This is a genomic window from Variovorax sp. AC103, from assembly GCF_979254005.1.
In genome coordinates this window covers 165,324-218,983 of record NZ_CEEDFC010000004.1, presented here as the reverse complement: position 1 = coordinate 218,983, position 53,660 = coordinate 165,324, and the positions used below count along the sequence as shown (strand labels likewise).

At 67.7% G+C, this 53,660-nt stretch carries 60 protein-coding genes (2 of these 60 cut by a window edge); 21 read left to right on the top strand and 39 right to left on the bottom strand.

Features of this window, described 5'->3' with window-relative positions:
• The 3 genes in view from AC0IYU_RS07695 to AC0IYU_RS07685 are tightly spaced (at most 59 nt apart) and all read right to left on the bottom strand, a layout consistent with a single transcriptional unit that may run on beyond the window.
• Window positions 1-373: the beginning of an amino acid ABC transporter substrate-binding protein gene (locus AC0IYU_RS07695; protein ID WP_472114834.1), read on the bottom strand. It extends 851 nt beyond the left edge of the window; 373 of the gene's 1,224 nt are visible here — the first part of the coding sequence; it begins with the start codon at window positions 371-373; its stop codon lies off the left edge, out of view.
• Window positions 374-425: 52 nt separating this feature from the next.
• Window positions 426-1,280 carry a fumarylacetoacetate hydrolase family protein gene (locus AC0IYU_RS07690; protein ID WP_472114832.1) on the bottom strand — a complete coding sequence of 285 codons (855 nt, stop codon included), beginning with the start codon at window positions 1,278-1,280 and terminating at the stop codon, window positions 426-428.
• Between the two features lie 59 nt (window positions 1,281-1,339).
• Window positions 1,340-2,317 carry a VOC family protein gene (locus AC0IYU_RS07685; protein ID WP_472114829.1) on the bottom strand — a complete coding sequence of 326 codons (978 nt, stop codon included), beginning with the start codon at window positions 2,315-2,317 and terminating at the stop codon, window positions 1,340-1,342.
• Window positions 2,318-2,454: 137 nt separating this feature from the next.
• On the opposite strand from AC0IYU_RS07685, the gene AC0IYU_RS07680 reads away from it, so the two are divergent.
• The 4 genes from AC0IYU_RS07680 (at window position 2,455) to AC0IYU_RS07665 (ending at window position 6,093) form a co-directional block, all read left to right on the top strand.
• A complete protein-coding gene (locus AC0IYU_RS07680; protein ID WP_472114826.1) occupies window positions 2,455-3,144 on the top strand; it encodes a GntR family transcriptional regulator in 690 nt (229 codons plus the stop codon).
• Between the two features lie 153 nt (window positions 3,145-3,297).
• Entirely contained in the window at window positions 3,298-4,443 is a 1,146-nt protein-coding gene (locus tag AC0IYU_RS07675; protein WP_472114823.1) for a DSD1 family PLP-dependent enzyme, read from the top strand.
• Between the two features lie 118 nt (window positions 4,444-4,561).
• Entirely contained in the window at window positions 4,562-5,821 is a 1,260-nt protein-coding gene (locus tag AC0IYU_RS07670; protein ID WP_472114820.1) for an acyl-CoA dehydrogenase family protein, read from the top strand.
• A gap of 56 nt (window positions 5,822-5,877) precedes the next feature.
• Complete coding sequence (locus AC0IYU_RS07665) at window positions 5,878-6,093, top strand: hypothetical protein (RefSeq protein WP_472114817.1); 216 nt, start codon at window positions 5,878-5,880, stop codon at window positions 6,091-6,093.
• A gap of 15 nt (window positions 6,094-6,108) precedes the next feature.
• Here the strand turns inward: AC0IYU_RS07665 and AC0IYU_RS07660 are convergent, their stop codons facing one another.
• Together AC0IYU_RS07660 and AC0IYU_RS07655 are read right to left on the bottom strand one after the other, a co-directional pair.
• Entirely contained in the window at window positions 6,109-6,423 is a 315-nt protein-coding gene (locus tag AC0IYU_RS07660) for a hypothetical protein (RefSeq protein ID WP_472114814.1), read from the bottom strand.
• Between the two features lie 362 nt (window positions 6,424-6,785).
• Window positions 6,786-7,613 (bottom strand): crotonase/enoyl-CoA hydratase family protein, encoded by an 828-nt coding sequence (locus AC0IYU_RS07655; RefSeq protein WP_435483988.1) that lies wholly within the window; start codon window positions 7,611-7,613, stop codon window positions 6,786-6,788.
• Window positions 7,614-7,711: 98 nt separating this feature from the next.
• On the opposite strand from AC0IYU_RS07655, the gene AC0IYU_RS07650 reads away from it, so the two are divergent.
• Window positions 7,712-9,604, top strand: coding sequence for a PhoX family protein (locus AC0IYU_RS07650; protein ID WP_472114811.1), 1,893 nt, complete (start codon window positions 7,712-7,714; stop codon window positions 9,602-9,604).
• A gap of 18 nt (window positions 9,605-9,622) precedes the next feature.
• A complete protein-coding gene (locus AC0IYU_RS07645; RefSeq protein ID WP_472114808.1) occupies window positions 9,623-10,021 on the top strand; it encodes a DUF488 domain-containing protein in 399 nt (132 codons plus the stop codon).
• A 10-nt stretch (window positions 10,022-10,031) separates the two neighbouring features.
• Here AC0IYU_RS07645 and AC0IYU_RS07640 read toward each other — a convergent pair whose 3' ends face one another.
• Window positions 10,032-10,640 carry a glutathione S-transferase family protein gene (locus AC0IYU_RS07640; protein WP_472114805.1) on the bottom strand — a complete coding sequence of 203 codons (609 nt, stop codon included), beginning with the start codon at window positions 10,638-10,640 and terminating at the stop codon, window positions 10,032-10,034.
• A 125-nt stretch (window positions 10,641-10,765) separates the two neighbouring features.
• On the opposite strand from AC0IYU_RS07640, the gene AC0IYU_RS07635 reads away from it, so the two are divergent.
• A complete protein-coding gene (locus tag AC0IYU_RS07635; protein WP_472114802.1) occupies window positions 10,766-11,233 on the top strand; it encodes an Lrp/AsnC family transcriptional regulator in 468 nt (155 codons plus the stop codon).
• Between the two features lie 17 nt (window positions 11,234-11,250).
• On the opposite strand, the gene AC0IYU_RS07630 is transcribed toward AC0IYU_RS07635, so the two are convergent.
• Window positions 11,251-12,153: an SDR family oxidoreductase gene (locus AC0IYU_RS07630; protein WP_472114799.1), complete on the bottom strand. Its 903-nt coding sequence runs from the start codon at window positions 12,151-12,153 to the stop codon at window positions 11,251-11,253.
• Window positions 12,154-12,320: 167 nt separating this feature from the next.
• Between AC0IYU_RS07630 and AC0IYU_RS07625 the strand changes: the two genes are divergently transcribed.
• Entirely contained in the window at window positions 12,321-13,220 is a 900-nt protein-coding gene (locus AC0IYU_RS07625; RefSeq protein ID WP_472114796.1) for a CoA transferase, read from the top strand.
• 31 nt (window positions 13,221-13,251) lie between these two features.
• On the opposite strand, the gene AC0IYU_RS07620 is transcribed toward AC0IYU_RS07625, so the two are convergent.
• Window positions 13,252-14,160: a hypothetical protein gene (locus AC0IYU_RS07620; protein ID WP_472114793.1), complete on the bottom strand. Its 909-nt coding sequence runs from the start codon at window positions 14,158-14,160 to the stop codon at window positions 13,252-13,254.
• Window positions 14,161-14,228: 68 nt separating this feature from the next.
• Here AC0IYU_RS07620 and AC0IYU_RS07615 point away from each other — a divergent pair, with 68 nt between their 5' ends.
• A complete protein-coding gene (locus tag AC0IYU_RS07615) occupies window positions 14,229-14,918 on the top strand; it encodes a DUF1294 domain-containing protein (RefSeq protein ID WP_472114790.1) in 690 nt (229 codons plus the stop codon).
• Window positions 14,919-14,921: 3 nt separating this feature from the next.
• Here the strand turns inward: AC0IYU_RS07615 and AC0IYU_RS07610 are convergent, their stop codons facing one another.
• Entirely contained in the window at window positions 14,922-17,351 is a 2,430-nt protein-coding gene (locus tag AC0IYU_RS07610) for a YgiQ family radical SAM protein (protein ID WP_472114786.1), read from the bottom strand.
• A 140-nt stretch (window positions 17,352-17,491) separates the two neighbouring features.
• Between AC0IYU_RS07610 and AC0IYU_RS07605 the strand changes: the two genes are divergently transcribed.
• Window positions 17,492-18,460 (top strand): bifunctional helix-turn-helix transcriptional regulator/GNAT family N-acetyltransferase, encoded by a 969-nt coding sequence (locus AC0IYU_RS07605; protein WP_472114783.1) that lies wholly within the window; start codon window positions 17,492-17,494, stop codon window positions 18,458-18,460.
• Window positions 18,461-18,610: 150 nt separating this feature from the next.
• Here AC0IYU_RS07605 and AC0IYU_RS07600 read toward each other — a convergent pair whose 3' ends face one another.
• The 4 genes from AC0IYU_RS07600 to AC0IYU_RS07585 form a co-directional block, all read right to left on the bottom strand.
• On the bottom strand, window positions 18,611-19,393 hold the full coding sequence (locus tag AC0IYU_RS07600; RefSeq protein ID WP_472114780.1) for a 3-hydroxybutyrate dehydrogenase: 783 nt from the start codon (window positions 19,391-19,393) through the stop codon (window positions 18,611-18,613).
• 48 nt (window positions 19,394-19,441) lie between these two features.
• The gene (locus AC0IYU_RS07595; RefSeq protein WP_472114777.1) at window positions 19,442-20,191 is read right to left on the bottom strand and encodes an acetoacetate decarboxylase; all 750 of its coding nucleotides are present in this window, start codon (window positions 20,189-20,191) and stop codon (window positions 19,442-19,444) included.
• 71 nt (window positions 20,192-20,262) lie between these two features.
• Window positions 20,263-21,393 carry a patatin-like phospholipase family protein gene (locus AC0IYU_RS07590; protein WP_472114774.1) on the bottom strand — a complete coding sequence of 377 codons (1,131 nt, stop codon included), beginning with the start codon at window positions 21,391-21,393 and terminating at the stop codon, window positions 20,263-20,265.
• Between the two features lie 148 nt (window positions 21,394-21,541).
• Window positions 21,542-21,991, bottom strand: coding sequence for a CHRD domain-containing protein (locus AC0IYU_RS07585; protein ID WP_472114772.1), 450 nt, complete (start codon window positions 21,989-21,991; stop codon window positions 21,542-21,544).
• Window positions 21,992-22,120: 129 nt separating this feature from the next.
• Between AC0IYU_RS07585 and AC0IYU_RS07580 the strand changes: the two genes are divergently transcribed.
• Window positions 22,121-22,672 (top strand): DUF924 family protein, encoded by a 552-nt coding sequence (locus AC0IYU_RS07580; RefSeq protein WP_472114769.1) that lies wholly within the window; start codon window positions 22,121-22,123, stop codon window positions 22,670-22,672.
• Window positions 22,673-22,678: 6 nt separating this feature from the next.
• Here the strand turns inward: AC0IYU_RS07580 and AC0IYU_RS07575 are convergent, their stop codons facing one another.
• Complete coding sequence (locus AC0IYU_RS07575) at window positions 22,679-23,605, bottom strand: YihY/virulence factor BrkB family protein (protein WP_472114767.1); 927 nt, start codon at window positions 23,603-23,605, stop codon at window positions 22,679-22,681.
• 85 nt (window positions 23,606-23,690) lie between these two features.
• Between AC0IYU_RS07575 and AC0IYU_RS07570 the strand changes: the two genes are divergently transcribed.
• From AC0IYU_RS07570 to AC0IYU_RS07555, 4 genes are read left to right on the top strand one after another with little or no spacing between them, the layout of a single operon-like run.
• Complete coding sequence (locus AC0IYU_RS07570; protein WP_472114765.1) at window positions 23,691-24,296, top strand: chromate transporter; 606 nt, start codon at window positions 23,691-23,693, stop codon at window positions 24,294-24,296.
• Window positions 24,297-24,354: 58 nt separating this feature from the next.
• Complete coding sequence (locus AC0IYU_RS07565) at window positions 24,355-24,954, top strand: chromate transporter (RefSeq protein ID WP_435438636.1); 600 nt, start codon at window positions 24,355-24,357, stop codon at window positions 24,952-24,954.
• Window positions 24,955-24,997: 43 nt separating this feature from the next.
• Window positions 24,998-25,966, top strand: a complete 969-nt coding sequence (locus AC0IYU_RS07560) for an aldo/keto reductase (RefSeq protein ID WP_435438635.1) — start codon at window positions 24,998-25,000, stop codon at window positions 25,964-25,966.
• 13 nt (window positions 25,967-25,979) lie between these two features.
• A complete protein-coding gene (locus AC0IYU_RS07555; RefSeq protein ID WP_435438634.1) occupies window positions 25,980-26,456 on the top strand; it encodes a DUF3237 domain-containing protein in 477 nt (158 codons plus the stop codon).
• 4 nt (window positions 26,457-26,460) lie between these two features.
• Here AC0IYU_RS07555 and AC0IYU_RS07550 read toward each other — a convergent pair whose 3' ends face one another.
• On the bottom strand, window positions 26,461-26,982 hold the full coding sequence (locus AC0IYU_RS07550; protein ID WP_435438633.1) for a GNAT family N-acetyltransferase: 522 nt from the start codon (window positions 26,980-26,982) through the stop codon (window positions 26,461-26,463).
• Between the two features lie 68 nt (window positions 26,983-27,050).
• Between AC0IYU_RS07550 and AC0IYU_RS07545 the strand changes: the two genes are divergently transcribed.
• The 3 genes from AC0IYU_RS07545 to AC0IYU_RS07535 all read left to right on the top strand — a co-directional run bounded on the left by AC0IYU_RS07545 (window position 27,051) and on the right by AC0IYU_RS07535 (window position 29,206).
• Window positions 27,051-27,641: a helix-turn-helix domain-containing protein gene (locus AC0IYU_RS07545; RefSeq protein WP_472114763.1), complete on the top strand. Its 591-nt coding sequence runs from the start codon at window positions 27,051-27,053 to the stop codon at window positions 27,639-27,641.
• Between the two features lie 93 nt (window positions 27,642-27,734).
• A complete protein-coding gene (locus AC0IYU_RS07540) occupies window positions 27,735-27,905 on the top strand; it encodes a hypothetical protein (RefSeq protein WP_177206563.1) in 171 nt (56 codons plus the stop codon).
• A gap of 92 nt (window positions 27,906-27,997) precedes the next feature.
• Entirely contained in the window at window positions 27,998-29,206 is a 1,209-nt protein-coding gene (locus AC0IYU_RS07535; protein WP_472114760.1) for an NAD(P)/FAD-dependent oxidoreductase, read from the top strand.
• A gap of 9 nt (window positions 29,207-29,215) precedes the next feature.
• Here AC0IYU_RS07535 and rlmB read toward each other — a convergent pair whose 3' ends face one another.
• Genes rlmB through AC0IYU_RS07515 form a run of 4 tightly spaced genes read right to left on the bottom strand, consistent with a single transcriptional unit; the run spans window position 29,216 to window position 32,226 of the window.
• The gene (rlmB, locus tag AC0IYU_RS07530; RefSeq protein WP_472114758.1) at window positions 29,216-29,962 is read right to left on the bottom strand and encodes a 23S rRNA (guanosine(2251)-2'-O)-methyltransferase RlmB; all 747 of its coding nucleotides are present in this window, start codon (window positions 29,960-29,962) and stop codon (window positions 29,216-29,218) included.
• Window positions 29,963-29,984: 22 nt separating this feature from the next.
• Window positions 29,985-30,965, bottom strand: a complete 981-nt coding sequence (locus tag AC0IYU_RS07525; protein ID WP_472114755.1) for a hypothetical protein — start codon at window positions 30,963-30,965, stop codon at window positions 29,985-29,987.
• Window positions 30,966-30,969: 4 nt separating this feature from the next.
• Window positions 30,970-31,464 carry a hypothetical protein gene (locus tag AC0IYU_RS07520; protein ID WP_472114752.1) on the bottom strand — a complete coding sequence of 165 codons (495 nt, stop codon included), beginning with the start codon at window positions 31,462-31,464 and terminating at the stop codon, window positions 30,970-30,972.
• A 51-nt stretch (window positions 31,465-31,515) separates the two neighbouring features.
• Window positions 31,516-32,226 (bottom strand): ABC transporter ATP-binding protein, encoded by a 711-nt coding sequence (locus AC0IYU_RS07515; RefSeq protein WP_435438627.1) that lies wholly within the window; start codon window positions 32,224-32,226, stop codon window positions 31,516-31,518.
• 36 nt (window positions 32,227-32,262) lie between these two features.
• On the opposite strand from AC0IYU_RS07515, the gene AC0IYU_RS07510 reads away from it, so the two are divergent.
• Window positions 32,263-32,898, top strand: a complete 636-nt coding sequence (locus tag AC0IYU_RS07510) for an arylesterase (protein ID WP_472115229.1) — start codon at window positions 32,263-32,265, stop codon at window positions 32,896-32,898.
• Between the two features lie 77 nt (window positions 32,899-32,975).
• On the opposite strand, the gene AC0IYU_RS07505 is transcribed toward AC0IYU_RS07510, so the two are convergent.
• Both AC0IYU_RS07505 and AC0IYU_RS07500 read right to left on the bottom strand, forming a co-directional pair.
• Window positions 32,976-33,179, bottom strand: a complete 204-nt coding sequence (locus tag AC0IYU_RS07505) for a hypothetical protein (protein WP_435438625.1) — start codon at window positions 33,177-33,179, stop codon at window positions 32,976-32,978.
• A gap of 113 nt (window positions 33,180-33,292) precedes the next feature.
• Complete coding sequence (locus AC0IYU_RS07500; RefSeq protein WP_472114749.1) at window positions 33,293-34,486, bottom strand: PLP-dependent transferase; 1,194 nt, start codon at window positions 34,484-34,486, stop codon at window positions 33,293-33,295.
• Between the two features lie 176 nt (window positions 34,487-34,662).
• Between AC0IYU_RS07500 and AC0IYU_RS07495 the strand changes: the two genes are divergently transcribed.
• Window positions 34,663-35,511, top strand: a complete 849-nt coding sequence (locus AC0IYU_RS07495) for a helix-turn-helix domain-containing protein (RefSeq protein WP_472114746.1) — start codon at window positions 34,663-34,665, stop codon at window positions 35,509-35,511.
• A gap of 88 nt (window positions 35,512-35,599) precedes the next feature.
• A complete protein-coding gene (locus AC0IYU_RS07490) occupies window positions 35,600-36,052 on the top strand; it encodes a VOC family protein (protein ID WP_472114743.1) in 453 nt (150 codons plus the stop codon).
• 15 nt (window positions 36,053-36,067) lie between these two features.
• On the opposite strand, the gene AC0IYU_RS07485 is transcribed toward AC0IYU_RS07490, so the two are convergent.
• From AC0IYU_RS07485 to AC0IYU_RS07400, 18 genes are all read right to left on the bottom strand, one after another.
• The gene (locus tag AC0IYU_RS07485; protein WP_435484015.1) at window positions 36,068-36,592 is read right to left on the bottom strand and encodes a phosphoribosyltransferase; all 525 of its coding nucleotides are present in this window, start codon (window positions 36,590-36,592) and stop codon (window positions 36,068-36,070) included.
• 14 nt (window positions 36,593-36,606) lie between these two features.
• Window positions 36,607-37,938, bottom strand: a complete 1,332-nt coding sequence (locus tag AC0IYU_RS07480; protein ID WP_435438620.1) for an adenylosuccinate synthase — start codon at window positions 37,936-37,938, stop codon at window positions 36,607-36,609.
• A gap of 23 nt (window positions 37,939-37,961) precedes the next feature.
• Window positions 37,962-39,122, bottom strand: a complete 1,161-nt coding sequence (locus AC0IYU_RS07475; RefSeq protein WP_472114740.1) for an ATP phosphoribosyltransferase regulatory subunit — start codon at window positions 39,120-39,122, stop codon at window positions 37,962-37,964.
• Between the two features lie 44 nt (window positions 39,123-39,166).
• Window positions 39,167-39,355, bottom strand: coding sequence for a DUF2065 domain-containing protein (locus AC0IYU_RS07470; RefSeq protein ID WP_093237567.1), 189 nt, complete (start codon window positions 39,353-39,355; stop codon window positions 39,167-39,169).
• Between the two features lie 13 nt (window positions 39,356-39,368).
• Window positions 39,369-40,268, bottom strand: a complete 900-nt coding sequence (gene hflC, locus AC0IYU_RS07465) for a protease modulator HflC (RefSeq protein ID WP_472114738.1) — start codon at window positions 40,266-40,268, stop codon at window positions 39,369-39,371.
• Window positions 40,269-40,285: 17 nt separating this feature from the next.
• The gene (hflK, locus tag AC0IYU_RS07460; protein WP_472114735.1) at window positions 40,286-41,653 is read right to left on the bottom strand and encodes an FtsH protease activity modulator HflK; all 1,368 of its coding nucleotides are present in this window, start codon (window positions 41,651-41,653) and stop codon (window positions 40,286-40,288) included.
• A 74-nt stretch (window positions 41,654-41,727) separates the two neighbouring features.
• Entirely contained in the window at window positions 41,728-42,897 is a 1,170-nt protein-coding gene (gene hflX / locus AC0IYU_RS07455) for a GTPase HflX (protein WP_435484019.1), read from the bottom strand.
• Between the two features lie 55 nt (window positions 42,898-42,952).
• Complete coding sequence (gene hfq / locus AC0IYU_RS07450; protein WP_435438615.1) at window positions 42,953-43,198, bottom strand: RNA chaperone Hfq; 246 nt, start codon at window positions 43,196-43,198, stop codon at window positions 42,953-42,955.
• 172 nt (window positions 43,199-43,370) lie between these two features.
• Window positions 43,371-44,714 carry a ribosome biogenesis GTPase Der gene (gene der / locus AC0IYU_RS07445; RefSeq protein ID WP_472114732.1) on the bottom strand — a complete coding sequence of 448 codons (1,344 nt, stop codon included), beginning with the start codon at window positions 44,712-44,714 and terminating at the stop codon, window positions 43,371-43,373.
• Window positions 44,715-44,768: 54 nt separating this feature from the next.
• The gene (gene bamB / locus AC0IYU_RS07440; protein WP_472114729.1) at window positions 44,769-45,911 is read right to left on the bottom strand and encodes an outer membrane protein assembly factor BamB; all 1,143 of its coding nucleotides are present in this window, start codon (window positions 45,909-45,911) and stop codon (window positions 44,769-44,771) included.
• A 7-nt stretch (window positions 45,912-45,918) separates the two neighbouring features.
• Window positions 45,919-46,611: a YfgM family protein gene (locus AC0IYU_RS07435; RefSeq protein WP_472114726.1), complete on the bottom strand. Its 693-nt coding sequence runs from the start codon at window positions 46,609-46,611 to the stop codon at window positions 45,919-45,921.
• A 6-nt stretch (window positions 46,612-46,617) separates the two neighbouring features.
• Window positions 46,618-47,928 (bottom strand): histidine--tRNA ligase, encoded by a 1,311-nt coding sequence (gene hisS / locus AC0IYU_RS07430; protein ID WP_472114723.1) that lies wholly within the window; start codon window positions 47,926-47,928, stop codon window positions 46,618-46,620.
• A 16-nt stretch (window positions 47,929-47,944) separates the two neighbouring features.
• Window positions 47,945-49,234, bottom strand: a complete 1,290-nt coding sequence (ispG, locus tag AC0IYU_RS07425) for a flavodoxin-dependent (E)-4-hydroxy-3-methylbut-2-enyl-diphosphate synthase (RefSeq protein ID WP_472114720.1) — start codon at window positions 49,232-49,234, stop codon at window positions 47,945-47,947.
• Window positions 49,231-50,193, bottom strand: coding sequence for a RodZ domain-containing protein (locus AC0IYU_RS07420; protein ID WP_472114717.1), 963 nt, complete (start codon window positions 50,191-50,193; stop codon window positions 49,231-49,233). The genes ispG and AC0IYU_RS07420 overlap by 4 nt, the downstream gene beginning before the upstream one ends.
• On the bottom strand, window positions 50,186-51,040 hold the full coding sequence (pilW, locus tag AC0IYU_RS07415) for a type IV pilus biogenesis/stability protein PilW (RefSeq protein ID WP_472114714.1): 855 nt from the start codon (window positions 51,038-51,040) through the stop codon (window positions 50,186-50,188). Before pilW ends, AC0IYU_RS07420 begins: the two co-directional genes overlap by 8 nt.
• Before the next feature lie 4 nt (window positions 51,041-51,044).
• Window positions 51,045-52,193 (bottom strand): dual-specificity RNA methyltransferase RlmN, encoded by a 1,149-nt coding sequence (gene rlmN / locus AC0IYU_RS07410; protein WP_472114712.1) that lies wholly within the window; start codon window positions 52,191-52,193, stop codon window positions 51,045-51,047.
• A gap of 23 nt (window positions 52,194-52,216) precedes the next feature.
• A complete protein-coding gene (gene ndk / locus AC0IYU_RS07405) occupies window positions 52,217-52,642 on the bottom strand; it encodes a nucleoside-diphosphate kinase (protein ID WP_056521682.1) in 426 nt (141 codons plus the stop codon).
• Between the two features lie 153 nt (window positions 52,643-52,795).
• A protein-coding gene (locus AC0IYU_RS07400) for a pseudouridine synthase (protein ID WP_472114709.1) crosses the window boundary here: on the bottom strand, window positions 52,796-53,660 show its 3' portion. Its footprint extends 1,019 nt past the window's final position; 865 of the gene's 1,884 nt are visible here — the last part of the coding sequence; its start codon lies off the right edge, out of view — the gene reads right to left on this strand; its stop codon occupies window positions 52,796-52,798.

Genomic DNA, 53,660 nt, shown 5'->3' with positions numbered 1-53,660 from the left:
AGCGCTGGGCCACGCCCATGGCCGAGAGGATGGCGCCCGTGGCATACGGGCCGATGAGCAGGTCGACCTTGTCGGCCGTCACCAGTTGCTCGTACAGCGTGCGCGCGAGGTCGGGCTTGGACTGGTCGTCCTTCAGCACCCACTCCACCGGCCGGCCCAGCAGGCCGCCGCGCTGGTTGAGCGACTCCACGTAGATCTCGCCCGTGAGCTTGTGCACCAGGCCCGTGGCCGACAGCGGCCCGGTGAGCGCCAGCGTGCCGCCCACGCGAATGGGCTTGCCCGCGGGCTGCTGCGCGGCGACGCTGCCGCTGAAGAGCGCGCCGGTGCCCAGGGCACCGACAGCTGCGACGAAGGAACGACGATCGATGCTCATTTTTTTGTCTCCGGAATAGTTGTTGTTTGCGCGGCGTGGAAACAGCCGCGCGTCAGTCGCCGTCGACGACCGGGTTGGAGAGCAGGCCCACGCCTTCGATCTCCACCTCGCACACATCGCCCGCCTTCATGAACACCTGCGGCTTGCGCGCCAGGCCCACGCCCGAGGGGGTGCCGGCGATGATGATGTCGCCCGGCTGCAGCGCGAAGGGCTCGGAGCACACCGACACCAGCGTGGCCACGTCGAAGATCATGTCGCGCGTGTTGGCGTCCTGCAGCACGGTTCCGTTCAGGCGCGTCTGCAGCTTCAGGCCGGCGGCGCCCGCGGGCAGCTCGTCGGCGGTGACGAACTCGGGGCCGAAGGAGCCCGAGCGGTCGAAGTTCTTGCCCATCATCCATTGCGCGGACTTGAACTGGTAGTCGCGGATGGAGCCGTCGTTGAACACCGAGTAGCCCGCCACGTGGTTCAGCGCGTCGCCCTTCTTGATGTAGCGCCCGGCCTTGCCGATGACCACCAGCAGTTCGCCTTCGTAGTCGAACTGCGTGGACACGTGCGGCCGAACGATCGGCTGGTTGTGGCCCACCCACGACGACGGAAAGCGATGGAACAGCACCGGATAGGTCGGCGGGTCGAACTTGCTTTCGGCGGCGTGGTCGATGTAGTTGAGGCCCACCGCAATGGCCTTGGAAGGCGACTGCACCGGCGCCAGCCAGTCGATGTCGGACAGCGGCAGGCGCGTGCGCGCGGCGTCGCCGGCCTTCTTCGCGGCGGCCATGGCCTCGGGGCCGCCACGCAGCAGTTCGTCCAGCATGGCGGGCAGGCCTTCGGCCGTGAGGTTGACGACTTCCTTGTCGAGGCGCAGGCCGAGGGCCGGCTTGCCGTGGTGGTTGAAGGCGAGAAGACGCATGGAAATTCCTTGTCAGGCGGGGTTGTTCGAATGAAAAAAAGAAACGGTGGCCAGCGTGCTCAGGCCGTGGGCGCCTCGACCTCGTAGTTGGTCACGAAGTCCTCGGGCACCTTGGGGCCCCAGGCGTAGAAGGAGTCTTCGGGCGGGTGGTCGGCGTGGGGCCAGTCGAAGTCGCCGGGCACGAAGTCCATGTCGCAGGAGTACTCCGAATAGCTGCCCCAGGGGTCGCGCACGTAGTGGAAGTAATTCGAGCCGAGCACGTGCCGCCCCACGCCCCAGCCGCGCACGTGGCCGGCGGCGTACATCTGCTCCATGCCGCGCCCGACCTCGTCGATGTTGGCGACGTCCCAGCTCAGGTGGTGCAGGCCCGGCCCGTTCGAATGCGCCATGGCGATCAGGTGATGGTCGCTGCCGTGCGCGCCGTGCATGAAGACGATGAGGTCGCCCGAGCGGTCGGTCACGCGCAGGCCCAGGGCCTCCTCGAAGAAGCGCACCGCTTCGGGCACCTTGGCGCTGAACAGCAGGATGTGCGAGAGCCGGCGCGGACGCACTTTGGGAATGCGCGCACGGTTCGGCGACGCCCCGGTGCCGACCGGCGGGCGCGGCGCCACCACGGGCTCGCTGCCGGCGTCGGGCGCGCTCTTGGCGGCCACGACCAGCTGCACCGCATAGCCCTCCGGATGCAGCACCCACAGGCCGCGGTCGTCGCCCAGCGCATGCGGCGAGCAGCGCGGCGCGCCCAACCGCTCGATGCGCGCGGCAATGGCGTCGAAGTCTTCCGCGAAGCAGGCAAAGCGCAGGTACTGCAGCTTCTTCACGCCACTCGCCTGGAAGAGCGAACCCCAGGCATGGGGATGGCCGGCCGTGTACAGGTCGAGCCGGCCGCCCTCTCGCCTGGGCTCCAGCCCGAAGGCCTCGTAGAAGCGCGCGGCTTCGTCGAGGTCGGGCACGGTGAAGACGAAGGCATCGAGCGAATGAACGCCGTGCAGCGCCGCGCGGTGCGGGCTTTTCTGGGTGCGAAGCTGGATCTCGGCCATGGGTGGTGTCTCCGTTCGGCTGTCCATGTTGGGACAAACAATATATTATTTTGTTGTTAGTCTATTGTTTGGCTGTTTATCCATCATTAGGGTTAACAAGTAACATCAACCGTTTTTCGCGGTGTGACGGGAGTGCAATGAACGAGAAAACGAAGGGCCTGGGCCAGACGCGCCAGGTCTTTGCCGAGCTGCGCACGGCCATCGTGGGCGGGCGGCTGCTGCCGGGCTCCAAGCTCAACATCGCCGCGCTCGCCGAGGAGCTGGACGTGAGCGCGGGCGCGGTGCGCGAAGGGCTGGCCATGCTGGAGGCCGAGGCGCTGGTGGTGTCGGAGCCCGCGCGCGGCTACCGGGTGAGCCCGATTTCGCCCGAGGACCTCGAAGAGCTGGTGAACGCGCGCATCGAGATCGAGAAGCTCTGCCTGGCCGAAGCCATCCGCCACGGCGACCTGGGCTGGGAAGGCAGCGTGGTGTCGGCGCACCACCGCCTGTCGCGGCAGGCCGAGCGCGACGCGGCCATGCCCACTGTGCTGAGCGCCGAATGGACCAGCAGCCACGCCGACTTTCACAACGCGCTGGTTTCGGGCTGCCCGAACAGCTGGCTGCTGCGCATGCACCAGATGCTGTACCAGCAGAGCGAGCGCTACCGGCAGTTGTCGGCGCCGCTGGGCAAGGAATCGCGCGACGTGGGCGCCGAACACCAGGCGCTGCTCGACGCGGTGCTCAACCGCGACATCCAGGCCGCGCAGGCGCTGATGGGCGAGCACCTGCAGACGACCGGGCGGCTGCTGATGGCCGCGCTGAAGGCGAGCCCGCCCGCCGACCGGTAGGCTGCGCCACGCCGGCTCGTCACGGGCTCGGCACCGTGGTGCGGCCATTTGGGAAACTACGAGGCATCGCACCGAACGTTCGATGCGATCATTTCGCAACGTATCCCGGCCTGCACCGCAGGCTCACTCTCTTCCCACAAAGGCTTTTCCTCGATGTTCCAGGACCTGCAAGTCAACGCGCCCCTGATCGGCGTTCCCGGCGGCCGCCATCTGCTCGACACACCCGCACTGCTGGTCGACCTGCCCGCCATGACGCGCAACATCGAACGCATGGCCGCCTTCGCCAAGGCACGCGGCGTCAACCTGCGCCCGCACGTGAAGACGCACAAGTCGGTCGAGATCGCGCGCCGCCAGGTGGCGGCCGGCGCCGTCGGCGTGAGCTGCGTCACGCTGGGCGAGGCGGAGGTGATGGTCGAGGGCGGCATTCCGGGCGTACTGATCACCTCGCCGGCCGTCACGCCGAGCAAGATCGCGCGGCTCATCAAGCTGGCGCAGCGCGCGCGTCCCGGCGACGTGATGGTGGTGGTCGACAACCCGCGCAACCTGGCCGACCTGGCCCAGGCCGCAAGCGGCCTCACGCACCCGCTGGACGTGCTGGTGGACTACGGCGCCGGCTACAACCGCACCGGCGCCGCCACGCAGGCGAAGGTGCTCGAACTCGCGGCGCTGGTGGCCGCCGAACCGCGCCTGCGGCTGCGCGGGCTGCAGTCGTATGCCGGCAACCTTCAGCACATCGTGGCGCGCGCCGAGCGCAGCGCCGCGGCCGCCGGCCTGCGCGAGACCGTGGCCGGCATCGTCGCGGCGGCCAGGCGCCAGGGCCTGCAATTCGAGATCGTGACCGGTGCGGGCACCGGCACGCACGACCTCGATTCGCAGGAGAACGCATTCACCGAACTGCAGGCCGGCTCCTATGTGTTCATGGACGCCGAATACACGCAGGTGCTCGCCGGCGCCGGGCAGGCCTCGCCCTTCGAGGTGTCGCTGTTCGTGCAGGCGGCGGTGGTCAGCACCAACGCGCCCGACTGGGTCACGGTCGACGCGGGCACCAAGTGCTTCTCGACCGACAGCGGCGCGCCGCTGGTGGCGCGGGGCGTGGATGCATCGACCCGCTATGCCTTCTTCGGCGACGAGCACGGCAAGCTGATGGTGACGGCAGGCGCGCGACCCGCGCTGGGCGCGCGCGTGGAGTTCGTCACGCCGCACTGCGACCCGACGGTGAACCTGCACGACACGTACCACGTGGTCGATGGCGGCACGCTGGTGGGCATCTGGCCGGTGGACGCGCGCGGCAAACGCTAGTCATCGCGCACGGCATAAGAAAGCGCGAAAAGCGTATTTCACAAATGCCGCGGTGCGGGGGACAGTCGCACGCCTGTCTCCTCTCTTTCCGGGCGTGCGTCATTGCCGCCCCGCCCCCATGGAATCCATCCAAGAAACGACGCGCCCCGCAGCGCACGTCGCCGGCGCGCACGCGCCCGGCTCGCAAAAACTCGCCGAGCGCTTCCGCCCCGTCTTCCAGCGCATCGCCGAGGGCGCGGCGCAACGCGAAATCGATCGCGAGCTGGCCTACGAGCCCGTGGCCTGGCTCAATGCCGAGCGCTTCGGCGCGCTGCGCGTGCCGCTGGAGCACGGCGGCATCGGCGCGTCGGTCGAGCAGCTGTACGACCTGCTGATCGAGCTCGGCGAGGCCGACTCCAACCTGCCGCAGATCCTGCGCGCGCACTTCGGCTTCATCGAGCGGTTGCTGGCGGAAATCGACCCCGCCCTGCATGGCCCTTGGATGCGCCTGGCCGCCGAGGGCGTGGTGTTCGGCAACGCCACCACGGAGCTCGGCGACGGCGCCATCGGCACCATGCAGACCACGCTCAAGCGCGAAGGCGACGCGTGGCTGCTCGAGGGCGACAAGTACTACAGCACCGGCACGCTGTACGCCGACTGGATCGCGGTGTCGGCCCAGCGGCTGAACGCCGACGGCAGCAGCGACCGCGTGATTGCGCTGGTGCCGGCCGAGGCACCGGGCGTGGAGCGCGTGGACGACTGGCGCGGCTTCGGCCAGCGGCTGACGGCCTCGGGCACCACGCGCTTTCGCAACGTGCGCGTGAAGCCCGAGAACGTGCTGCTCTACGTGCGCGACCAGCCCACGCCGATGACCGCGCATTTCCAGCTCACGCACCTGGCCACGCTGGCGGGCATTGCGCGCGCCATCGTGCGCGACGCGGTGGCCTTCGTGCAGCCGCGCAAGCGCATCTACACCCACGGCAGCGGCAGCACGCCGCGCGAAGATCCGCTGGTGCAGCAGGTCATCGGGCAGCTCGCCAGCACGGCGTTCATTGCGGCGTCCACCGTGCAGGCGGTGGCGCGCGGGCTCGGCGAGATCGACCGCTACCGCGCGCGCGGCGAGACGGTTCCGGAAAGCCTGTTGTTCGAAGTGGAACTGAACACGGCCAAGGCGCAGGCCGGCATCGTCGATGCGGTGCTGCAGGCGGGCACGCGGCTGTTCGACATCGGCGGCGCCTCGGCGCTGCAGGAAGACCGGCGGCTCGACCGGCACTGGCGCAATGCGCGCACGCTGGCCTCGCACAACCCGACCATCTACAAGGGCCGCGTGGTGGGCGACCACCTCCTGAACGGCGCAAGGCCGACCTTCTACTGGGCGGTGGGCGCGATCGCGTCCTGAAGCGCCCCGGGGCGGCGCAGCGCTTAAAGTCTCCGATCTTCCGACTGGACCTTTTCATGCGCCTGCTGTTGCTTGCCCTTGTTTCCGTGGCCCTGGCCGCCTGCTCCACGCCCGTGACGGGGGTGGTGCGGCTGTACGACGGCATCCTTCGCGCGGGCAGCCAGCCCGAGGCCGAGGCCTATTGCCGCAAGGACGGCAACCCGATCCGCTTGCTAGAGCAGGCCGACGCGCCGCAGACGCCCGGCAATGGCGTGCTGTTCAGGTGCGACTGAGCCCGGCCTGCGCGTTCAGACGCGCGGCAACGCGGCCAGGAAGGTGGACACCACAATCGCCGCGGCGCGGTCGAGCTGCAGGATGTCCGCCACTTCGAAGGCGTGCGGCGAGGTGCGTCCGCTCGCGACGGCCGGCTTGCGGATCTCGACAAGCACTTCGGCCGCCAGTTCGCGGTCGCTGCGCGGCGCCCCGTCGGCGTCCATCACCCACTCGTCGACCTGGTCGAACGGAATGCTGCGAAAGACCCCGACGATGGGGATGTACTTGTAGCGATCCTCGCCCACCAGGATGGGCACGCTGAGGTTGCAAAAAAACGTAGTGATCGACATGCAGGATCGCTGTCGCGAAACTAAAGCATCCAATTGTTGATGAGCGCGGCGTCAGGGGCCATCCTCCAACGGTCGCTGGGGGACAAGACGTGACCTTCTGCACACAAATTGTCTCCGAATTCCCTCGTTTTCCCCATAAAACAACTACTTTATTCTTACATATTGACGCGTAAAGGCACATCCGCTGCGGCCGAACGTTGCAATGGCGTGAAAAAGCGTGCGCGCACGGGAAGACCGGCACGGCTTTGCCTGGAGCGGGAAAAGACACAGAGGGGCGCGAGGGTGCGCGAAGACAGGCCCCGGCAGACTGCTGGATTACCCCACAACGTCTGTGCGCCGCAACACAAGGCGGCGGGCAAGCGTCAGTGCGGGTCGGTGAACTTCGGCGCGCGGCGTTCGATGTTGGCTTTCACCGCCTCGACCTGGTTCGGGCTGCCGATCAGCGCCTTCTGCTCGAGCGACTCGGCCAGCAGCAGTTGCGCAGCGCTCTGCGACGCGCTGCCGTTCAGCAGCCGCTTGCCGGCGCGGATGGCGTCGGGGCTCTTCTGCGCAATGTCGTGCGCCATCTGCAGCGCCTCGGCCAGCGGGTCGGCTGCCACGCGGGTGGCGAAGCCGATGCGCAGGGCCTCCTCGCCCGAGAAGATGCGCCCTGTGTAGGTGAGCTCGCGCACCACGTCGCTGCGGGCCAGCTCGCGCATGAGCACCATGCCGGCCATGTCGGGTACCAGGCCCCACTTGATTTCCATGACCGAGAGCCTGGTGTCGGGCGCCACGATGCGGATGTCCGCGCCCAGCGCCACCTGCAGGCCGCCGCCGAAGGCCACGCCATGCACCGCCGCAATCACCGGCACCGGCACGTCGCGCCAGACCATCGCCACCTGCTGGGCGGCATTGGAGATGCCGTGGGTGCGCACCAGCAGGTCGGCCCCCGCGGCCCCCTCGCCCAGCACGTCGGCGCCAGCGCCTTCCTGCATGCGCTGGAACGAGGCCATGTCCAGCCCCGCGCAAAAGGCCTTGCCGCGGCCTGAAATCACCACCGCCCGCACCGTGCTGTCGCTGCACAGCGCCTGCCCGGCCTCGATCAGCGCGTCGAACATCGCGGGGTCGAGCGCGTTCATCTTGTCGTCGCGGGCGAGCTGCAGTTGCACCACGCCGTCGGCGTGGCGGGTGGTTGCGATGCGGTCGTTCATTTGGTGTCTCCTGGGGCGGTTCTTGCGCCAGTATCGCGCCGTGCGGCGCTGCGCGATGATGGCGGCTGTCGCCTGCACAACACCCTGAACACCTCGCCATGCCATTGGACCGCCGCCAGTTTCTTCTTCAATCGGGCTCGGCCGCCGCGGTGGTGGCGCTGTTCGGACAGGGCTGCGCCACATCGCTGCCGCCGGCGCAGCCCGCCCCTGGCGGTGTGCTCGGCTTCACCGGCGTGCCCGCCTCGCTGCGCGACGGCATCGCGATACCGCCCGAGTACGAATGGCAGCTGCTCTACCCCTGGGGCACGCCCACCGGCGTGGCGGGCCGGATGCCGGCCTTCGCGCCCGATGCCGGCAACAGCGCCGACGACCAGGCGGTGCAGGCCGGCATGCACCACGACGGCATGCACTTCTTCGCGCTCGATGCGCTCGGCGAACGCGGCCTGCTCGTGATGAACCACGAATACACCGACGAGCAGCTGCTGCACACCGATGGCGTGAAGGGCGCGGCGGATGCCGCGGGCTGGACCGCCGACAAGGTGCGCAAGTCGCTGCACGCCATGGGCGCCTCGGTGATCGAGATCCGCCGCACCGTGCAGGGCTGGCAGCAGGTGCTGCCCTCGCCCTTCGCGCGCCGCGTGCACGGCCGCACGCCGATGCGCATCGCCGGCCCGGCCGCCGGCACGCCGCTGATGCGCACCGCCGCCAACCCGGCGGGCGACGCGGTGCTCGGCACCTTCGCCAACTGCGCGATGGGCGTCACGCCGTGGGGCACCTACCTGACCTGTGAGGAGAACTTTCACGGCTACTTCGGCGGCCCCAAGGAAGCCGCGCAGGCCATGACGCCCGCGCAGCGCCGCTACGGCACGGTGCCGGGCGCGCAATGGGTCGAGTACTGGCGCTTCGACGAGCGCTTCGACCTGAGCCGGCATCCCAACGAACCACACCGCTTCGGCTGGGTGGTCGAGATCGATCCGTTCGACGCGACCGCCACGCCCGTCAAGCGCACCGCGCTGGGCCGCAAGCGGCAGGAAAGCGCCACCTGCACCGTCGCGAAGGACGGCCGCCTGGTGGTCTACATGGGCGACGACTCGCGCTTCGAATACATCTACAAGTTCGTCAGCCGCGACAAGGTGCGCCCCGGCACGGACGCCGCCGCGCGCGCCGCCAACCGGCACCTGCTGGACGAGGGCACGCTGCACGTGGCGCGCTACGACGCGGGCGGGCGCGGCCAATGGCTGGAGCTCAGGCACGGGCGCGACGGGCTGGACGCGGCGCACGGCTTTGCCGACCAGGCCGAGGTGCTCATCCACGCCCGGCTGGCCGGCGACATCGTCGGCGGCACGAAGATGGACCGGCCCGAATGGATTGCCGTGCACCCGCAGTCCGGCGAGGTGTACGTCACGCTCACCAACAACACCCAGCGCGGCGACGCCGGCAAGCCCGGCCCCGACGCGGCCAACCCGCGTGCCGACAACTTCTTCGGCGGCATCCTGCGCTGGCGAGAGGACGGCGGCGACGCCGCGAGCAGCGCCTTCGCCTGGGACCATTTCGCGCTCGCGGGCGACCCGGCGCAGCCCGGCAGCGGCGCGCGCTACCCCAGCGCCGATGCCGACATGTTCGGCGCGCCCGACGGCCTGCATTTCGACCGGGGCGGCCTGCTCTGGATCCAGACCGACATGAGCGGCCAGTTGATCGGCAAGCCGCCCTACACCGCGCTGGGCAACAACCAGATGCTGTGCGCCGACCCGGCGTCAGGGCGCATCAAGCGCTTTCTCACCGGGCCGAACGGCTGCGAGATCACGGGCTGCGTGGTCACGCCCGACCGGCGCACGCTGTTCGTCAACATCCAGCATCCGGGCGAGGCGCGCGACGACGGCGACGGCGGCCACAACAGCGCATGGCCCGACGGCACCGTGCCGGGCAGCACGCGGCCACGCTCGGCCACGCTGGCGATCCGCCGGCGCGACGGCGGCATCGTCGGCACCTGAATCCCGGGGAGCAACCGCATGAGCATCCGCATCGTCCGCCTGGGCACGCCGCGCGCACCCGGCGAAGGCTTGCGCGTCGGCACCGTGCGCCGCCCGCCGCGCGGCGTTCCGAAGACCGAGTTCGCCTCGCAGGACTGGTACGACGTGTGGTTCCCGAACCTGGCGCCCTCCGTCGAGACGATGAAGCAGGCGCAGGAGGCACAGGCGAGCGGTTCGCCCGCGCAATGGAACGCCTTCGTGCGCAGGTTCAAGGCTGAGATGGCCGAACCGGACGCGAGCCGCAGCCTCGACCTGCTGGCAGCGCTGTCGCACGGCACGGCCTTGGCGATCGGCTGCTATTGCGAGCACGAGTCGCACTGCCACCGCGGCGTGCTGCGCAGCCTGCTGGCCGAGCGCGGCGCGGACATCACGGACTGAACCTGCTCGTTCAGACCTGCGGCGCGCCGAGGAACACGGGCAGGTGTTCCGCCTGCGCGGCATGCGCCGCCAACGCGGGGAAACCGCCGGGCGAGATGAGCTCGGGCAGCATCAACTGCGTGAAGGACCACGCCACGGCGCTCGACACGCCGGCCTGCGTCATCGTCGTTTCCTCGGCGGACAGCGGCGAAGCGGCCACCTCCGCTTCCAGCGCCGAATACGCGGCCATCAATTGGCTTCGCACGCGGTCGACCCACGGCTGGTGCAGCTTCTCGGCCGGCCGCAGCTGGTGCTCGTAGACGATCTGCACGGTCTTCTCGCAGGCCGCGAGCGCGAGCCCCGTGAGGCGCAGTGCACGCAGCCGTCGGGCGGGGTCGGCGGGCATCAGGCTGCGCCCGCTCAGCGCCTGGGCATGGTCGATGATCAGCGTGGAGTCCATCAGCACCGTGCCGTCGTCGCACACCAGCGTGGGCGCCTTCACCACCGGGTTGATCGCGCGAAACTGCTCGAAGGTGCTGAAGACCGAGACCGGCCTGTGCACGAAAGGCAGGCCGAGCAGGCGCAGCGAGATGGCGGCGCGCCGCACGTAGGGTGAGTCGAGCATGCCGACGAGTTGCATGGGTTCTCCTGGAAAAATGAGAACCACGATAGCGGGCGTGCCGCGCGCGCAGAAGCGCAATCCATCGAAAATCGCGGCCGCAAACCGATCAGGCATCGGCCGCTACACCCCTGACTTCGCCCCCCATGAACATCGACAAGAAAGACCGGCTGATCCTCGAAGCGCTGCAGGCCGACGCGCGCCAGAGCCTGGCCGCCATCGGCAAGCGCATCGGCCTGTCGCAGCCGGCCATGAGCGAGCGCGTGCGCAAGCTCGAGGAGGCCGGCGTGATCGAGGGCTACGGCGCGCGCGTCAACCTGCGCGCGCTGGGCGTGGGGCTGCAGGCCATCATCCGCATCGAGACCACGCACGCCGGCATTGCCAGGTACCTGAAGCTGTTCGAGGCCATGCCCGAGGTGCTGAGCGCCGACCGCGTGACGGGCGCGGACTGCTTCATCGTGCGCTGCGCGATCGCCGAGCCGGCCGACCTGGAGCGCGTGGTGGACGCGCTGGCGGTCGATGGCGCGGTGAGCACCTCGCTGGTGTTGTCGAGCCCGGTGAACAAGCACGTCACGGTGCACGCCGCCCGGCCGGCGATGTCGCCGAAGAAGTAGGCAGCGAGCCCCGCAGATCAGCGCTGGGCCTTGTCCTTCTGGTTCTGCGCCTCGATGCGTTCGCGCGCGGCCAGCCAGTCGGCGTCGCTCCACTGGCGCAGTTCGTAGAAGTTGCCGCCGGTGGCCAGCGCGTTGCCGCCGTCCATCATGATGCTCTGGCCCGTGAGCCAGTCGCACTGGCCCGGCGCCATCAGGAAGGCCGCGAGGTTCTGCAGCTCGCTCATGCGGCCGGTACGCGCCATCGGGTTGTGCAGCTTGCTGCGCGCGCCGGGCTCTTCGCCGGGGTTCAGGCGCTTGCTCATGCCTTCGGTGGGAATCTCGCCGGGGCCCACGGCGTTCAGCCGGATGCCGTGCCGCGCCCATTCGACCGCGAGCGACTTGGTCATCACGTCGATGCCGGCCTTGCTCATGGCCGAGGGCACCACGTAGGGACTGCCGTTGTCGACCCAGGTCGTGATGATGCTCATGACGCTGCGGTAGGCGTCGCCGCTCTTCCATTCGCCCGCCTTGGCCTGCGCCACCCAGCGCTTGCCCACGGCCTGCGTCACGTAGAAGCTGCCGTGGAAGACGATGTTGGCGACGGCATCGAAGGCGCGCGGCGAGAGGTTTTCGGTGGGCGAGACGAAGTTGCCCGCCGCGTTGTTGACCAGCCCGGTGAGGCCGCCGCTCTTGAACAGGCTATCGACCATGTCGTCCACGCTCTGCGCAATGCGGATGTCCACGCCGAAAGTGTCGATGCGCCGGTCCGGGAACTGCTGGCGCCATTCGGCCGCCGTTTCCTCGCAGACCGCCTGGCGCCGCCCGCAGATGGCCACGTCGGCGCCCAGGCCCAGGAAGCGCTCGGCCATGGCCCGGCCCAGGCCGGTGCCCCCGCCGGTCACCAGGATGCGCTGGCCGCTCATGAGGGAAGCTTCAAACATGTCTGTCTCCTGTTCGTTGAGGCAGCGGCAAGGTGGATGTGGCTGCCACCAGCGGATGCTACGCGCGGGGCGGCACGGCGGCTTGCGGGAAGTGGCTCCCTGCGGGACTTCGGGTGCAGGCGCACCGGGTGAGAATGTGCGAAACAAGCTCCCTGGAGACAAGACCGATGCCGAGTTCCGCCAGCTCCGTCAACGCCGCCGATGCGGTCAACGCCCCTGCCGCACCGCTCGAAGGCGTGCGCATCGTGAGCCTCGCGCTCAACCTGCCCGGCCCCGCCGCGCTGCTGCGCTGCCGCGCGATGGGCGCCACCTGCCTCAAGCTGGAGCCGCCGGGCGGCGACCCGATGGGGCTGTACAACCGGCCCGCCTATGCCGCGCTGCACGAGGGCGTCGAGATCCGCGCCGTGGACTTGAAGAGCGAAGCCGGCCAGCAGCAGCTGCACGCCGAACTCGCGAAGACCGACGTGCTGCTCACCTCGTTCCGCCCCTCCGCGCTCCACAAGCTCGAGCTCGACTGGGCCACGCTGCACGCACGCCACCCGTCGCTGTCGCAGGTGGCCATCGTCGGGGCGCCGGGCGAGCGCGCCGAGGAACCGGGGCACGACCTGACCTACCTCGCGGAAAGCGGGCTCGTCACCGGCACCGAGCTGCCGCCGACGCTTTACGCCGACATGGGCGGTGCGCTGCTCGCGAGCGAGGCGGTGCTCAAGGCCATGCTGCTGCAGTCACGCAAGGCGGGCGGCGTGTACCTCGAGGTGGCGTTGAACGCCTCGGCCGACTGGCTCGCCCTGCCCCGCACCTGGGGCCTGACGCAGCCCTCGGGGGCGGTCGGGGGCGCGCACGCGGGTTACCGCGTGTACCCCTGCGCCGACGGCCGTGTGGCGGTGGCCGCGCTGGAGCCGCATTTCGCGGCCAGGCTCTGCGAGGCGGCGCAGATCGCATCGCGCGACATGATGGCGCCGGCCACGCACGAGGCGCTGGCTGCATGGCTGGCAGGCCGCACGCGGGCCGAGCTCGACGCCATGGGCCGCGAGCGCGACGTGCCGCTGCTCACGCTGGCAAACTGATCGAGCACGCCGGCCCGCTCACTTGGCCCGCTCATCTAGGCGCGCCGTCGCGTTGCCGGTCTTCGCGCTTGAGCGCGAGGTAGGTGTCGAGGTCGACCTCGTGCAACTGCCGCGGGTACTGCTCGGCCCCGGCGAACCAGCGCCGCTGCCGGCGGTCGAGCTGCTCCGCCCCCGGCCCAGGCGCCGCAAGGTAGGCGTCCAGCGTCAGGAAGTAGCGCATCGCATTGCGCTCCACCAGCCCGCGCAGGCCGCGGATGTAGTCGGGCTGCCCTTCGGGCGTCTTGCCCAGCACGGTGAAGCCCACCTTGTCGCTGCCGAAGGTCGCCAGGTAGGCCATGGTGCCCAGCCGCACCATGGTGGTGTGGTCGTAGCTGTAGCTGAAGTGCAGGAAGCTCTTGCGTTCGTCCAGCGCAATGGCCTCCAGCGTCACGTGGTAGTTGCTGGTGCCCAGCGGCCCGCTCTCGGCCGTCAACTCGACCGACAGGTGCTCGGGCGTCGCGCTGGCCACGCGGTAGACGAAGGGCAGCTCGAAGGCCTGGTCGAGCGGCTTGTCGTAGCGCCGCACCACGTAGAGCGTGAGCGCTTCGCGCCCCTGCGGTGCGCCGGCCGCGACGCAGCGCCGGTTGTTGATGTGCAGGGTGAGCACGTCGCACCAATGGGCCGAGCCCTTGAGCGTGGCGCTGATCTCCGACAGCGGATGGTCGACCACCGCGTAGACGTCGCCCTGCACGCCGTCGGCCGTTTCCGTGGAATCGAGCTGCACGGGCCGCCCGAAGCTGCTGTGGTCGAGCTTGTCGCTCAGCCGCTGGTGGGTGGCGCGCAGTGCCTGGGCGGTCGACGGCTCCGGCGCGGCGGCACTTGCCAGGAGCGAGGCCGAAAGCAGCAGCGTCCCTGCCAGAAGGCGCGTCCATGAAGCCGGCTGTGGGGGCGAACTGCTCATGGGGCCACACCATACAACGGCGCGGCCGCGCGTGCGCGCCTCACCGCGCAACGGCGAGAATCCCGCCCATGAAACGCCAAGGCACGCTCGTTCGATGGGAAAAGGACCGGGGCTTCGGCTTCATCCGCAGCCCCCACATTTCCGCAGACGTGTTCGTGCACCTGCGCGACTTCACGGACCGCGGTATCACGCCGCAGGTCGGCATGAAGCTGGCGTTCGAAGAGATCCATGTGGGCGGCAAGGGGCCGCGCGCGGTGGCGGTGCAGGCCGAAGGCGCCGTGCAACAGCGTCCGCAGGAGCGACAACGACAGCCCCCGCGGCCTGCCGTTCCAGCTCGCACACCGAACGTTCGCGCCACCAGCCGGCGCCGGGAGGCCGCGCCCTCCTCTTCATCGTCGCTGCCGATGGCCCTGCTGCTCGTGGGCTACGCCGCACTGCTGGGCTACGGCGTGTGGACCGCGCGCGTTCCGCCGATCGCGCTGGGCGTGTTGCTGCTGCTCAGCCTGCTGACCTTCTTCATCTACGGCTTCGACAAGAACGCCGCCGAAACAGGCCGCTGGCGCACCGCGGAAAACACGCTGCACCTGCTCTCGCTGGTCGGGGGCTGGCCGGGCGCATGGGTGGCGCAGCGGTTGTTCCGCCACAAGGTGCGCAAGACGAGCTTCATGGCCGGCTACTGGGCCACGGTGCTGGCCCACCTGGCGGCCGTGGGTGCCTGGGTGGGCAAGCTGCTGCCGGCGGGCCTGCCGGCCTTCTGAAGCTCAGCGCGGCTTGCGGATGCTGCCGCGCACGGGGCCGGCGGCCTTGCGTGGCGCCGGCGCCGAGCCGTTGTCGCGCGGCGGCAGGCCGGTGTGCTGCGTGAGGATGCGGCCCTTCATGGGCTTCACCGGCGCCAGCTTCACCGGCGCGGCCTTGGCAGCCACAGGCGCTGCCGTCGAGTTCTTGCGCCGCGCACTGGTGTAGCCGCCGTCGGTCAGCGGCTGCCACGTCGGGATGAGATGGTGCTTGCCGTTGCCGATCAGGTCGGCACGGCCCATGCTCTTGAGCGCCTCGCGCAGCAGCGGCCAATTGTTCGCGTCGTGGTAGCGCAAGAAGGCCTTGTGCAGCCGTCGGCGCTTGTCGCCGCGCACGATGTCCACCGTCTCGCTCTCGCGCGTGATCTTGCGCAGCGGGTTCTTGTTGGTGTGGTACATCGTCGTGGCCGTGGCCATCGGGCTGGGGTAGAAGGTTTGCACCTGGTCGGCGCGGAAACCGTTCTTCTTGAGCCAGATCGCGAGGTTCATCATGTCCTCGTCGCTGGTGCCCGGGTGTGCGGCAATGAAGTACGGAATGAGGTACTGCTTCTTGCCCGCCTCGGCCGAGAACTTCTCGAACATCTGCTTGAACTTGTCGTAGCTGCCAATGCCGGGCTTCATCATCTTCGTGAGCGGGCCCTGCTCGGTATGCTCCGGCGCGATCTTCAGGTAGCCGCCCACGTGGTGCTGCACCAGTTCCTTCACGTACTCGGGCGACTGCACGGCCAGGTCATAGCGCAGGCCGGAGCTGATCAGGATCTTCTTGATGCCCTTCAGCGCACGCGCGCGGCGGTAGATCTTGATGAGCGGGTCGTGGCTGGTGTTCAGGTTCGGGCAGATGCCCGGGTACACGCAGCTGGGCTTGCGGCAGGCCGACTCGATCTCGGGCGACTTGCAGCCCACGCGGTACATGTTGGCCGTCGGGCCGCCGAGGTCGGAGATGGTGCCGGTGAAGCCCTTGACCGAATCGCGGATGGCCTCGACCTCCTTGATGATCGAGTCTTCCGAGCGGCTCTGGATGATGCGGCCCTCATGCTCGGTGATCGAGCAGAAGGTGCAGCCGCCGAAGCAGCCGCGCATGATGTTCACGCTGAAGCGGATCATTTCCCATGCGGGAATCTTGGTCGCGCCGTCGTGGCTGCCGTTCTCGTCGGCGTAGCGCGGGTGCGGACTGCGTGCGTACGGCAGGTCGAACACGTGGTCCATCTCGGCCGTGGTGAGCGGAATGGGCGGCGGGTTGATCCACACGTCGCGCGCCGTGGCGCCCTCGCCGTGGGCCTGCACCAGCGCGCGGGCATTGCCGGGGTTGGTCTCGAGGTGCAGCACGCGGTTGGCGTGCGCGTAGAGCACCGGGTCGCTGCGCACCTGTTCGTACGACGGCAGTCGGATCACCGAATGGTCGCGCGGCGGCACCTTGATCTTCGCGCGCGAAGCCAGCGCCGGGTTGGGCATGAAAGTCAGCGGCTTGATGGCGGGGTTCACCACCGAGGCGGGCATCGCGGGCATTCCTGAGACAGGCTCGCCCGAGGCGGCGGCTTCCGCGGCCTTGGCGACGGCTTCGGCCTCGTCTTCCTTGGCGCAGGTGGCACCGTTGGCCTTGGCCTGATCGGACACCATCAGGTAGGGGTTGACGTGGGCCTCGACACGGCCGGGCTCGTCGACGCTGGTGGAGTTGATCTCGAACCAGCCTTCGGGCGTTTCGCGGCGCACATAGGCAGTGCCGCGCACGTCGGTGATCTGCTGCACCGGCTCTTTCGCTGCCAGGCGGTGTGCGATTTCCACGATGGCGCGCTCGGCGTTGCCGTACAGCAGAAGGTCGCACTTGGCATCGACGACGATGGAGCGGCGCACCTTGTCCGACCAGTAGTCGTAGTGCGCGATGCGGCGCAGGCTGCCTTCGATGCCGCCGAGGATGATCGGCACGTCGTTCCAGGCTTCCTTGCAGCGCTGCGAATAGACGATGGCCGCACGGTCGGGCCGCGAGCCGCCGACGTCGCCGGGGGTGTAGGCGTCGTCGCTGCGGATCTTGCGGTCCGCGGTGTAGCGGTTGATCATCGAATCCATGTTGCCGGCGGTCACGCCGAAGAACAGGTTCGGTTTGCCCAGTGCCTTGAAGGGCTCGGCGCTCTGCCAGTCGGGCTGCGCGATGATCCCCACGCGAAAGCCCTGCGCCTCGAGCATGCGGCCGATCACCGACATGCCGAAGCTCGGGTGGTCCACATAGGCATCGCCCGTGACCACGATGATGTCGCAGCTGTCCCAGCCGAGGGCGTCCATTTCCTTGCGCGAGGTCGGCAGGAACTTGGCCGTGCCGAAACGCGCCGCCCAGTACTTGCGGTAGCTGGTCAGCGGCTTGGCGGCACGCGCGAAAAAGGAGACGTCGACGGGGGCGTTCATCGGTGGAAGTGACAGCGCCGTGGGAGCACCGTTGTGGGCAACCCTCGATTTTAGGGTTTTCCTCCATCCGTGTCGCGACAAACATCCTGTGACCGCGCCGCCGGGAGGTCTTCATATGATTGCCTTGGTCAACCAACTGAATGACAATGGCAACCATGCCAGAGTCCACCGCCAACCCGTCCGTCGCCGTCGACGCCACCGCCGTCAAGGCGATCCGGCAATTCAACCGCTTCTACACGCGCCGCATCGGCGCCCTCGACCCCTACCTCGGCAGCCCCATGTCGCTGACGGACGTGCGCGTGCTGTACGAGCTGGCGCACCGCGAAACGGCGGTGGCGAGCGAGATCAGCCGCGACCTCGGGCTCGATGCGGGCTACATGAGCCGCATCCTGCGCCGCTTCGAGGCCGAAGGCTGGCTCACGCGCGCGCCGCACGCGCGCGATGCGCGGCAAAGCGTGCTGCGCCTGACGGAAAGCGGCCACGCGGCATTTGCGCCGCTGCAACAGAAATCGCGCGAAGAGGCCGCCGCCCTGCTCGCCCCGCTCGCACCGGCGCAGCGCCAGCAACTGGTGCAGGCCATGGGCACGATGCAGTCGCTGCTCGACCCGCAGGCCGGGCCAGCCAAGCCCCAGGCCGCCGTGCTGCGCGACCCCGCGCCCGGCGACATCGGCTGGGTGGTGCAGCAGCACGGGGAGGTCTATGCGCGCGAGTACGGCTGGAACAGTCAATTCGAGGCGCTGGTCGCTGGTATTGCGAGCGAGTTCCTGCTCAAGTTCCAGCCCGAATGGGAGCGCTGCTGGATCGCCGAGCTCCACGGCGAGCGGGTGGGCGCCATCTTCGTGGTGCGCAAGTCGCACACCGTCGCCCAGCTTCGCATGCTGATCCTGGCGCCCGGCGCGCGCGGACTGGGGCTGGGTGGCACGCTCGTGGACGAATGCATCGCCTTTGCGCGGCTGAAGGGGTACAAGAAGATGGTGCTGTGGACCCACAGCTGCCTGCTGGCCGCGCGCGGCATCTATGCCAAGCGGGGGTTCAAGCTGGTGCAGTCGGAGCCGCACGAAGGGTACGGCGCGCCGCTGGTGGGCGAGAGCTGGGAACTGAAGCTGTAGCGGCCCGGAGCTTCTGTGTTGCTCCTTGCCGTTCCGGGGGAAAGGCTGGGATGGGGGCAGGCTTGCGATCAAGCGCCGCGTTAAAACGAACGCCGTCGTGCCCCCACCCCTGCCCTCCCCCAGGAGGGGAGGGAGAAATTCAATTCAGCTTTACTGCATGAACCAGCCGTGGCTCACGACCAGCGACTGGCCCGTGAGCGCATTCGTCGGAAACCCCGCGAACAGCAGCGCGACGCGCGCGACGTCTTCCGTGGTCGTGAATTCCCCGTCGACCGTCTCCTTCAGCATCACGTTCTTGATGACTTCCTCTTCGCTGATGCCCAGCGTCCTGGCCTGCTCGGGAATCTGCTTCTCGACCAGCGGCGTGCGCACGAAGCCCGGGCAGATCACGTTGGCGCGCACGCCGTGCTTGGCGCCTTCCTTCGCGACCGTCTTGGCCAGCCCGATGAGGCCGTGCTTGGCCGTCACGTAAGGTGCCTTCAGCAGCGACGCCTCCTTCGAGTGCACCGAGCCCATGTAGATCACGCTGCCGCCGCGGCCCTGCGCGTACATGTGCTTCAGGCAGGCCTTGGTGGTAAGGAAGGCGCCGTCGAGGTGGATGGCGAGCATCTTCTTCCAGTCGGCAAAGCTGAACTCTTCCACCGGATGCACGATCTGGATGCCGGCATTGCTGATCAGGATGTCGATGCCGCCGAAGGCAGCCGCGCCCTCTTCCACCGAGGCGTTGACCTGGTCTTCGTTCGTCACGTCGACCGCCACGCCGATGGCCTGCGCGCCCGTGGCCTTGAGTTCGGCCGCGGTGGCGTCCGCCGCTTCCTTGTTCAGGTCGGCAATGATGATCTTGGCGCCTTCCTGTGCGAAGAGGATGGCAATTTCCTTGCCGATGCCGCTGGCCGAGCCGGTGATGTAGGCGACCTTGTCCTTGAGTTGCATGGTGAATGTCCTTGGGTGAGAGTCGGGGTTGAAAAGTGACGGCAGGAATCAGGCGAGATAGTCGTGTTCGACGGTGCCCAGCGCAAGCGTCATGTCGGCGATGTAGTGCACGGCCGACTCGACCTTCAGCACCGGCAGGTCGGCCACCGGCGCGAGCGCATGCGGATGCAGTTCGAGCGAGGCCGGCGCGGTCCACGCGCCGTGCAGCTTGACATCGACCATGTGATAGCGCACCAGCTCGCAGATGCGCGCAGTGCCGTCGACGTGCGGAATGATCTTGAGCAGGAAGTTCGGCTGTGCGATGCCCGCGAGGATCGGCTCTGGGTCGAGCGCGCGGTGCTTGAAGCCCATCGTGGCCTTGGCCACGCGCACCTTGCCGTAGTCGAGCGTGCCCACCACCACGTCTGTCTCGTAGTCGAGCACCGGCGAGGCGAGCTTCTTCGGAAAGCCCCAGAGCTCGCGGCCACCGGCGATGGGCGGATGGTCGTTGAGGTACATGGCGTGCACGTAGGCGCCCTTCTCAACGCCCTTCGCCGTGCGCAGCTGCACCGGAATGACCTGGCCGGACTCGGTGTAGTCGCCGAACCCGGTGGAGTCGGGCATGCGGATGAACTCGTACTTGACCAGCGGTTCGACCACCTGGAGCGGCTCGGGCACCACGGCGCGCAATGCGTCCATGTCGGTGCGGTAGGTGACGATGAGAAATTCGCGCCGCATGAACCGGTACGGACCCGGCGGAAACGCGGGACTGGTCAGCGGCATGGCGAATGCCGTTCGCCGCACATCTTCGATGTTCATGAACATTTCCTCCTGTTGAAGTGACGTGCCCAGTCTGGCCAGGGTTTCTTAGTCGAAGCTGAATCCCCGCCCTACACCGACAGGCTGGGCCGCTTCACGCGCCCCGTGCCGTGCTCGCCGAGGTCGAAGGTGGTCACGCCGTTGACCGTGGCATCGGCGCGCAGCGTCTCCGGATGCGCCAGCGTGATGCGCATGTCGCGCGCGCCCGAATCCCAGTGCTCTTCCACCGCGGCGCGCGAGAACTCGTAGTCCTTCGATTCAAGCTCGTAGGGTTTGTCGCGGTAGATCAGGTGAAAGATGTCGATCGGCTCGTGCGTGAGCTGCGACTGCACCGCGAGCACGCTCGGGTCGTTGCGCAGGCCCGCCGGCAGCTTGGTGATCAGGTCGGCGATGGCCTGCTGCAGGTTCATGTTGGCGGCTAGCGCGTCGGTATTCATGCGCGTGCGGCTGGAGTAGGTGATGTCTTTTTGCCGCTCCAGCACGCCCGCCATGGTGCGCGGCATTTCGCCGCGCGCATTGAACAGGTCGACCTGCAGCACCACCAGCGGCTCGGTGCGCGGGTGCGTGTCGAGCACGTACTGCAGCGGCGTGTTCGACACGATGCCGCCGTCCCAGTAGTCGTCCCCGTCGATGGTGATGGGCGCGAAGCCCGGGGGCAGTGCGCCGCTGGCCATGATGTGCTCGGGGCCGATGCGCTGGCGCGTGTTGTCGAAGTACACCGAGTTGCCGGTGCGCACATTGACCGCGCCGACGCTGAAACGGGCTTCGCAGGCATTGATGCGGTCGAAGTCCACCAGCCGCTCGAGCGTGGACTTGAGTGGTGAGGTGTCGTAGTAGCTGAGCAGCGGCGCGGCACCGCCCATGAGCAGCGCCGGCGCATAGCGCGGTTCGAAGAAGCCCGGAATGCCCACGAGCGAGGCCATGGTGGCGCTGTACTGGTTCTGCGTGGCGCGGTCGCCCATCCACGAGGGCAGGCGCTGCGAAGGGCCGGAAGACACCAGATGCCAGAACTCGCGCAGCCGGTCGACCCGCTGCTCGGGCGCGTTGCCCGCGATCAGCGCCGCATTGATGGCGCCGATGGACACGCCGGCGATCCAGTGCGGCTCCAGCTCGGTTTCACTGAGCGCCGCGAACACGCCCGCCTGGTAGGCACCGAGCGCGCCCCCGCCCTGCAGCACCAGCGCCTTTCGGGCACTGCGCATGTCTTCGCGGCGCGAAGCAAAAGGGTTGAGGGGGCGGGAGGCGGCACGGGATTTTTTCTTCGAAGGTGTCGTCATGCATTTATTTGACACCAGCCGTGCGGCGCCAACCTGACCAGGGGCTTCATCAGCACGAGCCCCTGGCCCGGGATCACATCTTCGGCAGCAGCTGCCCGCGAATCTCGCCGCCCGGGTTGGCCGCCGTGTGCACGTTCGCATACCACTTGCCCGAGACCAGGTCGGCAGCCTGCGACGGCGTGAGCGTGGCCTGGCCTTCGATCGGGCTGGCCGGATTGGCAAAGGGCAGCACCACGCCGGCGTTGGCACCCGCGGCCGCGGGGCCGTGGAAGTGCGCCATGGTGGCGGGTCCGCTCAGGCCGGTGTAGGTGATCTTGTACTTGAGCACGTTGGTGTCGCGGTCGAGCCAGGCTTCGGCCATGCCGCTGCCGCGCGTCATGTTCGGAGGCACTTCACTGGCCGCGTTCATCGCGCCGCTGAAGCTCGCGGTGTTCGACTTCGACATCATTCCGCAGCCGACCAGCGCGGCACTGGCCACCCCGGTGATGAGGGCTGCGCGCAAAAAGGTGCCATATTTGGTCATGAGCTTGATCTCCTGAGTTGTGGAAGCGCCCACAGCATAGGCAGCACCGCCTGGCTTGTCTTGTCGGCCATCGTCCCGACTTGGGCGGGCTCATGCGGCGCGGCACAGGGGCTGAAACACAATTCGCCCATGACTTCCTTCCCCCTTCCGACCGCCCGCGACGTGGTCGAGTTCTGGCGCCAGGCCGGCCCCGAGCGCTGGTTCGCCAAGAACGCCGCGTTCGACACCGAATTCATTTCCCGATGTGCCCAGGCGCACCAGGCCGCCGCCCGCGGCGAGCTCGATGCATGGCTGGCCGATGCCGAAGGCACCCTTGCACTGCTGGTGCTGCTCGACCAGTTTCCGCGCAATGCCTGGCGCAACAACCCCCACATGCTGGCCACCGACGGCAAGGCGCTGGCGGTGGCGAAGAAGGCCGTCGACGCCGGCTTCGACCGGCAGCTGGAGCCCCCGCTTCAGCCCTTCTTCTACCTGCCGTTCATGCACTCAGAAGTGCTGGCGGAGCAGGAGCGTTCGGTGCGACTCAATGCAGCGCTGGACGCCAACACGCAGCGTTTCGCGGTACTGCACCGAGACATCGTGGCGCGCTTCGGGCGCTTTCCGCACCGCAACAAGCTGCTGGGCCGCGAAACCACGGCAGAGGAACAGCAGTTCCTGGACATCGGCGGCTTCGCCGGTTGAGCGGCCTCAGGCGCCGGGGCGGGCCGGCAGCGGCGCGTCGCGCGTGGGCGACGGATTGAGCTCGCCCACGCCCTTCAGGTTCTTCATGGAGCCGTAGGTGCGTGCATAGACCCAGGTGAACTCCGCGCCGAGCAGGAAAATCTGCGCCGAGTAGTACACCCACACCAGCACCACCACCAGCGAGCCCGCCGCACCGTAGCCCGACGCCACGCTGCTCTTGCCGATGTACAGCCCGATGAGGTGCTTGCCCACGGTGAACAGCAGCGCCGTCACAGCCGCGCCCACCCACACGTCGCGCCATTGCACCCGGGCGCGCGGCATGATCTTGTAGATCATCGCGAAGATCACGGTCACCATCGCGAAGCTGAAGACGAAGTTGACCACCTGCGCCGTGCTCTCCCAGGCGCCGAACATCGGCGACCACCACTTGCCCAGGGCCGCGAGCGCGGCGCTCGCCACCAGCGACACCATGAGCAGGAAGCCGATGCCCATGATCATGCTGAAGGACAGCAGCCGCACGCGCAGCATGTTGAACAGCCCCCCGCTCTTGGCGCGCGCCGGCGCGCGCCAGATGCGGTCGAGCGCGTCCTGCAGTTCGCCGAACACCGTGGTCGCGCCCACCACCAGCAGGCCGATGCCGATCACCGTGGCGAAGATGCCCTCGGCCGGCTTGTTCACCGCCTGCAGCATGCCTTGCACCGCCGCGGCGCCTTGCGCGCCCATCAGCCCCGAGAGCTGCGCGAAGATCTCGCCCCGCGCCGCCTCCTGTCCGAACACCAGCCCCGCCACGGCAATCACGATCAGCAGCAGCGGCGCGATGGAAAACACCGTGTAGTACGCCAGCGCGGCGCCCATGCTCGGGGCGTAGTCGTTCGACCACGAATTGAAGGCTCGCTTGCAGAGGTCGAAGAGTGCGCGCAGTTGCATGATCATGGGTAAGTGTCCGCCGGGCGGCGTCCGGCATCCTGTCAGTGCGATGCCCGGCGTGTTGAAAGCCTGCCAACGATAATCGCTCCACATGCATCCGTCTCCCCCAGCATCCGGCACGGCGGCACCGCCCGCCGAACCGGCCGTCGCCCATCCGCAGTCGCCGCGCGACCTGTTCGTTTCGTTCACCTGGCTGGCGCTTCAGGGCTTCGGCGGGGTGCTGGCCATCGTGCAGCGCGAGATGGTCGAGAAGAAGAAATGGCTCACACCCGAGCAGTTCCTCGAAGACTGGGCCGTGGCCCAGGTGATGCCCGGCCCCAACGTGATCAACCTCGCCCTGATGATCGGCGACCGCTACTTCGGCCTGCGCGGTGCGCTGGCCGCCGTGGCGGGCATGCTGACCATTCCGCTGGTCGTGATCCTCGCGCTGGCGGTGCTCTATGCCCACTACGCCGGCAACCCGCAGGTCGCTGCTGCGCTGCGCGGCATGGGTGCGGTGTCGGGCGGGCTGATTGCCGCCACCGGCATCAAGCTGGTGCCGCAACTGCGCAAGCACCCGCTGGGCTTTGCCACCTGCCTCGCGTTCATGACACTGGTGTTCCTGGCCATCGCGGTGTTCAAGGTTCCGCTGGGCTGGGTGCTGCTGGTGGTGGGCGGAGTCGCTTGCGTGTGGACCTGGAAGAAGATCGGCCCATGAGCGCGCGCCGGGCCGCCCCAAGCAAGCTCGCGCCGCAGCCGAAGGCGGAGGTTTTGCGATGACCATTGCGATGCACTGGCACGACTGGCTGGCGCTCTTCGGGCAGTACATGCTGCTGTCGCTGCTGTCGATCAGCGGCGCCATCACCACGGTGCCCGACATGCACCGCTACCTCGTGGCCCAGCACGGCTGGCTGACCGATGCGCAGTTCAGCTCGTCGGTGGCCATCGCGCAGGCCGCGCCCGGGCCCAACGTGCTGTTCGTGGCGCTGATGGGATGGAACGTCGGGCTCAACGCGGGCGGCGGCATCGGCGCCGGGCCCGGCGCCTGGGTGCTCGGCTTCTTCGGCCTGATGGTCACCATGGTCGGCATCATGCTGCCCAGCACCACCCTCACCTACTTCGCCACACGCTGGGGACACCGCAACCGCACCCGGCGCGAAGTGCGCGCCTTCAAGCAGGGCATGGCCCCCGTGGTCGTGGGCCTGCTGGTCGCCACCGGCTGGGTGCTGTCCGCGGGTAACCATGCTGGCAATGCGCCTGCCTGGCACCTGTGGGCGCTCAGCGGCGTGGCTGCGCTTATCGTCTGGCGCACGCGCATCCACCTGCTCTGGCTGCTCGGCGCCGGTGCGGTGCTGGGCGCCGTGGGCTTCGTCTGACCGTTCAACCTTTTTCCCTTCCCTTCTTCAGGAACACTTCGACATGTCGCAACTTCGCCCGCTCGGCCGCTCCGGTCTCCTGGTTTCTCCGCTCGCCTTCGGCGGCAACGTGTTCGGCTGGACCGTCGACGAGGCAGCCTCGTTCAAGCTGCTCGACGCCTGGGTGGACGCGGGCTTCAACTTCGTCGACACCGCCGACGTGTATTCGAGCTGGGTGCCGGGCCACACGGGCGGCGAATCGGAAACCATCATCGGCAAGTGGCTCAAGCAGAGCGGCAAGCGCAACCGCGTGGTGCTGGCCACCAAGGTCGGCAAGCCGATGGGCGAAGGCAAGGTGGGCCTGTCGCCCGCGTACATCCGCGAAGCCGTCGAAGCCTCGCTGCGGCGCCTGCAGACGGACCACATCGACCTGTACCAGTCGCACGACGACGACGCCAACACGCCGCTCGAAGACTCGCTGGGCGCCTTCGACGAACTCATCAAGGAAGGCAAGGTGCGCGCCATCGGCGCGTCGAACTACACCGCGCCGCGGCTCGAAGAGGCACTGGACGTGTCCGAGCGCCTGGGCATCGCCCGCTACGAGAGCCTGCAGCCGCTGTACAACCTGTACGACCGCGCGGTGTTTGAAGACGCACTGGAGCCGCTGTGCGTGAAGCGCGAAGTGGGCGTGATCAACTTCTACGCGCTGGCCGCCGGCTTCCTCACAGGCAAGTACCGCACCGAGGCCGATGCCGCCAAGAGCGCGCGCGGCGCCAACACCACCAAGAAATACCTCAACGAGCGCGGCCTGCGCATCCTCGACGCGCTGGACAAGGTGGCCCAGCAGTACAACGCCAAGCCGGGCCAGGTCGCCATCGCATGGCAGATCGCGCGCCCGGGCGTGACGGCGCCCATTGCCAGCGCGACCTCGATCGCGCAGCTCGAAGAGCTGGTGGTGGCCACGCAGCTGAAGCTGGACGCCGGCACCATCGAGATGCTCGACCGCGCCAGCGCCGAGACCGCCGCCGCCTGACGGTGCCCCGGCAATGAGCGTCTTCGATTCCATCGCGGCGCCCGCGCTCGAGCACTTCGCCGACCTGCGCGTCGAGGTGGGCGTGCCGCAGGTGCTGGGCAACAGCCCGCGCGGACTGCGCCGCATCGTGCCGATCACGGGGGGCGAGGCCGTCGGCCACGGGTGGCGGGCGCGCGTGCTGCCCGGCGGAAGCGACTTCCAGCTGATCGTGAGCGACACGCTCTCGGAGCTCGACGCGCGCTACGGCCTGGAGACGGATGCGGGCGACCTCGTCTACGTGCAGAACCACGCAGTGCGTGCGGCGTCGCCGGAGGTCATGGGCAAGCTGCTGCGCGGCGAGCCCGTGGACGCGTCGCAGGTCTACTTTCGCTGCAGCCCGCGCTTCGAGACCGCCTCGCCGTCGCTGAAGTGGATCAACGAACGCATGTTCGTGGGTGCCGGCGCGCGCCATCCCGCCGAGGTGGTGATGCGCTTCTACGCGCTGGTGTAGCCGTTCAACCGTCGACCGGGTTCAGCGGCGTCGCCAGGATGCGCTGGTAGAACGCCACGTCCAGCCAGCGGCCGAACTTGAAACCGGCCTGGCGCACCGTGCCGGAGTGCTCGAAGCCCAGGCGCTCGTGGAGCGCGATGCTGCCGGCGTTGGCCGCGTCGATGGCGCCGACCATCACGTGCACGTCGCGCGCGATCGCTTCGGCAACGATGGCCTCCATCAGCGTGCGGCCCAGGCCCTCGCCGCGGTGGGCGCTGTCGACGTACACCGAGTGCTCCACCGTGTACTTGTAGGCTGGAAAGGCGCGGAACGCGCCGTAGCTCGCGAAGCCCAGCAGCTTGCCGTCGTCGTCCACGGCGCCGATCACCGGAAAGCCGCCGGCGCGCTTGGCGGCGAACCACGCAACCATGTTCTCGCTCGTGCGCGGCTTGTAGTCGTACAGCGCGGTGGAGGTGACGATGGCGTCGTTCAGGATGGCAAGAATCGCCGCGGCGTGCGCTTCTTCGGTGCAGGGGATGAGACGCATGGGAGTCCTCGGTGTATTGGGTGAATTCAGGTGGGATGTCGTTCAATATAAGAGAATAATAATCTCATATGAGAAACGATTCATCCCCCATCGAAGCACCCGGCGAGAACATCGACGCGCTCATCGCCACCCGCCTGCTGGCGCTGCGTCAGGCGCAAGCGCTGAGCCTCGCCGAACTGGCCGAGCGTTCGGGCGTGAGCAAGGCGATGATTTCGAAGGTGGAGCGCGCGCAGAGCAGCCCCACGGCCGTGCTGCTGGGCCGGCTGGCCGCCGGGCTGGGCGTGCCGCTGGCGCACCTGCTGACGGCAGACAAGGCGCAACCGCAGCGATTGCGCAAGCGCGCCGCGCAGGACGTCTGGCGCGACCCCGAGGCCGGCTACCTGCGCAGGCAGGTCGCCGAGCGCCAGGCAGGCAGCGGCGTCGAGCTGGTCGAGGTCGAGCTGCCGCGCTCGGCGCAGGTCGGCTATCCGCGCTGGAGCGGCAAGCCGTACCGGCAATGCCTGTGGATGCTCGAAGGCGCACTGCGCGTGGACTATGGCGATGAGCGCTTCGAACTCGCCCAAGGCGATTGCCTCGACTTCGGCGTCGATCGGCCGCTGGTGTTCAAGGCGCTCGGCCGCAGCGGCTGCCGCTACCTGCTGGTGGCCAGCCCGGAGTAGGCAGGCTCCCACATGCACAGGCGGCCCACGCCGGTGCGGGGCGCGGCCCGGGTCGGGATACTGCATGGCATCTCAGCTTCTGGAGGAACGACCATGTCTTTCGCGCTCTACATGATCGGCTTCGTGATTTTCCTGGGGGGCCTCATCTGGGGCGCCTCCGTGGCCGGCGTGCCCACGCTCTACATCGGCATCGGTGCGGTGATCCTGCTCGGCATCGGCATCTTCAGTGCGGTCGGCCGCACGCGCGGCAAGGACCCGTCCTGAGTTCACACAGGCTTCACGCCGCGCGCACAGGCGGCAGCTAACTTCGATGGCGCACTGCAGGACGCGGTGCGCATCGAAACCGTTGGCTGCCCATGCACACCTCTTCCAGTCTTTTCTCTCCTCTCGCTTTCTCTTTCACCGCACCGGAGCCGGCCTCTTCCCCTGTGGCGGGTCACGGCATCGGCAACCTCAAGGTCGACCTGCTCGTGGTGGGCGCGAGCTTTGCGGGCCTCGCGTGCGCGCGGGCCGCGGCCCTGGCCGGGCTCAGCGTGATGGTGCTGGAGAAGAAGACCAGCGCTGGCGCCAAGCTGCACACCACCGGCATCATCGTCAAGGACGCCGTGGACAGCGTGCCCTGGCTGGCGGAAGTGCCGCCCGCGCTCGTGCGCCGCATCGACGGCGTGCGGCTCTACGCACCCGACATGCGCCATGTCGACCTGCACGCGCCCGGTTACTGGTTCTGGGCCACCGATGCGCCCTGCCTGCTCGACTGGATGGTCGATTCGGCGCGGGCCTGCGGTGTGGACGTGCGCCTGGGCACGCTGTTCGAGCAGGCGCTGTGGATCGACGGCCGCTGGGAGGTGCCGGTGACGCAAGGCCCCTGCATCACGGCCACCTACCTCGTGGGCGCCGACGGGCCGCATTCCCGCGTGGCCAAGGCACTGGGCCTGTCGCGCAACAAGCACTTCCTGTACGGCGTCGAGCACGAGTACCAGGGCGCCCGCATGGCGCCCGACCTGCTGCATTGCTTCGTCGACCGGAAACTTGCACCGGGCTACATCGGCTGGGCGCTGGACGGCGTGGGTGTCAGCCAGATCGGCCTGGCACGGCGCATGGGGCGCCACGCGGCGGGCGACGCCAGCGCGCTGAAGCTCGACCCGCTGCTGCGCAAGATCGCCTCCGTGGTCTCGCCCGGCGAGGCCCCGCCCGTCGCGGTGCGCGCCGGAATGATCCCCTGCGGCGGCGTGCTGCCGGTGGTCGCGCGGGAACGGGCGTTGCTGGTGGGCGATGCGGCCGGTATGGTGTCGCCGGTGACGGCGGGCGGCATCCACACCGCGTTGCAGCACGGCGAAGGCGCGGGCAAGGCGGTGGCGCGCTTCGTGCGCGGCGAGGTCGGCGACCCCGCCACGTGGTTCGTGCGCGGCTACCCGGGCTTTAGGCTCAAGCGCACGCTGCGCTGGGCCTTCGACCACTTCCAGAGCGACTGGCTGTTCAACCGCCTGCTGGGCACGCCGCAGATGCGGCGCATGGCGGAACTCGTCTACTTCCACCGCAAGGGTGCACCGCTGCCCAGGCGCTGAAGCGGGCGATCAGGCGCCGCGCTGGCGCATCGCCTCGTAGAGGCACACGCCGCTGGCCACCGAGACGTTCAGGCTCTCGACCGCGCCGGCCATCGGAATGCTCACCAGCTCGTCGCAGGTCTTGCGCGTGAGCTGGCGCATGCCCTCGCCTTCGGCGCCCAGCACCAGCGCCAGCGGCCGCTTGAAGTCGCTCTGGTAGATGGTGCCCGGTGCATCGTCGCTGGTGCCCACGCACCAGATGTTGCGTTCCTTGAGCTCGTTGAGCGTGCGTGCGAGGTTGGTGACCATGAAGTACGGCACGGTCTCGGCGGCGCCGCTCGCCACCTTGGCCACGGTGGCGTTGATGCCGGCCGCATGGTCCTTGGGCGCGATGACCGCATGGGCACCGGAGCCGTCTGCCACGCGCAGGCAGGCGCCGAGGTTGTGCGGGTCGGTCACGCCGTCGAGCACCAGCAGCAAGGGCACGGTGCCGGCCGCCTCCAGGCCTTCGAGCAGTTCGTCGAGCGAATGGATCTGCGCGGCGGGCTCCACGCGCGCCACCACGCCCTGGTGGCCATGGCTGCCGCTGAGCTTGGACAGCCGAAGGCCGTCGGCCTCGACCAGCCGCACGCCGGCGTCCTGCGCACGCGCAATGAACTGTTTCATGCGCGCATCGCGCCGGCTGGTGTCGAACATCACTTCGAGCACCGACTTGGGCGCGGTCTTGATGCGCACGCCCACGGCATGGAAGCCGAAGATCACTTTGGGAGAAGACATATACCCCTGATTATCCCTACCCTCAGGCGATCGGCAGGCCGCTGAGCGCCCGGGTGCGCTCGTCGTGCAGTTCCTGCACCGCCCGCGCGCTCGGATGCACGCTTTCGAGCTTGCCCACGCTCTCCAGGTACTGGCAGGCAGCGTGGCCTTCGGCGGCCTTCTCGTAGCGCGCGATCCAGGCGTCGCGCTCGGCCAGACGGTCGGGCGACACCGGCCACACGCCCCGGCGCGGCCGCACGTGCTCGTCGATGCCGATGCGCCAGGGCTTGGCGCTCAGGCGGGCGCGAAAGCAGTTCTGGTTGCGGCACATGCGCGCGTAGACCTTGTCCACCCCCAGTGCATGGAAGCAGTCGGCCACGGCGATGTCCGCGGCATTGAACACATCGTGCATGGCCAGCAGGCGAAAGCCCCCGGGCGTGCGGTAGACGCGCAGGTGCCAGTCGGGATGCTGGTGCATGAAGCGCCCGATGCGCTCGGCCGCCAGCTTCTCGGGCGTGGGGTTGCCGCTGGGCTCGCCGCGCTTCTTGCGCTTGCCGATGACCCAGGCCACGGCGAAGACCACGAAGAATGCGATCAGCCCGCCCAGCCAGGTCTTGGCGGCCCAGCCGCCGACCACACCGGCCATGAGCGCCGGCACCAGCGCAAAGAGAAACAGGCTGCCGCGCAACGGCTGCTCGAAGTCGATGTCGACGAACATCACGTCGGGCGTGTTGAGACAGCGCGCGCCGTAGGTGTTGCGCGTGACGACGGTGTCGCCCTGGCGCTCGACGATCTCTTCGCGGATCGGCACGCCGTCGGCGCCGTTGTAGGCCCGCTTGCGCTCGCGGCGGTCCAGCTTTTCGCCCCTGGCGATGCGTTCGAACGCCTCGCGCGTGCGCTGGTCCGCGTGGGCCTGCGCCGCCACCGGGCTCTCGTCGGACCAGCCATGGCGGCGCACGGTGATCTGCTTGCCGTCGACACGCTTCTGGATGCGGCCTTCGGCCCAATGCTGCGGAACGATCATCGGCTCAGAGGTCTCGCCCGAAATACAGCCACGCCATGAGCGCCGCCAGCACGACGATCACCACCGGCAGCCACTTGTAGCCGCTGCCCTGCACTCGCCCCGGCTCGTCCATCGGACGAGGGGGCATGGCCGTCGGCATCGGGCCGAAGCCGCCGGCCGCCGGGTCGTCGTGCTTCTCGACCAGCCGCTTGGACGCGGCCAGGCCCAGGCCGGTGGCTTCGCGCGTAAGGCGGACGGCCTCGACCTTGTTGCCCTGCGCCAGGGCCTTGAGCGCGGACGACGGCATTGACGCGAAGCCGCGGTCCTGCATGGCGACGTCGGGGGCGCTGCGCCCGCCGGCGTTTTCTTCGTCCCCCGCTTCCATGCGTGCGGCATGGCGTTCGACCGCTTCCTTGGCCGACCTGAGGTCCATGCCCGTGCGGTCGCGCACGATCTTGATGGCCTGGATCAGTCTTCCGCTCTGCAGTGCGTCGACGGCGTCGGGGGGAAGTTCTTCCATGCGGTCTCCTCGAATGTTCTTTGCTATTTATTTAATAGCTTATCGCGCTTGTCAGACGGGCGCTACGGCAGCTTTTTCATTAATCGCGACGCGCCCGGCCTCGATGGTGATGCGGCGTTCGCAGCGGGCCGCGATGCCGCGGTCGTGCGTGACCAGCACGAGCGTGGTGCCGAGTTCGCGGTTCAGGTCGAACATCAGCCGCATGACCTGCTCGCCGGTGGCGAAGTCGAGGCTGCCGGTGGGTTCGTCGGCCAGCAGCAGCGCCGGCTGCACCACGAAGGCGCGGGCCAGTGCCACGCGCTGCTGCTCGCCGCCGGAGAGCACCTTCGGATAGTGGCCCAGCCGCTGGCCGAGGCCGACCCGGCCCAGCATCTCGGTGGCGGCCTTGCGCGCATCCTTGCGGTTGGCAAGCTCCAGGGGGAGCATCACGTTCTCCAGCGCACTCAGGTTGCCGAGCAGCTGGAAGCTCTGGAACACGAAGCCCACGCGCTGGGCGCGCACCGCGGCGCGCTCGTCCTCGTCGATGGCGAAGATGTCCTCGCCGGCAATGCGCACCGTCCCACGCGTGGGCGTGTCCAGCCCGGCGATGATCGACAGCAAGGTGCTCTTGCCGGAGCCTGAAGCACCGACGATGGCGGCGGTTTCCCTCGCTCCGAGGGTGAAATCGATGTCCTGCAGAATGTCCAGCGTACCGGTCGAGTCGGTGACGGACTTGAAGACATGCTCGACGGCAACAATGGCATCAGACGGGGGTTGGGACATGGAAAGGCTTTGGTTTTGAATCGACGTGACTTTATCTTGACCACCGCCGCGCTCGGCAACGCGGGGCTATGGGCGACCGCGGCGCAGGCCCAGGTTTCGACAGCGGCAGGCAAGCCGGTGATCCTGGTGCTGGGCGATTCGCTCAGCGCAGAGTACGGCCTGAAGCGCGGCGAAGGCTGGGTACCCTTGCTGGAGAAAAGGCTTGCGGAACAGAAGGTTGCGGCGACCGTGGTCAACGCCAGCATCAGCGGCGACACGAGTTCGGGCGGGCGGGCGCGCTTTCCTTCGCTGCTCGCGCAGCACAAGCCCAGCCATGTGGTGGTCGAGCTCGGTGCCAACGACGCCTTGCGCGGCCTGCCGCTGTCGGACACGGAAAGCAACCTTCTGCAGATCGCCAAGGCCGCGCAGGCCGCAGGGGCGAAGGTGCTGATCGTCGGCATCCAGGTGCCACCCAATTACGGCGGCGACTACACGCGGCGCTTCGAGGCGGTGTTCTCCAAGGTGGCGAGCGCAACGAAGTCGGCGCTCGTGCCCTTCCTGCTCAAGGGCGTGGCCGATGCGCCCGATGCGATGTCGCTGTTCCAGGCTGACCGCATCCACCCCACGGCGGCGGCGCAGCCGCAGCTGCTGGACAACGTGTGGCCCGAGCTGCGCAAGCTGCTGCCGAAATAAGAAACCGCCGCACCAAATAAAAAGCCGCCGCAGGCGCAGGCCGGCGGCGGCTTCTCGATCGGTATGCCAGGAACGGATCAACCGTTCTTGGTGGGCAACTCGGGCACCGTGGGTGCATCGCGTTCGAGCGAGGCCACATCGGTTTCCGGGTCTCCGGGGGCCAGACCGTCGCTGCTCGGCGAGAGTTTGCGATTCGCCTTTTCCCGGAGCTTTTCTTCCTTCTTTTTTCTCTTGGCCAGTTCTTTCTGGCGCTTCTCGTAGCCGTAATTGGGTGTTGCCACTGCTTCTCCTTGGGCGAGGCAGTCAGGGTGACTGCGCGTGGCCTACTGTAAGCGATAACGGTGCAGTCCCGAGACGGTACCCAAGGCGGGCCTCAAGGAGCGGAAGCGATCTTTTACATCCTGGCCAGCGCCTGCTGCAGATCGGCGCGCAGATCCCCCACGTCCTCCAGTCCGACCGAGAAGCGAACCAGCGTGCCCTTGTGGGGCCAACGCGCCACGCTCGCGTCGCGCATCAGGCCGATGTCGTAGGGCACCACGAGGCTGATCGGGCCGCCCCACGAGTAGCCGAGGCGGAACAGCCGCAGGCTGTCGCAGAAGCGGTCGACCTGCTCGGTGCTGTAGCGCTCGTCGAACACCACCGAGAACAGGCCGGCGGCCAGGTCGGTTTCGCCACACAGCGCGCGCCAGTGGACATGGCCCGGCGAGTCCTCGAGCGCCGGGTGCAGCACCTGCGCGATTTCATCGCAGCCGTTGAGCCAGCCGGCCAGTTCGCGCGCGGCACGGTCGTGCGCCGCGTAGCGCAGCGAGATGCTGGGCAGCGAGCGCAGCAGCGTCTCGACGTCGCCCACGCCGATGCCGAAGCCCATGCGCATGTGCGTGAGCTTGAGCGCTCGGTGCAGGCGTTCGTCGCGCGTGATCACGCTGCCCATCAGCACATCGCCGCCGCCGCTCGGGTACTTGGTGAGCGCGTGCACCGAGATGTCGACGCCCTGCCCCGTGCCGTTGAAATCGAAGGGCGCGAACGCCAGGCCGGCGCCCCAGGTGTTGTCGAGCGCGGTCATGACGCCGCGCGCACGGCAGACGTTCACCAGCGCGGGCAGGTCGGGGAATTCCATCGTCACCGAACCCGCCGCTTCGACCCACACCAGCCGCGTGCGGTGCGACAGCTTGGCCGCAAGGTCGGCCGGGTTCATCGCGTCGTACATGCGGTGCGTGATGCCGAAGTTGGCCAGCTCGCCGGTGGCCAGCGCCTTGTTGGGGCCGTAGGCGTTGTCGGGAATGAGCACCTCGTCGCCGGTCTTCAGGAAAGCGAAGGCCACCAGCGTGATGGCGGCCAGCCCGCTGGGCACGAGCAGGCATTCGGTGCCGCCTTCGAGCGTGGCCAGGCGCTCTTCGAGCGTGAAGGTGGTGGGCGTGCCGTGCAGGCCGTAGGTGTAGCCGGCCTTGGTCTTCCAGTCGCGCGCACGCATGGCGGCCACGTCGGCGAAGAACACGGTCGATGCCTTGAACACGCCGGGCTGCGGCGCGGCGAAGGTGGCGGGCGGGGTGTAGGGGTGGTGGATCAGGGTCGTGGAGGGCTTGCTCATGCGGCAATGCTAGCGTCACTGGAGAGCACCCACGCGCCCCTCAGTTCGAACAGGCCTTGCGGGTTGCGAGCTTCAAGCGCATCGGCGACGAGGCGATGTGAAGGGCGGGCTTGTCGCGGTTGCGCCGCACAATGTGCCATCGGGCGACAGCACGCCCCTCAGGAGAAGCCTTCGGCATGCAGCTGACGCGTCCCCCTCTTGCCCACCTGCGGCCCTTCGTGCGGCTGCTGTGGGCCTCGGCACCCGACGGTGCGCCCGCGCGGCGGCCGGGTGCGCGCGAGCATGTGCTGCCGACCGGCGGCATGCACCTCGTGTTTCGGCTCGGCGGGCCGCCGCTGCGCCTGTTTCGCGACGGCGCCGATGCGCACGGCTTCACGGTGGGCCACGCGATGGTGGGCGGAACGCGCTGCGCATTCTTCGTGCGCGATGTGTCGCTCGAGACGCGCTCGGTCGGCGTCATGCTGCAGCCAGGCGCGGCCCGGGCGCTGCTCGGCGCGCCGGAAGACGCGCTGGCCGACGCCCACACGCCGCTCGACGCGCTCTGGGGCGCGGACGCAGGCTTCGCACTGGAGCAACTGCACGGCGCAGGCGCTCCCGCGCGGCAACTCGCGATCGTCGAAGCCCTGCTGACGGCACGCCTTGCCGCCCGCGCGATGCATGGCCTGCACCCCGCGGTGGCGCACGCCCTGTCCAGCCTGTCGAGCGCCGGCGCCCATGGCGACGCTGCCCAAGCTGGCGCCATCGGCGCGCTGGTGAAGCACAGTGGCTACAGCCACCGGCGCTTCATCGCCCTCTTTCGCGGCATGACAGGCCTGGCGCCCAAGCAGTACGCACGCATGCTGCGCTTCGACCGCGTGCTCGCGCTGTCCGCCATGAACCCCGCCCTGCCCTGGGTCGACCTCGCGCTGCAGGCCGGCTACAGCGACCAGGCGCACTTCAGCCGCGACTTCCTGGCGATTGCCGGCATGTCGCCCCAGGCGTACCGGCGCGCGGCGCCGAGAGCCTCGCGGCATGTGCGCATCTGAAGCGCGTGCGAACAGGTCAAATTTGTCCAAGACCTGAAGAACGGCGGGAGCCAGAATCGCGCTCATCGCAACCCCAACGGACAAGACCATGGCCATCCACGAACTGTTTCCGTACCTCTGCGTCCACGACGCTGGCGCAGCCATCGACTTCTATTGCAAGGTGTTCGAAGTGAAGGAGATCTTCCGCCTGACCGAGCCCAGTGGGCGCATCGGTCATGCGGAACTGGACTTCCACAACGGGGCGATCCTGATGCTCTCGGACGAGTTTGCCGAGTTCAACATCCGCAGCGCGAGGACGCTGGGCGGAACGCCCGTCTCGCTGCACCTGCACGTCGACGACGCGGACGCGGTGGTGGCACGCGCCGTTACGGCGGGCGCCACGCTTGACATGGCACCGCAGGACCAGTTCTACGGGGAACGCTCCGGTGTCTTTCGCGACCCCTTCGGCCATCGCTGGAACGTGGGGTACAGCATCGAGAAGCTGACGCCGCAAGAGATGCAGCGGCGCTACACCGCGATGATGCTCAACCCCGCCGGATGACCCGGCGGGCGCGCATCAGACGGACCACTTCTCGATGAGCTTCTCGGCGCCCATGGCGTCGTAGCCTTCGAAGGGCTGGTGGATCCACGGGTTGGTGGCCAGGAATTCCACCTGGTAGTCGGGCGTGAAGGTCGACAGCGCCTTGGTCCAGATCACGGCGCTGCGCAGCTCGGTGATCGGCGGGTAGTTGTTGCGCAGCATGTCCATCACGGCGTGCAGCGTATGGCCCGAATCGGCCAGATCGTCGACCAGCAGCACCCGGCCCGCGATCTCGCCCTTGGGGGTGGTGATGAAGCGGGCGATGTCAAGGTGGCCCTGCACCGTGCCGGCGTCGGCGCGGTACGAGCTGGTCGACATGATGGCCAGCGGCTTGTCGAAGATGCGCGATAGCACGTCGCCGGGGCGCATGCCGCCGCGCGCCAGGCACAGGATGGTGTCGAACTGCCAGTCCGACTGGTGCACCTTGATCGCGAGCTTCTCGATCAGGTTGTGGTACTCGTCGTAGCTGACGTAGAGATGCTTGCCGTCTTCGGTCAACATGGGTTTTTTCCTCTTCAGTCGGCCAGATAGGGGTGTCGCATCATGATCGTGTGATCGCGGTCGGGGCTGGTCGACACCATGTGGATCGGCACGCCGGTGACCTGTTCGATGCGCTGCAGGTACAGGCGCGCGTTGACCGGCAGCTTGTCGTACTGCGTGACGCCCACCGTGCTCTCGGTCCAGCCCTCGAGGGTCTCGTAGATCGGCGTGCAGCGCTCGATCTCGTCCGCGCCCATGGGCAGGATGTCGGTGATTTCACCGTCGAGTTCGTAGCCGGTGCACAGCTCGAGCTTTTCGAGGCCGTCCAGCACGTCGAGCTTGGTGATGCACAGGCCCGACAGGCCGTTGACCTGCGCCGAGCGCTTGAGCAGCGCGGCGTCGAACCAGCCGCAACGGCGGCTGCGGCCCGTGGTCACGCCCTTCTCGGCACCGATGGTGCTCATGTGGTAGCCGGGGGTGCCGGGCGTGGCCCAGTCGAGCTCTGTGGGGAACGGACCGCCGCCCACGCGCGTGCAGTAGGCCTTGGTGATGCCCAGGATGTAGTGCAGCATGCCCGGGCCCACGCCCGAACCGGCGGCGGCATTGCCGGCCACGCAGTTGCTGGAGGTGACGTACGGGTAGGTGCCGTGATCGACGTCGAGCAGCGTGCCCTGGGCGCCTTCGAACAGCAGGTTGGCGCCGTTTCTGTGCGCGTCGTTCAGTTCGCGCGAGACGTCCGCCATCATGGGCTTGAGCAGCTCGGCGTGCCTCATGGCTTCGTTGAAGACTTCGTCGAAATCGATGGCGGGAGCACTCAGCACCTGCGTCAGCACGTGGTTGTGCAGGTCGAGCAGCACGCGCAGCTTGGCCGCGAAGCGGTCCGGGTGCTTCAGGTCCTGCACGCGCAGCGCGCGGCGCGCGATCTTGTCTTCGTAGGCCGGGCCGATGCCGCGGCCGGTGGTGCCGATCTTCTCGATGCCGCCCTTTTCGCGGTACGCCTCGCGCGCGATGTCCAGCGCGGCGTGGAACGGCAGGATCAGCGGGCAGGCCTCGCTGATGCGCAGGCGCGAACGCACTTCGACGCCGGCCTTTTCCAGGCCTTCGATTTCCTCGAACAGCTTGGCCGCGGACAGCACCACGCCGTTGCCGATGTAGCACTTGACGCCGGGGCGCATGATGCCGCTGGGGATCAGGTGCAACGCGGTTTTCACACCGTTGATGACCAGCGTGTGGCCCGCGTTATGGCCGCCCTGGAAACGGACCACGCCCTGGGCGCTTTCCGTCAGCCAGTCGACCAGCTTGCCTTTGCCTTCGTCGCCCCATTGGGTACCGACGACGACCACGTTTCTTCCGGTGGTTACGCTCATGCTCGTTCCATTACTTCAAAAATTCAGATCGCTCGGACACTCCACTGGCCTGCGTGCTCGACGAGCTCGCGGTCGCAGTGGAATTCATCGATTTCGCTGCCATGGCCCGGCAGCACGCAGACTACCGTTTCACCGGCCTTGCGCAATTGGGCAATGGCCTGATGCAGCCCGGCCGCGTCGCGCCAGGGTGCGCGGATGGCGGCTCGCAGCGGGCGGGCCGGCAGCACGCCGACCAGTTCGCGCACGTCGAGGCTGAAGCCGACAGCCGGCCGGTTGCGGCCGAACACGGCGCCCACTTCGTCGTAGCGGCCGCCGCGCACCAGGGAGTCGACCGCACCGGGCACGTAGATGCCGAAGCGCATGCCGCTGTAGTACGCGTAACCGCGCAGGTCGGCCAGGTCGAAACTGATCCGGCGGCCGGCCGTGCCCTCGAGGCCGGCGGCAAGATGCTTCAGGTCGGCCAGGGCGGCGGCCACGGCCGGCGTGCCCTTCAGGGCCTTGGCAGCCTCGTCGAGCACCGACGCGTCGCCGTACAACTGGACCAGGGCGCGCAGCCCGTCGCGGGACGAGGCGGGGAAATCCTTGGTGAGCGAATGGAGCTCGCTCGCGTCCTTGGCGGCCAGCGCCGCGTGCACGCGGGCCAGGACAGCAGCATCGACCGGAACGTCCGCGAACAGGGCACGCACGATGCGGGCATCGGCCAGGTCGACGATCACGCCTTCTTCCAGGCCCGCGGCCTGAAGGCAGTCGAGCGCCAGCAGCAGGGTTTCGGTGTCGGCCTCGAGGCCGGCATGTCCGTAGATTTCGGCACCGAACTGCAGCGGCTCGCGGGTGGCGTGGGGCCGGTCGGGCCGGGTGTGGAGCACCGGGCCGCAGTAGCACAGGCGAGTCACGCCGTCACGGTTCAGCAGATGGGCATCGATGCGCGCCACCTGGGGCGTGGTGTCGGCGCGAAGGCCCATGCTGCGGCCGGAGAGCTGGTCGACAAGCTTGAAGGTTTGAAGGTCGAGCGCCTCGCCGGTGCCCGAAAGCAGCGACTCGAGGTGCTCGAGCAGCGGCGGCATCACCAGCTCGTAGCCATAGCCACGGGCGGTATCGAGCAGCTGGCGTCGAAGTTCTTCGATGTGGCGCGCCTCGGAAGGCAGCACATCGGCAATGTGATCCGGGAGGACCCAGGCGGACATGGGGATCGGGGGCGTGGTTAAACCGGGATTCTACCGGGACCGCGCTACCCCAGGACCCAGAGCAGTGCCAAACCCAGCAGGATGCTGCAAAGTCCAAAGAAACGAAGCTGGCCGTCGCGCAGCTGCATGAGCTGCCCGAAGCCGCGCCGCCACCCACCAGGAGAAACGAAGGGCAAGATGCCCTCGATCACCAGGACGAGCGCAAGAGCGCTCCAGAAGGTGTCGGCGCTCACGGCTCCGGACGAATCAGCGGCGAGGGGCGCTGGTGGTCGATCCCGAGCCCTGCATGGCCCGGAAGAAGTCGGATGACGGATCGAGCACCATCACGTCGCTCTTCTTGTTGAAGCTCTGCTTGTAGGCCTCGAGGCTGCGGTAGAACTGGGCGAACTGCGGGTCGCGGCCGAAGGCCTCGGCATACGAGGAAGCGGCCTGGGCGTCGCCCTCGCCCTTGACCTTCTGGGCGTCGCGGTAAGCATTCGCAACGATCACTTCGCGCTGGCGGTCGGCGTCGGCACGGATCTTTTCGCCTTCGGCCGTACCGGTCGAACGCAGTTCGTTGGCCACCCGCTTGCGCTCGGCCTCCATGCGCCGGTAGACCGATTCGGTGATCGCTTCCACATAGTCGACCCGCGTGATACGCACGTCAACCACGTCCACGCCCCAGGGCTTGGCACCCTTCACCACCGCCAGCACTTCGCGCTGCACGTCGGCCATCAGGGCCTCGCGACGCACCGAGATCAGGTCGCGCACGGTGCGCTTGTTGATGTTTTCCTGGAACGCATTGCGCACCACGCGGTTGAGCTGCATGGCACCGGCGTTCTCGTCGAGACCGACGTTGCGGATGTAGGCCTGCGGGTCGCTGATGCGCCAGCGCACGTACCAGTCGATCACCACGCGCTGCTTCTCGGCCGTGAGCATGGGCTCGGTGTCGAGGCTGGAGAGCGTCAGCAGGCGCTTGTCGATGTACGACACGTTCTGGAACGGCGGCGGCAACTTGAAGTTGAGGCCGGGCTCGGTGATGACCTGCTTGATCTGCCCGAGGGCATACACCACGCCGAACTGGCGCTGGTCGACCACGAAGAGGGTCGAGCTCAGCAGCACGAGCAAGACGAGGATCGACGAGGCGATGAATCCGATTCTGTTCATGTTCTTCTAGGCCTTTTTCAACGCACGTCGCGGTCACGCGAGCGGCCGTCGCGGGCGCGCACGTCGCCCGTCGCAGGCGCCACCGGGATCACCGAGGACTGGGCCGGCGCGGTGCCGGCAACGTTCGGGCTGGCCGCATCGACCGGCGTGGCCGCTGCGTTGTTGCCGCCCGCCTGCATGAGCTTGTCGAGCGGCAGGTAGAGAAGGTTGGAACCCTGCTTGCTGTCGACCAGCACCTTCGTCGTGCTGGCGTAGATCTGCTGCATGGCGTCGGTGTACATGCGGTCGCGGGTGACCTGCGGTGCCTTCTGGTACTCGGCCAGCACGGCGCTGAAGCGGCCGGCATCACCTTGTGCCTGCGCCACGATGCGTGCCTTGTAGGCTTCCGATTCTTCCTTCAGGCGCGAAGACGTACCGGTGGCCAGCGGCACCACGTTGTTGGCGTAGGCCTGCGCTTCGTTCTTGGCACGCTCGCGCTCCTGGCCGGCCTTGAGCACGTCGTCGAAGGCGGCCTGGACCTGCTCGGGCGGGCGCACGCCGCCCTGCTGGAGGTTGATGCCCACCACCTCGACACCGACCTTGTAGCGGTCGAGGATGGTCTGCATCAGCGTGCGAACGCGCGGTGCGATCTGGTCGCGCTCTTCGGCGAGCGCGGCGTCCATCTTCATCTTGCCGACCACTTCGCGCACGGCGGTTTCCGCGACCTGCACAACGGTTTCGGCCGGCGCCTTGCTCTCGTAGAGCCAGGCGCGCGCATCGCTCAGGCGGTACTGCACGGCGAACTTGATCTCGACGATGTTCTCGTCCTCGGTCAGCATGGCCGACTCGCGCAGGCCGGTGGAGCGTACGATGGCATCGCGGCCCACGTCGGTGGAACGGATCTGCGTGGTCACCACCAGCTCGTGGCGTTGGATAGGGTACGGCAGGCGCCAGTTGAAGCCCGCGTTCACCGTCGACTTGTAGCGCCCGAACTGCGTCACCACGGCCTGCTGGCCTTCGTTCACGATGAAGAAGCCCGTGCCGAGCCAGATCAGGATCGCCACCGCAGCGACGAGGCCGAGGCCGAATCCTGCATTTTTCATGTCGGGTTTGAAACCGTTGCCGCCACCGCCGCTGCTGCCGCCGTTGGGACGGTTGCCGCCACCCTTGCCGCCGAAGAAACCACCAAGCTTGCGATTGAGATCGCGCCAGAGTTCATCGAGATCGGGCGGACCCTGATTGGGGCCTTGGCCACGCGGACGGTTGTCGTTGTTGTTGTTGCCCGAAGGCGGGGGTGTGGGTGCGCCCGGAGGATTGGCATCGGGGGGACGGTTGCCAGCCGGACGATCGCCGTTGGAGGACGGCTCATCGCCGCGCCCCCATCGGCCGTCGTTCAGATTGAACATGCCCAGAAACCCTCTCCACGCTGGCTTTGAATTCATTCGCTTCGTTCTCTTGTCAGTGGCGGGATTGTGCCCAATCAATCGGCGGAATCATGCAATTCAGCGTCCGCCTCAGGGGTCATCGTATCGGCTATGGAGCCCGACTGCCGTGCGAGCTCGGCGCGCAGCAGCGGCACGCCCTCGCCGCTCCTGGCACTGAGGAAGATGCGAGGAACCTGCACGCCGTCGATTTCCATCTCGTCCTGCAGATGCAGCGGATGTTGCGTGCTTTCAAGAGCATCAAGCTTGTTGAACACCAGGAGTTGCGGAACGCCATCCGCGCCGATGTCGCGCAAGACCGACTGCACCTCGGCCATCTGCTCGGGGTAGTGGGGGTTGGAGGCGTCGATCACGTGCAGCAGCAGGTCGGCGTCGACCGCCTCCTGCAGCGTGGCCTTGAACGCATCGACCAGCCCGTGCGGCAGGTCGCGGATGAAGCCCACGGTGTCCGAGATGGACACCTGCCGCCGCGCGTCGCCCAGATAGAGGTTGCGCGTGGTCGTGTCGAGCGTGGCGAACAACTGGTCTGCCGCATAGGCGCGGGCCTTGACCAGCGCATTGAACAGCGACGACTTGCCCGCGTTGGTGTAGCCCACCAGCGAGATGTTGAAGGTCTCGCGACGCTCGCGCTGGCGGCGCTGAGTCCCGCGCTGTTTCTGCACCTTCGCAAGACGCTCGCGTGTGCGCTTGATCGACTCGTTGATCATGCGGCGGTCGAGCTCGATCTGCTTCTCGCCCGGGCCGCCGCGCACACCCGCTCCGCCGGTCTGGCGCTCCAGGTGGGACCAGCGACGGACAAGCCGCGTGCTGAGGTACTGCAGGCGAGCGAGCTCGACCTGCAGCTTGCCTTCGTGCGAACGTGCGCGCTGGGCGAAGATCTCGAGAATGAGGAAAGTGCGGTCGTAGACCGCAACGTCGAGCTGGCGTTCGAGGTTGCGCTGCTGCGCAGGGCTCAGCGATTGATCGAAGATGACTTCGCTGGCCCTGTGCAGGGCAGCCAGTTCCTTGATTTCTTCGGCCTTGCCGCTGCCAACGAACAATGCGGCGTCAGGCGCCTTGCGCTTGCACGCGAGACGGGCGACAGGCGTCAGGCCCGCGGTCTGCGCGAGCAGGCCGAGTTCCTCGAGTTCGCTGTCGAAATGGGGCAGCCCGAAATCGACACCGACGAGAACGGCGGCGCCTTCCTGGCGGGGGATCGGTTCAGACAAGCGGGGTCAGAATAGGGAAAAAGCGCGGCAGCCGGAGCCGCCGCGCTCCGCGCGATCAGGCAGCGGCGTCTTCGCTCTCGGAGGCCGAGAAGTTGACGGCACGACCCGGCACGATGGTGGAAATGGCGTGCTTGTAGACCATTTGTGTCACCGTGTTGCGAAGCAACACGACGTACTGGTCAAAAGACTCGATCTGGCCTTGCAGCTTGATACCGTTGACCAAATAAATGGAAACCGGCACATGCTCGCGACGCAAAGTGTTCAGAAACGGGTCTTGCAGAAGTTGCCCTTTATTGCTCACGATATTCTCCGTGTTCAAGAGTAGTTGTTGGAGAGATGACCATAACACAGGGTTTCTGCGCTGCAGCAACCGGGGTCAAAAGCCTTGAGAAAATAACGTCTCTGGAAAGACGGAACTTCCGTTACAGCGTCAAGTCAAGAGCCGCCATCGGCGGCCAAGACCCGATCCGCGCTCAGTCGTCCTTGTCGGCAAACGGATTCGCCGAGCTCTTGAACTGGATCCGCAACGGCGTGCCCACCAGGTCGAACTCCTTGCGGAAACGCCCTTCGAGGAAGCGCTTGTACGCGTCGGTCACGTGCTCCAGCGAATTGCCGTGGATCACGATCACTGGCGGGTTCATGCCGCCCTGGTGGGCATAGCGCAGCTTCGGGCGGTACATGCCGCCGCGCTTGGGCGCCTGGAATTGCACTGCCTCCAGCAGCAGCCGGGTCAGCACCGGAGTCGACATCTTGCGCGTGGCCGACTTGTGAGCCTGCGCAATCGCCTGCCACACGGGACCCAGGCCCTGACGCTTGATCGCCGAGATGAAATGCAGCGCCGCGAACTTCAGGAAAGGCAGGCGCGTCTCGATCTGCCGCTGGATCTGCTCACGCTGATAGCTGTCGACCGCATCCCACTTGTTGATGGCGATCACCACGGCCCGTCCGCTCTCGAGGATGTAGCCGGCAATGTGCGCGTCCTGGTCAGTCACGCCCTGCGTCGCGTCGAGCAGCAGCAGCACGACGTTGGCAGACTCGATGGCCTGCAGCGTCTTGACCACCGAGAACTTCTCGATCGCCTCGAACACCTTGCCCTTGCGGCGCAGGCCGGCCGTATCGATCAGTTCGAAACGCTGGCCGTTTCGCTCGAAGGGCACGGAAATGGCGTCGCGCGTGGTGCCCGGCATGTCGAACGCCACGAGGCGCTCTTCACCAAGCCAGGTGTTGATCAGCGTCGACTTGCCCACGTTCGGCCGGCCGGCGACGGCCAGCTTGATCGGCTTGTTGGCGTCGTCTTCGTCGGTCTCGTCCTCGGGGTCCGGCAGGTTCAGCGGTGCGAGCGCAAGCTCGACCAGGTCGCGCATGCCCTGCCCGTGCGCCGCGGACACGCCGTAGACGTCGCCGAAGCCGAGCTCGTAGAAATCCACGAGCTTGGTGCCGTCGAGCATGCCTTCGGCCTTGTTGGCAGCCAGCACGCAGGGCTTGCCCAGGCGGCGCAGCTCGTTGGCGATGTCGTGGTCTTGCGCCGAGAGGCCTTCGCGTGCATCGACCACGAAAATCACCACATCGGCTTCGGCCACGGCCTGCCGCGTCTGCTTGGCCATTTCCTTGTAGATGCCGCTGCCAGCGTCGGGCTCGAAGCCACCGGTGTCGATGACGATGAACTCGTGCTTGCCCAGTCGGCCGTTGCCGTAATGGCGGTCGCGCGTGAGCCCGGCAAAGTCGGCGACGATGGCGTCGCGCGTCTGCGTCAGGCGGTTGAAGAGGGTCGACTTGCCCACATTGGGGCGCCCGACCAGGGCCACGACCGGCTTCATGGCCGGCCTTTCGATGGCGCGGTTTTCATGATCGGGCCTTGCAAAAAGTAAAAGTTATTCAGGGCGATAGCCAAACACACCACCCTTGGCAGTCACAACCACGACCGTGTTGCCGGCCAGGACCGGCGTGACGGCGATGGCGGAGCCATCGGGCGTGACGCGATTGAGCAGCGCGCCGTCTTCGCGAGACACGAAATGCAGCGTGCCGGTGCCTTCGCCGATGACGAGCGAGCGGCCCACGGCCAGCGGCGCGGTCAGCTCGCGGTTCTTCAGGCGGGACATCTGCCAGGCACGCTCGCCATCCGCACGGCGCCACGCCACGACGCTGCCGTCGGATTCGGTGCCGTAGATGAAACGGTCGTCGCCGCTGAGGCCGTCCGCACCCGAAGCCGGCTTGCTCCACACCAGCGAACCGCGCACGGTTTCGACGCAGCCCACGCTGGCGTAGTACGCCCGCGCGCAGACCGTGTCGCCGAAGCGGCTCACACTGCCGGTCAGGTCGACCAAGCGTTCCACGTCGTTGGTGCCGCGCGGTGCCGCGATGGGCGACTCCCAGCGCGAAGTGCCGTTGGCCGGGTTGATGCCCACGAGACGGCCGCCGATGCCCGCGACCAGCGTGTCGCCCACGGCGATCAGCACGCCCGACTTGCGCAGCACGAGGTTTTCACCCGTGCGCTGCTGGATCCAGAGGCGGCGGCCGCTCTGGCCGTCCCAGGCGCTGAGGCTGCGGTCGGCGGTTTGCACGAACACGCGGCGGCCCGCAACCAGCGGCGCCGTGAAGGCCTGCGCCGACAGCTTCTGCTTCCACAGGACCTTGCCGTTCTCGATCGCAACCAGCTCGTTGTTGGTGGTGACTACCGCGGCCATGGTGCCGTCGCTGCCGACGCCGGCTGCAATCGGAGCCCCGACGCTGGCGCGCCAGGTTTCGCGCCCGGCGCGGGCGTCGATGGCCACCACCGTACCGTCGCTGCCGGCCACCGTGACCGTGTCGCCGCTGATGTCGGTGGTGAGGGCGAACTTGACCTCGGGAATGCGCACCGTCCAGGCCTGGCGAACGCCCACGAGGGCCGGGTTGGCCGGCAACTCTTCGGGCTTGGGCTTGCCGCTGCCGGAACAGGCGGCGAGGAACGCTACCAAAACAAGAGCTGATCCCGCACGCAGGGCGGTCGATTCAGGCACGAAACGCTTGAAATTCATGATGCGGTCAGGGAGTTTTGGGGGCAGCGGGTGTGACCGTGACGACAGGCGCCAGGCTCTTCGGATCGACACCGACCGCGTTGAGTTTGATCTCGATCAGGCGGCGGTAGTCGGAGGTGGCGCCAAGGCCGGTCCAGGCCTTGCGGTATTCGGCTTGCGCTTCGGAGCGCTTGCCCTGGGCCAGGTAGATGTCGCCCTTGCGGTCGGCCACCAGCGGTTCGAATTCCTTCGGCACGCTGCCGTCGAGCTGCTTGAGCGCATCGTCGTACGACTTGGCGTCCAGCAGTTCGGCCGCGAGACGCAGCTTGGCAATGGCCTGGTAGCCCGGGTCGATGGCGCTTTGCGCCACCCACGTGAGCGCGGCACGGGAACCTTCGGTGTTGCCCTTCTCGTACAGCGTCTTGGCGACCAGCAGGCCGGCCTGTTGCGCGTACGTGGTGGAGGCGAAGCGTTCCTTCATGTCGCCCAGCACGCGCTGGATGCGCTCGACGTCGCCGGACTGCGTGCTGCGCTCGACCTCGTCGTAAAGGGCTGCGGCCTGCGTTGCCTTGCTGCGCTGGTAGTACTGCCAGCCGTTCCAGGCCACGAAGGCGCCGGCGACGAGCAGCACGGCCCAGGTGATCAGGGTGCCGTAGGTGTTCCAGAAATGCTTGAGCTGGTCGAGCTGTTCCTGTTCTTCGAGGTCGAGAGGGGTTGCCATGCGCTGTCAGATGTTGGGAGCCGGCGATTGTAGGGTGACGGCCCAGGCGGCCACTTCTGCGAGGGGCCGTGCGGTCTGCGGGACGCTAGCGTCGCGCAGCGCTTTCAGAGTCACTTCGTCGCGTGCAAGTTCATCGGCGCCGAAGATCAGTGCGTGGCGGGCGCCGCTGGCATCCGCCTTTTTCATCTGTGCCTTGAAGCTGGCAAGCCCTTCGGCGGTGGCTGCATGCATCTGCACGCGCACGCCCGCTTCGCGCAGTTGTTGCAGCGTTCGCAGCACCACCGGCATCGAGGCGGCGTCGGGCACGATCGCGTAGGCGTCGGGTACCGGCAAAGGCACATCGGCGCCCTGCTCCTTGAGCAGGTCGAGCACGCGCTCCACGCCCATGGCCCAGCCCACGGCCGGTGCGGGCTTGCCGCCGATCTGGGCGATCAGGTCGTCATAACGGCCGCCGGCGCACACCGTGCCCTGCGCGCCGAGCCGGTCGGTCACGAACTCGAACACCGACAGGTTGTAGTAGTCCAGGCCGCGCACCAGGCGCGGGTTGATCGTGAAGGCGATGTCATTGGCCTTGAGGATGGCCTGCAACCCCTGGAAGTGCGCGAGCGATTCGGCGCCGAGGAAGTCGATCAGCTTCGGCGCCGATTCGACGACGTCCTTCATCGCGGGATTCTTCGTGTCGAGGATGCGCAGCGGGTTGCTGTGCAGGCGGCGCTTGCCGTCTTCGTCGAGCTTGTCGGCGTGCTGCTCGAAGTGGGCGATCAACCGTGCGCGGTGCAGTGCGCGCTCCGCAGGCTGGCCCAGGCTGTTGAGCTCGAGCCGCACGTCGGTCAGCCCGATGGCCTTCCAGAGCGCGCTCGCGAGCAGGATCAGTTCGGCATCGACATCGGGGCCGGCAAAGCCCAGGGCTTCGGCTCCGATCTGGTGGAACTGGCGGTAGCGTCCACGCTGCGGCTTTTCGCGACGGAACATCGGGCCTGTGTACCAGAGGCGCTTGGGGCCGTCGTAGAGCATGTTGTGCTCGATCACCGCACGCACGAGGCCGGCGGTGTTTTCGGGCCGCATGGCCAGATGTTCCGCCTGACCATGCTTGTCGGAACGGTCCTCGAAGGCGTACATCTCCTTCTCGACGATGTCCGTCACTTCGCCAATGCCGCGCACGAACAGCGCCGTGTGCTCCAGGATCGGCGTGCGCACGTTGCGGTACGCATAGCGCCCCATCAGGTCGCGCACGGTGGCCTCGAGCCACTCCCAGAGCGCCGATTCGGGCGGCAATATGTCGTTCATGCCTTTGACGGCATTCAATTTTTCAGCCATGGATTCCGCGGAGGTGTCAGGCAGCGACGGCGTGCTCGCCGCCGAAGCGCTTTTCGATGTAGGTTTCGACGAGCTGGTGGAACTCGTTGGCGATATTGTCGCCGCGCAGCGTGAGGGCCTTTTCGCCGTCGATGAAGACCGGTGCGGCGGGCGCCTCGCCGGTACCGGGCAGGCTGATGCCGATGTCGGCGTGCTTGCTCTCGCCGGGGCCGTTGACGATGCAGCCCATGACGGCCACCTTCAACGCCTCGACACCGGGATACTTGGTGCGCCAGACCGGCATCTGCATGCGCAGGTAGTCGTCGATCTGCTTGGCCAGTTCCTGGAAAGTGGTGCTGGTGGTGCGCCCGCACCCCGGGCATGCGGTGACGCTCGGCACGAACACGCGCAGGCCCAGCGCCTGCAGGATTTCGTTGGCGATCAGCACTTCCTGCGTGCGCGACTCGCCCGGCTGCGGCGTGAGCGACACGCGAATGGTGTCGCCGATGCCCTCCTGCAGCAGGATCGACAGCGCCGTGGCCGACGCCACCGTGCCCTTGGTGCCCATGCCGGCTTCGGTAAGACCCAGGTGCAGCGAATAATCGCAGCGCCTGGCAAGCTCGCGGTACACCGAGACGAGGTCCTGCACGCCGCTCACCTTGCACGACAGGATGACCTGGTTGCCAGCCATGCCCATGGATTCAGCGAGCTTGGCGGACTCGATGGCCGAGGTGATCAGCGCCTCGTACATCACCTGCTTGGCATCCCAGGGCTGAGCGCGCTGGCTGTTGGTGTCCATCAGGCTGGCGAGCAATTCCTGGTCGAGGCTGCCCCAGTTGACGCCGATGCGCACCGGCTTGTTCCAGCGCATCGCGGTGTCGATCATCTGGCCGAACTGCTTGTCCTTCTTGTCGCCCTTGCCCACGTTGCCGGGGTTGATGCGGTACTTGCTCAGCGCCTCGGCGCAGGCCGGATAGTCGGTGAGCAGGCGGTGGCCGTTGTAGTGGAAGTCGCCGATCAGCGGCACGTCGATGCCCATGCGGTCGAGCTGCTCGCGGATGTAGGGCACCTGCGCCGCGGCTTCCGGCGTGTTGACCGTGATGCGGACCATTTCCGAGCCGGCGATGGCCAGCTCCTTCACCTGAATCGCGGTGCCGATGGCATCGACGGTGTCGGTGTTGGTCATGGACTGCACGCGCACGGGCGCGTCGCCGCCGACCGTGACCACGCGCGGGCCCCAGACCACACTGGCCTGGCGCGAGCGGCGCGCCTTGGGCGCGGCCGCCTCGATGGGTCCCACGGCAACGGGAAGGCACTCGTTCGTCATGATTTCACCTCGAAACGGGCCACGCCACCGCTCTTGGTGACCGGCTTCAGGTCGAAGGGCTGGCCTCGAACCTGCACATCGACACTCGACGCGCGGCCGACCACGACGGACAGTGGCAGCGTGCCCGACAGGCCCAGTGTTTCACCCGCCTTCAGGCTGCGGCGAAGCAGTTGCTTGCCACCGGCTTCGGTCACAGTGACCCAGCACTCTTCACGCGCCACGAAAACAAGTTGCTGGCTGCTGCTCGCGGCAGGCGCCACGGGCGCGGATGCCGCCGCCGCCGGTGCCACGGCAACCGGGGTGCCGGTCGAAGCGATCGGCGTTTGACCGACCGACCCGCTCGGCGCCGCAGGCTGGGCCGGAACGGTCGAGGCGACCACGCCGGAGCCATCCGCAGAAGTCGCGCCATTCGCCGAACCTTCGGCGGTCGAGCCGGCGTCGGAGCCGCTCTTTGCCGTCAGTCGCGACACGGAGGCGCCGACCTGGTCGAAGACCGACTGAGGCAGCCAGAACAGCGCGCCCGCGCCGATCAACAGAAGCACCACGACAGTCACGAGCGCGCGCGACGGCAGGCCGCTGGAGCGGCCGCTGCTGCCGTTCCAGCGCGGCGTGCCCGAAGAAACATGACTCTTGAGCGTGCGGTCCGACTCGGCCAGCAACACCCTTTGCGTGGAAGGCAGCTTCGCCAGCACGGGCGCCGGATCGATGCGCAGTGCGCGGCACACGCTGCTGGCCAGCGCGCGCGCGAAGACCGGATCGGGCAGCGAGGCAATATCGTCCGCCTCGAGCGCCAGCAATTTCTGCGGCGGCACCTTGAGCGCGGCCGCCACCATCTCGATGTGCAGGCCGTGAGCCTCGCGCGCCTCGCGAAGCAGGTCGCCGGCCGTCTTGTGCGTGATGTCGCCTTCCTCGAGCGTCTGCGCCACGGAAGTGCCGAACTCCGAAACCCGATCAGTCATTTAAATTCCCGCGTTCGTACGCGATTGCCTCCCGCGACTGTGGGAAGCGTCGTTGCAGTTGACCGCCCAACTGCGCGGCAGCCTCGCGGTTGTTGAGTCTTCGCTCGATCTTGATGCCGAGCGCGAGCGTCTCGGCGCTGGCCGAGGCACTGTTGTTGACGCGGCGAATGTAGAACTGCGCACGCGACCACTCCTCGCGTTGCGCGAGCACCGAGGCCAGGTTGAAGCCGACCACCGGGTTGCCGGCGTCGATCTCGTAGGCCTGCATGAGGCTGCGCTCGGCCTGCACGCGCTGGCCGGCCCTGAGTTCGCACACGCCCTGGGTCATCAGCGTCTTGGCGCGGTCGGGGTAGCTGGGTACGGCCAGTGCCTCGGTGAACTGCGCCGCGGCATCGCCGTAGCGGTTCTGCTGGCACAGCAGCCAGCCGTAGTTGTGGCGCGCGTTCGCATCGCGCGGGCTGATGGCGATGGCGCGGCGGAAGCTGTCCTCGGCCATCCCGGCGTCGTCCAGGCGCATGTAGACGAGGCCGCGCAGGTTGTAGGCGTCCGCGTTGTTGGGGTCGGCCACCAGCGCCTGCTTGATCTCGTCGAGTGCCACCGTGGTCTGGCCCTGTTCGAAATAGCCCGAAGCGAGCTCCATGCGCAGGCGCGCGCGGCGCTGGCGGGAGCTTTCGTCCGACTCGGTCACGACCTCGACGCCACGGCTGGAGCTGCTGTCGGCCAGGCTGGTGGTGGTGGTTCGGGTGTTCACGCAGCCCGAGAGCAAAAACGCCACGGCGACGCCGGCAAAGCTCGCGGCAAACAGCCGCTGCGCGTTCACGGTCGTCATCGAAAAGGCCATGCTCATGGGTTCAGTGCTCCTGGGGAATGGTCTTGCGAACCGGGTGCATCACGATCGGGCTCTCCGTGGCACGGCGCTGAGCCATGCGTTCGGCCGCACGGGTGCGGTCCTTGACGTCGCCGGCGAGCTGGCCGCAGGCGGCGTCGATGTCGTCGCCGCGCGTCTTGCGCACGGTCGTCACGAGCCCTGCTTCGCTCAACGTCTTCGCGAAAGCGAGAACTCGGGGCTGCGGCGAGCGCAGCAGGCCGGAGGCCGGAAACGGATTGAACGGAATGAGGTTGAACTTGCACGACACGTCGTGCTTGCGCACGAGTTCGATCAACTGGCGCGCGTGTTCGGGCTGGTCGTTCACGCCGTCGAGCATGCAGTACTCGAAGGTGATGAAGTCGCGCGGCGCATGCGCGAGGTAGCGCTTGCAGGCTTCGAGCAACTCGGCAATGGGGTACTTGCGATTGAGCGGCACGAGGTCATCGCGCAGCGCGTCGTTCGGGGCGTGCAGGGACACGGCCATGGCGACGGCGCAATCGGTGCCCAGGCGGTCGATCATGGGCACCACGCCGGAGGTCGACACCGTCACGCGACGGCGCGACAGCCCGTAGGCGTTGTCGTCGAGCATGGTGCGCAGCGCGGGCACGAGTGCCGAGTAGTTCTGCAGCGGCTCGCCCATGCCCATCATCACCACGTTGGAGATGACGCGTTCGTTGCGCTTGAGGTGCTTGCGCAGGAAATGTTCGGCAAACCACAGCTGGGCGACGATTTCGCCCGTGTTGAGGTTGCGGCTGAAGCCCTGATGCCCGGTCGAGCAAAAGCGGCAACCGACCGCACAGCCGGCCTGGGACGATACGCACAAGGTGCCGCGGTCGTCCTCTGGAATGAATACGGCTTCGACGGCATTGCCGTCGCCGACGTCGAACAGCCACTTGATCGTGCCGTCCTTGGATTCGTGCTGCGTGACAACCGGCAAGGCCTCCACGCGCGCGGTGGTCGCGAGTTTCTCGCGCAGCGACTTCGCCAGATCGGTCATCTGGGTGAAGTCGCTCGCGCCACGCTGGTGGATCCAGCGGAACAATTGCGTGGCGCGGAATTTTTTCTCGCCGAGCTTTTCGCAGAACGCAGCCAACCCCTCGAGATCGAAGTCGAGCAGGTTGACTGTGGTCATGGAATCGGTCGAGATGCGGCTCTTCAGCGTGCGTAGACGTTGAGGCCGGCGAAGAAGAAGGCGATTTCGTTCGCTGCGGTTTCAGGCGCATCCGAACCGTGCACGGCGTTGGCGTCGATGCTGTCGGCGAAGTCGGCGCGGATGGTGCCGGCGGCTGCCTTCTTGGGGTCGGTGGCGCCCATGAGGTCGCGGTTCTTGGCGATGGCGTTGTCGCCTTCGAGCGCTTGCACGAACACCGGGCCCGAGATCATGAACTCGACCAGGTCCTTGAAGAAGGGGCGTTCCTTGTGCACGGCGTAGAACTGCTCGGCTTCGTTGCGCGACAGGTGCACCAGCTTGGCGGCGACGACCTTGAGGCCGGCTGCTTCAAAACGGGAGACGATCTTGCCGATGACGTTCTTGGCAACTGCGTCGGGCTTGATGATGGAGAGGGTACGTTCGATAGCCATTGAAATGCTTCCTGAAGCTTTGATTTTGAAGTGTTTTGTCACAACTGCAACGCTTTGGTTGCGTCACCTGTCGACAAAGCCTCTGATTTTAACCGGCGCAGCCTTCGCGGTTGGTGAAAACCCCGCGAAAGGCCGCGCTCCGTCGGCTGGCTTTCAGCGCCCGCGGCGCCGTCCGCCGGCCTGCCCTGCCGGACCGCCGTAGCCACCACCGCCGCTGCGGCGACCTGGGGCTCCACGCTGCTCCTTGCGCTGGCGCGAAAAGCTGTCGGCACCGATGTAGCCGAGTGAAGTTTTCATCGGATCGGGCTGGTTGGCACCGCTGGGTTGACGGTCGTCGCCCTGGCGATTGCCGCCACCGCCCTGGCGGTTGCCACCATTGCCGGCATTGCCGTTCCCGCGGCGTGCCTGGCCTTGCGGCGGACCGCCGTTGCCAGGGCCGCGGTTGGCACGACCGCCGCGATCCCCGCGGTCGCCGCGCGGCGCACGACCGTCGCCCAGCGGGCTCGGGATCGGGCCCTCGCGGGCGCCTTCGTCGCGGCCGTCGCGCATGTCGCGCGGCTGGCCGCCACCGGGGCCACCGCCATTGCGGTTGCCCCGGCGCTTCTTGTTGCGGCCGTTGCGGCCATTGCCGCCGCCGTCCTGGCCGGGACCCCGCGCCTGCTGCGGGTCGGGGCGCGCAGCCGCGCCGCCGGACGCCTGGAACAGCGCGCGGATGTCACGCTCGTCGAGCTCCATCCAGGCGCCGCGCTTCAGGCCGCGCGGCAGCACCATCGCGCCGTAGCGAATGCGGATCAGCCGGCTGACCGCATGGCCCACCGACTCGAACAGGCGGCGCACCTCGCGGTTACGGCCTTCGGAGATGGTCACGCGGTACCAGCAGTTGGAGCCTTCGCCGCCACCGTCTTCGATGGTGCCGAACTGCGCCATGCCGTCGTCCAGGCGTACGCCGTCGAGCAGCTTCTGCTTTTCTTCCTTGGTGAGCGCACCCAGCACGCGCACCGCGTACTCGCGCTCCAGG

Bases quoted from the DNA above. Each gene is read 5' to 3' on its own strand.
- AC0IYU_RS07690 (WP_472114832.1), bottom strand. From the start codon at position 1,280: ATGCGTCTTCTCGCCTTCAACCACCACGGCAAGCCGGCCCTCGGCCTG.
- AC0IYU_RS07685 (WP_472114829.1), bottom strand. From the start codon at position 2,317: ATGGCCGAGATCCAGCTTCGCACCCAGAAAAGCCCGCACCGCGCGGCG.
- AC0IYU_RS07680 (WP_472114826.1), top strand. From the start codon at position 2,455: ATGAACGAGAAAACGAAGGGCCTGGGCCAGACGCGCCAGGTCTTTGCC.
- AC0IYU_RS07675 (WP_472114823.1), top strand. From the start codon at position 3,298: ATGTTCCAGGACCTGCAAGTCAACGCGCCCCTGATCGGCGTTCCCGGC.
- AC0IYU_RS07670 (WP_472114820.1), top strand. From the start codon at position 4,562: ATGGAATCCATCCAAGAAACGACGCGCCCCGCAGCGCACGTCGCCGGC.
- AC0IYU_RS07665 (WP_472114817.1), top strand. From the start codon at position 5,878: ATGCGCCTGCTGTTGCTTGCCCTTGTTTCCGTGGCCCTGGCCGCCTGC.
- AC0IYU_RS07660 (WP_472114814.1), bottom strand. From the start codon at position 6,423: ATGTCGATCACTACGTTTTTTTGCAACCTCAGCGTGCCCATCCTGGTG.
- AC0IYU_RS07655 (WP_435483988.1), bottom strand. From the start codon at position 7,613: ATGAACGACCGCATCGCAACCACCCGCCACGCCGACGGCGTGGTGCAA.
- AC0IYU_RS07650 (WP_472114811.1), top strand. From the start codon at position 7,712: ATGCCATTGGACCGCCGCCAGTTTCTTCTTCAATCGGGCTCGGCCGCC.
- AC0IYU_RS07645 (WP_472114808.1), top strand. From the start codon at position 9,623: ATGAGCATCCGCATCGTCCGCCTGGGCACGCCGCGCGCACCCGGCGAA.
- AC0IYU_RS07640 (WP_472114805.1), bottom strand. From the start codon at position 10,640: ATGCAACTCGTCGGCATGCTCGACTCACCCTACGTGCGGCGCGCCGCC.
- AC0IYU_RS07635 (WP_472114802.1), top strand. From the start codon at position 10,766: ATGAACATCGACAAGAAAGACCGGCTGATCCTCGAAGCGCTGCAGGCC.
- AC0IYU_RS07630 (WP_472114799.1), bottom strand. From the start codon at position 12,153: ATGTTTGAAGCTTCCCTCATGAGCGGCCAGCGCATCCTGGTGACCGGC.
- AC0IYU_RS07625 (WP_472114796.1), top strand. From the start codon at position 12,321: ATGCCGAGTTCCGCCAGCTCCGTCAACGCCGCCGATGCGGTCAACGCC.
- AC0IYU_RS07620 (WP_472114793.1), bottom strand. From the start codon at position 14,160: ATGAGCAGTTCGCCCCCACAGCCGGCTTCATGGACGCGCCTTCTGGCA.
- AC0IYU_RS07615 (WP_472114790.1), top strand. From the start codon at position 14,229: ATGAAACGCCAAGGCACGCTCGTTCGATGGGAAAAGGACCGGGGCTTC.
- AC0IYU_RS07610 (WP_472114786.1), bottom strand. From the start codon at position 17,351: ATGAACGCCCCCGTCGACGTCTCCTTTTTCGCGCGTGCCGCCAAGCCG.
- AC0IYU_RS07605 (WP_472114783.1), top strand. From the start codon at position 17,492: ATGACAATGGCAACCATGCCAGAGTCCACCGCCAACCCGTCCGTCGCC.
- AC0IYU_RS07600 (WP_472114780.1), bottom strand. From the start codon at position 19,393: ATGCAACTCAAGGACAAGGTCGCCTACATCACCGGCTCGGCCAGCGGC.
- AC0IYU_RS07595 (WP_472114777.1), bottom strand. From the start codon at position 20,191: ATGAACATCGAAGATGTGCGGCGAACGGCATTCGCCATGCCGCTGACC.
- AC0IYU_RS07590 (WP_472114774.1), bottom strand. From the start codon at position 21,393: ATGCGCAGTGCCCGAAAGGCGCTGGTGCTGCAGGGCGGGGGCGCGCTC.
- AC0IYU_RS07585 (WP_472114772.1), bottom strand. From the start codon at position 21,991: ATGACCAAATATGGCACCTTTTTGCGCGCAGCCCTCATCACCGGGGTG.
- AC0IYU_RS07580 (WP_472114769.1), top strand. From the start codon at position 22,121: ATGACTTCCTTCCCCCTTCCGACCGCCCGCGACGTGGTCGAGTTCTGG.
- AC0IYU_RS07575 (WP_472114767.1), bottom strand. From the start codon at position 23,605: ATGATCATGCAACTGCGCGCACTCTTCGACCTCTGCAAGCGAGCCTTC.
- AC0IYU_RS07570 (WP_472114765.1), top strand. From the start codon at position 23,691: ATGCATCCGTCTCCCCCAGCATCCGGCACGGCGGCACCGCCCGCCGAA.
- AC0IYU_RS07565 (WP_435438636.1), top strand. From the start codon at position 24,355: ATGACCATTGCGATGCACTGGCACGACTGGCTGGCGCTCTTCGGGCAG.
- AC0IYU_RS07560 (WP_435438635.1), top strand. From the start codon at position 24,998: ATGTCGCAACTTCGCCCGCTCGGCCGCTCCGGTCTCCTGGTTTCTCCG.
- AC0IYU_RS07555 (WP_435438634.1), top strand. From the start codon at position 25,980: ATGAGCGTCTTCGATTCCATCGCGGCGCCCGCGCTCGAGCACTTCGCC.
- AC0IYU_RS07550 (WP_435438633.1), bottom strand. From the start codon at position 26,982: ATGCGTCTCATCCCCTGCACCGAAGAAGCGCACGCCGCGGCGATTCTT.
- AC0IYU_RS07545 (WP_472114763.1), top strand. From the start codon at position 27,051: ATGAGAAACGATTCATCCCCCATCGAAGCACCCGGCGAGAACATCGAC.
- AC0IYU_RS07540 (WP_177206563.1), top strand. From the start codon at position 27,735: ATGTCTTTCGCGCTCTACATGATCGGCTTCGTGATTTTCCTGGGGGGC.
- AC0IYU_RS07535 (WP_472114760.1), top strand. From the start codon at position 27,998: ATGCACACCTCTTCCAGTCTTTTCTCTCCTCTCGCTTTCTCTTTCACC.
- rlmB (WP_472114758.1), bottom strand. From the start codon at position 29,962: ATGTCTTCTCCCAAAGTGATCTTCGGCTTCCATGCCGTGGGCGTGCGC.
- AC0IYU_RS07525 (WP_472114755.1), bottom strand. From the start codon at position 30,965: ATGATCGTTCCGCAGCATTGGGCCGAAGGCCGCATCCAGAAGCGTGTC.
- AC0IYU_RS07520 (WP_472114752.1), bottom strand. From the start codon at position 31,464: ATGGAAGAACTTCCCCCCGACGCCGTCGACGCACTGCAGAGCGGAAGA.
- AC0IYU_RS07515 (WP_435438627.1), bottom strand. From the start codon at position 32,226: ATGTCCCAACCCCCGTCTGATGCCATTGTTGCCGTCGAGCATGTCTTC.
- AC0IYU_RS07500 (WP_472114749.1), bottom strand. From the start codon at position 34,486: ATGAGCAAGCCCTCCACGACCCTGATCCACCACCCCTACACCCCGCCC.
- AC0IYU_RS07495 (WP_472114746.1), top strand. From the start codon at position 34,663: ATGCAGCTGACGCGTCCCCCTCTTGCCCACCTGCGGCCCTTCGTGCGG.
- AC0IYU_RS07490 (WP_472114743.1), top strand. From the start codon at position 35,600: ATGGCCATCCACGAACTGTTTCCGTACCTCTGCGTCCACGACGCTGGC.
- AC0IYU_RS07485 (WP_435484015.1), bottom strand. From the start codon at position 36,592: ATGTTGACCGAAGACGGCAAGCATCTCTACGTCAGCTACGACGAGTAC.
- AC0IYU_RS07480 (WP_435438620.1), bottom strand. From the start codon at position 37,938: ATGAGCGTAACCACCGGAAGAAACGTGGTCGTCGTCGGTACCCAATGG.
- AC0IYU_RS07475 (WP_472114740.1), bottom strand. From the start codon at position 39,122: ATGTCCGCCTGGGTCCTCCCGGATCACATTGCCGATGTGCTGCCTTCC.
- hflC (WP_472114738.1), bottom strand. From the start codon at position 40,268: ATGAACAGAATCGGATTCATCGCCTCGTCGATCCTCGTCTTGCTCGTG.
- hflK (WP_472114735.1), bottom strand. From the start codon at position 41,653: ATGTTCAATCTGAACGACGGCCGATGGGGGCGCGGCGATGAGCCGTCC.
- der (WP_472114732.1), bottom strand. From the start codon at position 44,714: ATGAAGCCGGTCGTGGCCCTGGTCGGGCGCCCCAATGTGGGCAAGTCG.
- bamB (WP_472114729.1), bottom strand. From the start codon at position 45,911: ATGAATTTCAAGCGTTTCGTGCCTGAATCGACCGCCCTGCGTGCGGGA.
- AC0IYU_RS07435 (WP_472114726.1), bottom strand. From the start codon at position 46,611: ATGGCAACCCCTCTCGACCTCGAAGAACAGGAACAGCTCGACCAGCTC.
- hisS (WP_472114723.1), bottom strand. From the start codon at position 47,928: ATGGCTGAAAAATTGAATGCCGTCAAAGGCATGAACGACATATTGCCG.
- ispG (WP_472114720.1), bottom strand. From the start codon at position 49,234: ATGACGAACGAGTGCCTTCCCGTTGCCGTGGGACCCATCGAGGCGGCC.
- AC0IYU_RS07420 (WP_472114717.1), bottom strand. From the start codon at position 50,193: ATGACTGATCGGGTTTCGGAGTTCGGCACTTCCGTGGCGCAGACGCTC.
- pilW (WP_472114714.1), bottom strand. From the start codon at position 51,040: ATGAGCATGGCCTTTTCGATGACGACCGTGAACGCGCAGCGGCTGTTT.
- rlmN (WP_472114712.1), bottom strand. From the start codon at position 52,193: ATGACCACAGTCAACCTGCTCGACTTCGATCTCGAGGGGTTGGCTGCG.
- ndk (WP_056521682.1), bottom strand. From the start codon at position 52,642: ATGGCTATCGAACGTACCCTCTCCATCATCAAGCCCGACGCAGTTGCC.